Below are 57,671 nucleotides of genomic sequence, written 5' to 3'. Positions count from 1 at the left end.
CGCAGCGTGGAGTCGGTCGTGCCCGCCAGTGTCCGCCATCACGTACCGTGACGGTCAGCGAGGTGTCATCCGCCTCGAACATCACCGCGAGGTCGGGGCTTCCACTGTGCAGGACCGCGTTGGTCGCCAGTTCCGTGACGATCACGGTGAGCGCCTCCTCGGTCGTGTCGCACAACCGCCGGCCGCGGACCAAATTCCGGGCCAGCCGACGCAGGAGGGGCACTGAACGCGGAGTGGCCGACAGCGCGATCACGGCCAGCGGGCGACTGGTGCGGGGCGGCACCGACTCGCGCGGACGCTCCCGCTGCACGCTCGCCCTCGACGGCGACAGCGGCCCAGCTGCTGCCGTGCTCGCCGAGTGCGCCGCGGCCTTCGACACGCTCGGAGCCACGTGGGACGCCGCCCGCACCCGCTCGGAACTGCGCCGCCACCAACCGCGAAGGGGCCCCGGGCTCCCGGCCGCCCCCGGTACGGCGATCTGCTCTCGCCGCGAGAGGCGGAGGTCGCCGAGCTCGCCGCCGGCATGACCAACCGGGAGATCGCCGCCACGCTCCATCTGCCTCCGCGCACCGTCGAGCAGCACGTGGCCCGGGCGATCCAGAAGAGCGGAGCCCGCTCCCGCCAGGGGCTCGAACTGGCACTGAGGACGGCCGCGGATTGATTACGTATCCGTGAAGCGTCGTTTGCGGACCGGCCGGAGACCCGTCGCGAGCCGGCCGTGTTCCTGGCGGCTCCCGACCTCGTCGGCCATCTCGACGAGGTCCTGCGCATCCGCGTGTACGGGCGCGACGGCGCGAGCGGCCCGGGTCGTGTCCGCCAGGACGTCCTGGGCCTGCCCGCGGACCGTCGTCCCGAGCGGCGGATCACCGAGGAGTGCTCCCGGCACCGGCTCCCGCGGTCGCTCAGGACCATCGGCATCGACGTACCCGGCAGCCGGCGTCCGCATGCCCGAGGACACCATCGCATCGGCGGCCTGGCGGACCTGGGCCTCGGTCATCCCGCAGCCGAAGCTGTCCAGCTGTTCCACCTCGGCGGCGGGGTGAGCGCCGGGCCGCCCGGCGCGGCCGTGGCGGGGGAGTGGGGGAGGCGGTCACGGTCGCGGTGACCGTCAGCACGGGGTCGCGAGGAGGCGGAGGAGACGCCCGCCTGATCGTCCGGGCACAGGGGGGCTCCCTTCCGGGTGACCCTCTGAAGCGGTTCGAAAGTTCGGACATAGTTCGGAAAGCTGTGGTGTCACGGATCTGGAGACCTCGCCGGAGGTGTCGACACCTCTGCGGCATCGACCCCGCTCCGATTGCCCAGATCGGCGGTCACATCGGTTCGACCTGCGCCTACTGCTTCCATCGGCTCGACGAATGTTTCGTTTTCAGGCGCGACTCATGCGGGAGGTATTGACGCCGTTCGTCGATTCCCTATCATTCAGTTTGCTCGAAACTTCGACGCGTGTTCGATATTACGAACGCATGGGAGTCGCTCAACTCGCACAGCAGGGACCTCCAGGTCATTGCCTACCGCACCGGTCGAGCCGCAAGGGGCGCGCCAGCTATGCATATGTCATGGTCGTATCAACTCTTTGGCCTCGCCGCGCGCCGGCTCCCGAGCGCGGACATCCGTCCCGGCCCGGCACGCACGGGGGCCTTCTCCCGCGGCACCGACGGCATCACGTCCTCCCGCCTCGGACCCGGCTTCTCCCTGGGCCACGACTGGTGGTTCTTCATCGCATACCGGTTCGCCCTCTTCAACCACGCCCCCCAGGCGCTCGGCGGCCCGGTCCGCGTCACGCGATGCGAGCTGTCCACGCCGTGAACCGAGCCGATCCGCACAGTCCGCGCGCGCCCCGGTCTCGATCATGGCTCGAACGGCTCCGGAGTACGCGGTGCGTCGCGCAACAGCCCGGAGGCACCGGGCGCCACCGGTCGGTCTCGCCGGACCAGGCAGCCACACGGGATCAGTCCGGTGACCACGGACCGCTACCGACCGCACCACAACGACAGTCCGGGAAGCCTCCGACGGGGCCGACCGGAACCGGTTGCTCAAGGATGGGGAAGTCTCCATGCGCAGAAGGAGTTTCAGCCACAGACGTCTGTCTGTGGTGCTGGCCGCCGCGGTTGCGGCCTTGGCCACGCTGGCGGCGATGCTCGTCGCCGGCCCGGCTCAGGCAGCCACCAGTGGTGCCTTACGCGGTGTCGGTTCGGGCCGGTGTCTCGATGTGCCGGACGCCGGCCGGACCAACGGCACGTACCTGCAGATCTACGACTGCTGGGGCGGGACCAACCAGCAGTGGACGTTGACGGACAGCAATCAGCTGACCGTGTACGGCGACACGTGCCTGGATGTTCCGGGCCACGCCACCACGGCCGGGACCCGGGTGCAGATCTGGACCTGTTCCGGCGGCGCGAACCAGCAGTGGCGGGTGAACCCCGACGGTACGGTCGTCGGCGTGGAGTCCGGGCTGTGCCTGGAGGTCGCGGGCGCCGGTACGGCCAACGGCACGGCGGTACAGCTGTGGACGTGCAACGGCGGCGGCAACCAGAAGTGGACCGGCCCGTCCGGGTCGACCCCGCCGGGCGGCGGCACGTGTGCTCTCCCGTCGACGTACCGGTGGACGTCGACGGGCGTCCTGGCGCAGCCGGCGAACGGGTGGCTCGCGCTGAAGGACTTCACCAGCGTGATGTACAACGGCAAGCACCTGGTCTACGCCTCGAACGTGTCGGGATCCTCGTACGGCTCGATGGCGTTCGGTCCCTTCACGAACTGGTCGGACATGGCTTCGGCCGGCCAGGCCGGGATGGGCCAGGCCGCGGTGGCGCCCACGCTGTTCTACTTCGCGCCCAAGAACATCTGGGTGCTGGCGTACCAGTGGGGTGCGTCGCCCTTCGTCTACCGCACGTCGAGCGACCCCACCAACCCCAACGGCTGGTCCTCGCCGCAGCCGCTGTTCACCGGCAGCATCTCCGGCTCCGACACCGGCCCGATCGACCAGACCCTGATCGCTGACGGCCAGAACATGTACCTGTTCTTCGCCGGTGACAACGGCAAGATCTACCGGGCGAGCATGCCGATCGGGAACTTCCCGGGCAACTTCGGCTCGTCGTACGCGACGATCATGAGCGACACGAAGGCCAACCTCTTCGAGGGCGTACAGGTCTACAAGGTCCAGGGCCAGAACCAGTACCTCATGATCGTCGAGGCGATGGGCGCGAACGGGCGCTACTTCCGCTCCTTCACGGCCTCCAGCCTGAACGGGTCGTGGACCCCGCAGGCCGCCGCCGAGAGCAACCCCTTCGCGGGCAAGGCCAACAGCGGCGCCACCTGGACCAACGACATCAGCCACGGTGACCTGGTCCGCGACAACCCCGACCAGACCATGACCATCGACCCCTGCAACCTGCAGTTCCTCTACCAGGGCAAGGACCCCGCCGCGGGCGGCGAATACAACCGACTGCCGTGGCGGCCGGGTGTCCTCACCCTGCAGCGCTGACCTGCCGTCTCCACGGTGATCGCGATGCGGTGCGGTCTGCCGGCGCGTGGACGACCGGTTCACGGGACGGGCGACACCACCTGCTGACCGGTACTCACCGCATCGAGGAACCCCAGCCGTGCGCCGGCCGGGGTTCCTCTCCTGTGTGGACTCCTGTCGTGGGTACGGACCGACGCACGAGGACGCCACCGGGGACACCGCTTGCCCGCCGCGGTGTCGGTGAACCCCGCACGTCTCATCCGGCTCGCCGGTCCGTCTCGCCCTCGCCCTCCTCGGCGGGCCGGCCTCCCTGCCGCGGCTACGCGATCACATCGATGCTCACCACCGGGCAGGGGGTCTCGCTCGTCCGGGTGACGTTGTCCGGCCGAGGTGATCTGGAGATAATGCGCGTGGGGACGATCCGTGTCGCGCCCGGGACGAAGGCTCCGGCCGGACCGCGCGAGGCCTGGTCCGTGGTCGGACCATCCCTGATCCACTACGTGACCGCCGGAGCCGCCACGGGCCCGGCCGATGCGAGGGGAACCATGAGCGCATCCTTGTACGAGCGGTGGAAGTCCCTGACGGTCCGACGCCCCGACGACGTCCCCGTGACCACGTCGCTCGCCTGGCACGTAGAGAAGTTCACCGAACACGACAACCGCTTGATGAACAATGCCCTGCCCGCCGGCTCCCCAGGTGACGCGGGCCGCGGCGACGCCGTCGACGCGATCGCGGCCATCGCCCTCCGCGAGTCCCTGCACCGACACGTCGAGCGGGAGCGTGGCGCCCGGATACGCGAGGCGATCGAACTGGGCGCCACCTGGAGCGAGGTGGCCACCGCGCTGGGCGTCACCTGCGACGATGCCCGGAGCGCGTTACACACATGGGCAGACGCACAGCGCCGTCTCGACCGGCGCGACATCGAACACGCGCCGGGCGACTCCCTCGGGCTCGATCCGGAACAGCACGCTGCCGTACTCGCCCTCAGGCTGCTGGGAGACGATGAGCGCATGAGCTCGGACTGACCCGCGGCGATCCGCCGGAGCCCCTGTGCCACGCCGGCCGCGGGACGTCGCGAGGAGTGCGGTCAGGGAGCGGCATCCGTCGTCCCGCCGAGGAGTGCGGTGAGGCGCCGGGTGCCGGGGGCGCAGGCCAGGCGGAGTTCCTCCGCCTGCCGGGCGGAGAGCCGGGCCGCGGCGCCCGCCCGCTTCCGGTCGACCTGCCCCGCGACCCGCTCGGCCCACCTCTGCGGCTCGGCGAGGCCCACGAAGCGTCCGAACCTGGTCAGTTGCGGCACCGGACCGGCCACCACGGCGTCGTAGGAGAGGTGCAGCAGCCGCTCCGGCGGCAGCCCGGCGAGATGCCGGAGCGCACCCGTGGCCCGCGACCACATGTCACCGAACCGGACCAGGGGGATGTCGGTGTCCGCGAGTGCCGCAGCGTCCAGGCTGTCGGGGGCGAACGGGCGCAGCCGCTCGGGGAGCAGCTCCGCGTGCCGGGGGTCAGGGCTCCGGTAGGGGTCCACGCCCAGCTCCGCGCGCATGTCCCCGATCAGCACCCCCAGCCGGAACAACGGGTGGCGGCTCATCGACACCGCGGAGTCCGGGCCGTCCCTGTGCACGTGGACGAATCGCGCCGCGGGAAAGTGTGTGAGCAGCTCCGGAAGAAACCGCAGTGACGCTCCGGAGCGCTCCACGACGACCTCCCGGCCACACGAGGACGCCCACCAGGAGAAGAGCCGCAGGTACTGGCCGGAAACCGGTGCCGGGGGCCAGCCGGTCACCTCGTCCCGTATTCGGTCGTACAGTCCGTCCGGATCGTCGGTGAGCGGTGGCAGGGTCATCAGGCTGATGGCGGGCACTTCACCAGCCGCATAACGGCCCGAGCCGATCGGATACCGGTATTCCGGCACCGTTACCCCACGACTCATGAGTACGTTCGGCTTCAGGCGCGGGGTGCCGAGGAGTTTCCAGAAGGCCGGCCCGTCCAATGTGCCCTCGGGGAAGACGCCCGGGTCGAGGCAGGCGAAGAACTCGCTCAGGCTGAGAGCTCCGGGGTGCTGGTTCACCAGGTCGGACAACATCGTCGACCCACAGCGTCCCGTACCCAGAACTACGGTCAGCGGCACCTGTAGATCCTTTTCACGCATTCTTCCGAATCCTCTTCCGTGGCTCTTCTTCGGCTCTCGTGATTCCCCGGAAAGGGGTCCCGCAAGGCGATTCCGTCAGGAATGTCCGAGTGACGTGACCGCTGGCCGGAACGGTGATTGACCCGGCCTGTGCGACGCGCCTAGTGTGCATCGGCGATCGGGTTCTGAAGGTAATCCGAAAGAGCGAGAAAAGAGGTCGACGATGTCGGTCCCGCTCCAGTCCTCCCAAAAAATCCGCACATCCGTCGGATGCTCGCACATCGGCGACGGAGTCGTTCTGGTGGAGTTTTCCGGGGCGCACGAACAGAATCCGTTCAGCCGCGCCCGGATGCAGGAACTGACCGCGCTGATGCACGACATCGACAAGGACGCCTCCGTCCGCACCGTCGTGCTCCACGGCGGGTCCGGCCGTTCCTTCGGCGTCGGCGGCGACTTCAACGAGGTCTCCGCGTTCACCGGCGGGGACGAGGTGAACGACTGGATCGACGACATCACCGATCTCTACACGGCGATCGCGGGCATCTCCAAGCCGGTGGTGGCCGCCATCGACGGCTACGCCATCGGAATCGGCCTGCAGATCGCCCTCTGCTGCGACTACCGCGTGGCCGCGGACACCGCCCGTCTGGTGATGCCGGAGCTGCGGGTCGGTATCGCCTGCAACTTCGGCGGGTTCATGCTGCGGTACACCGTCGGCACCTCTGTCATGCAGCGGATGCTCTACACCTGCGAGGAGTGGCCGGCCGGCCGGGCGCTCGAGGACGGTCTGCTCCATGAGGTGCGCCCCTCCCAGGAGGTGCTGGACCGCGCCGTCGAACTGGCCCGTACCATCGCCGGTTACACCCCGGCCGCGGTGCAGGGGACCCGGCCACGGGTGAACGCGCCGTTCGTGGAGGGACTGGAGCGCGTACGGACCGAGGCCAAGGAGTCGCACCGCAGGGCCTTCAGGGCGGGCGAGGCCCAGGCCCGGATGCGGCGCATCATCGGGAAGGACTGAACGGGGCGGGACCGGCCCGGCGGCCTCCTGCTCAGTCATGGCCGCCGCGCCGCAGGGCGACGGTGCGCCGGACGTCGTCCCAGCGGGACTCCACCCGCCATCCGAGCCGCCGGTACAGAGCACGTGCCCGGACGTTCTCCCGGTCCACGGTGAGGACCATCCCGGTCCGGCCCCGGCGCCGTGCCTCGCCCAGCGCCCACCTCAGCAGTACGGCTCCCAGCCTCCTGCCGCGCACCGACGGGTCGATGCCGAGCTGTCGCACGTAGGCCACACCCCGGCTGTCCAGCATCCGGTCGGTGATGTTCACGAACCCCACGACGCGGTCGTCGAGTTCGAGCAGCGCGCACTGCTCCGGGTCGACTCCCGGGTCGGACCGGAACCACCGTGCCCAGGCGTCGAAGGAGTCCTCCTCCTTGCCGGCCTCCTCGGCGGCGTACGCCTGGTTCTTCGCACGGTGGAAGGCACGCAGGTCCGCCTCCTCGCGCAGCGGGCGCACCACCGCGCCGGGAACCGCGGGAACGGGCGGGAGGGGACCGTCCAGTGCGACCGACATGCGATGGTAGGCCCGGGGCGAGCCGAAGCCGTGGTCCCGCAGTGCCGCACGGGTGGTGTGCTCGCCCTCCGAGACGAAGCAGGACAGCGTCGCCTGCTCCGCGCCGTCCGGACCGCCGAGCGACTCGCGGCAGCGCGTGACGGCGAAGTCGAGCAGCCCGGTCCCGTCGGCCCGGGTGGCCCGTGGGCCCAGGACCAGCTCGACGACCCAGCCGGCCACACCCGAGGTGCGGCCGGCCCACGCGGCGCCGACCACGTCCCCGCCGGGCCCCAGGCACAGCCGTGCGTCACGCGCGGGATCCGCGCCGGGGGCCGTGAGCCTTCCCTCGATCCACCCCCGTGTCACCTCCACCCGGCCCAGGGCTGCCAGGTCCCGGGCACGGGCCAGCCTCCAGACGGTGTCGGTGTGGACCGCGGGGTCGAGCGTGCGCAGGTCCGGCGTCCGGCGGGCCCGCGCGGCCGTACCGACGGACTCTTCCGGGACCGCAGCCGTCACCGCCCACCTCCCGCGGTGCCACGGCGGCGCGGCAGCGAGTAGACGTAACTGACGGCCCGCCGCTGGTCCTCGGTGCGGTTGGCGGAGGAGGTGTGCGCGGTGAAGGCCCCGAAGAGCACAGCCGAACCGGCGCGCCGGGGCAGGGTGACCGGCGTCAGGCCGGGCCACAGCCGGCCGATGTCCAGTGAGGGTTCGCGCGGGGAGGCGAACAGGTCCTCACGGTCGATGCCGTGCGGCTCCTGCAGGACACGACCGCGGTGGGAGCCGGGCAGGAAGCGGAGGCAGCCGTTGTCCTCGCGGGCGTCGTCCACGGCGATCCAGATGGTGAAGACGTCCTCGTAGGTCTCGTAGAACTCCTCCTTGAGAAAGAGGGCGTCCTGGTGCCAGGGCTTCTCCGAGCCGACCTCCGACGGCTTGGCCCACAGATAGCTGTTGTAGAAGTCGCCGCGCAGACCGTGCAGCGGCTCCACCACGTTCTCGTTGAGACCGAGCAGTCCGGGGACCTTGGCGAGGTCCGGGGAGTGATCGTGGGCACGGCCCACCACCCGCACCTTGCCGGGAATGCCCTCCCTCCCCCCGGCGCGGGCCGCCCAGCCCCCGCCCTCTCCCTCGGCCTCCAACTGCCAGCCCTGGGTGCTGTGGCGCATGCGCCGGGTCCGCTCGATCAGGTCGTCGCAGCCGCGGCGCATGATCTCCAGGACCGGTTCGGGGACGAGACCGTCGAGTGGGACGAACCCACGCTCGTCCAGTTCGCGGACGAGTTCTTCCACCGGCCGACCGAGCTGCATCCGTGTCACCCTCCGGTACGCGTGAGCCTGCTGCCGCACGATGCCCTACCGCTCGACTATGTGCCGCTGCTCCGGACGGCGGCAACGCCTCCGCCCAGACGGATCGACGCACGTCTCAAAAGGCATAGGACGGATGGGGAGGAGCGGGCTGCGGCCGTCCGGCGAGGCGGGCATCCTGGACCAGGACCAGCAGGGGCATGCCGGCCCCGTTGCCCGAGTCGAGGGGGAAACCGTGGCAGAGGTGTCGGGGATCGTCGTCGACTGGGGCGGGGTCCTCACCCGGTCCTTCGCCGACGGCATCGCCGTGTGGGCGGACGCCGAGGGGGTGGACGCCGCGGAGTTCCACGCCGCTCTGGGGCGGCTTCTGGGGCCGCGGGCGGTGCCCGGTCCTCAGGCGCGGCAGTTCCACCTGGTGGAGCGGGGCGAGCTGCCGGTGGCCGAATTCGAGGCGACGCTGGCCGCCCTGGTCCGCCGGTCCGACGGCTCGAACCCCGTCGCGGAGGGCCTGGTGGAACGGATGTTCGCGCCGTTCACCGAGGAGCCGGTCATGGTGGGCCTGCTACGGGTGCTGCGCGACGCGGGCCTGAAGGTCGCACTGCTGTCCAACTCCTGGGGACACACGTACGACCGGCGCGGCTGGGACGAGTTGTTCGACGCCGTCGTGATCTCCTGCGAGGTGGGCCTGCGCAAGCCGGATCCGGAGATCTTCCGGCACACCGCCCGGCTGCTGGGCCGTCGGCCCGAGGAATGCGTCCTGGTGGACGACCTCGGACGCAACGTCCGGGCCGCCCGCGCACTCGGGATGGCCGGTGTCCACCACCGGACACCGCGGGAGACGGCCCTCGCCCTGGCGTCCCTGCTGGCTCCCGCCGGACGCCAGGCCGTCCTGGAGCATCTCAGCGGGGTGCCGTCCGGACACTGAGCGGGGAACGGGCCGTTCCGGCACCCGCCTCGGCAGGCGGCCTGCCGGGCGCGGGGACGGGAGCGGCGTCGCCTTCGCGCAGGTGGTTCACCAGGGCGTCGAGCCGGTGCTCGGCCGGGCCCGTGCAGGCCAGCAGCCGACGCGCGGTGGCCGAAAGCGAGGTGCCGCGGGCCGTGCGGTGCACCAGCGGCAGGCCGCAGCTCGCTTCGAGCCGGTGGATCCGGCGGGTCAGCGCGGGCTGGGTGACCAGCAGGGCCGAAGCCGCCTGGTTGAGACTGCCGGTCCGGCCGATCACCCGGAGCAGGTGCAGGTGCTCCGGCTCGAAGCCGGCGCAGCGGTCCGCCGGGGACCAGCGCAACTCGGACAGCAGGACCGGCGGGGGAACCGCGCACCCGCCGGTGGCCGGGCCGGAGCGGTCCCCGCTGCCCTGAGCCTGGTCCCGGCAGGCGGCCGCCGGCGGGGTGCCGTGTGCCGTCGTCCGCAGCACGTACCGACGGCGCAGCCAGGCGCACAGGTCCTCGGCGAGCGGCTCCGGGATCGCCAGCGGGTCGACCGCCAGCCGCAGCCTGCGGACGAACTTCTGTCGCAGCGGGCGCAGCACCACGCCCGGCCCGGCGCTCCCGCCGAGGGACGAGGGAGAGACCATCGCGATGCCGTACCCACGGCGCACCAGGTCGAGGGCAGCCCCCTGGGAGCGCACCGTGAAGCTGACCGGCGGAACCGGCGTGAGCCGGGAGAGTGCCCAGCCCTGGTCGTCACCGGAGTCGCCGCCGACCACGGCCACCCATTCCGTGCGGGCGAGGTCACGCAGGTCCAGGATCTCCTGCGCGGCGAGAGGATGCCCGAGGGGCAGGGCGATCTGCTGGGGCTCCTCGGCGACGGTCCGGATCAGGACCCCGTCGCGCCGCGCCACCGGCCGCCGCGCCGTCTCCCAGCCGAGGGCCGCGTCGGCGGCGTACCGTTCGAACCGCTGCCAGACCCGGTGACAGTCGTCCGGCACTATGTCGAACACCACGTCCGGGAATCGTCCGGCCAGCTGCTGGTCGAGGCCGTACGCCCACTCCGTTCCCACCGCGAACTCCACCACGGGCAGCCGGATCCCCGCGTCGGCCTCGTGGTGGGTGGTGGCGATCGCGAAGTCGATCGCGGCCAGCAGCCGCCGCCCGACGTGCAGGAGGGCGTGCCCGGCCTCGGTGGGCTCGGTACCGGTGGCACCGCGGGTCACCAGCAGGGTGCGCAGCCGGCGTTCGAGTCTGACGAGCCGACGGCTGGCGGACGACTGCGTCATCCTGCCGTCCCGCTCGACCGCATGCAGACTGCCGTGCTCCGCCACCGCCTGCAGCAGTACCACGTCCGAACGGCGCAGGTCGAACATCCGGCTCTCCTCTCTCCCACGGCGCGGCCCGGGCCGGCACGCCGTGACGGGGCGTGCCCACCGATTCCGCGTGGAACCCGGTCCACGGTAGGTCGGCGGCGGCCCCGCGGAACCCGGCCTTCAGGTGGTTGGCCGGATCGGACGGGAGGTGTGGCCGGGCGGCACCTGAACGTCCTGCCGGGACACGGGTGAACGGGGGAAGAGGAACGCCGCTCCCACCGCGACGAGGGCCAGCACGGCCGAACCGGCGAAGACGGTGCCGTACGCGGCGGCCGAGGGATGGCCGGACGCACCGCCCGTGACCGCCAGCACCATGGCACCGACCTGTACCCCGAAGGCTCCGCCGAGGTTGCGCAGCACGCCGTTCATGCCGACCGTCACCGCGGTCGACCCGCTCGGCGAGGCCTGCACCAGCAGTTCCGCCATGGCCCCTCCCAGCAGGCCGGTGGCCAGGCCGTTCAGGGCCGTGCCCAGGGCCAGGCCCGCGGCGCCGGAGGGCAGGAGGGCGAACACGACGGGACCGGCCGCGAACAGGACCGTGCTCGTGCCCATCAACGTACGGGCGGTCAGCCGCCCCGACTCCCGTAGCCAGCCGGACAGCAGCCCACCGGACAGTGCGCCGAGCTGCATGGGCAGCATGACCAGGGTCAGGACGGCACCGCCCGCGCCGAGCCCGTAGCCCGTGTCGCGGGGGGCGGACACCAGGGCGGGCGCGAGCACACCGATCTGGAACATCACCACCCCGGTCAGCAGGCTGACCAGGTTCAGGCAGAGGAGAGGCCGGCGCGACATCAGCCGCATGTCCAGCACCGGTTCGGGTGACCGGCGCTCCACCCGGAGCAGGAGGGCGCAGCCCGCCGCCGCGACCGCCAGCAGCACCGCACCGGTGACCGAGCCGAGGCCCTCCTGGCCGTACCGGGTCAGTGCCAGCAGCAGGGAGGTGCTGACGGTGCCGAGGAGCAGCAGCCCGGGTACGTCGATGCGGGTGGCCGGCCGGCGCGGGGTCTCCGGCAGCACCAGGGCGCCCGCCGCCAGCAGCACCGCGGCGAGGAGCGCGGCTGCCGCGAACAGCCAGCGCACGGCCGGGAGGCCACCGCCGGACAGGCCCGCCAGTACGATGCCGACACCGCCACCGGTGCCGAAGGAGGCGGACAGCAGGCCCGACGGGCCGGACAGCGACCGGTGGGGGAAGCCCTCCCGCAGCAGGCCGACACACAGGGGGAAGAGACCGGCGGCCACACCCTGCACCAGGCGCGCGACGAGCAGCACGGTGAACGACCCGGTGAGCGCCGACACCACGGACGCCACCGCCACCACGGCCAGGACGCACAGCAGGACCGCGCGCCGGCCGTACAGGTCGCCCAGCCGACTCACCACGGGGGTGGCGACACAGCCGACGAGCAGGTGTCCGGAAACCACCCACGCGGCGTCCGAGCCGGACACGTCGAACGCTCTCTGGATCTGTGGCAGCAGGGTCGCCACACCCAGCTGAAGCAACGCGAACAGGCCGCAGGCCCCGGCGAGCACGGCCAGTGCCGCCCGGTGCGGCAGGGCATCGGCCGGAGCGTCGGGGCCCGCGGTCACCTCTGCTCGCTGAGCGCCGGCTCCGCCAGGGGCGTCACCTCGGCGGACTCGAAGCGGTGCCGGTAGTGGCCGATGCGCGAGACCGGATAGCTCGGGCCGATCGCCGCCAGTGCGAACGCCTTCAGGTCATCCGGAGCCGGGCGGAAGCGGCCGTTCGCCCCGAACTGCTGGTCGGTGTAGTCCACCCGGACGCGGCGCGCGCGCAGCGGGCCGCCGCCGAAGTAGTGCGGCCAGTCGTGGTCGTACTCGGCGGACTTGGCGTGCTGCGGGTCGTAGTCCGGGCGCAGCATGACGTCACGCTGGAAGCGCAGCACGTCGCGCAGCCGCGTGTCCTGGTCGGGGTCGAGTCCCAGGGTGCGGAGGTAGTCGCCCAGTTCGGCGTGGAACCTGTCGAACTCCGTGGCCACCCGCAGCCAGCCCCAGTTGTCGATCGTCCAGCCCCGTCGTCTGCCGTACGGGGCGAGGTGGGCGGCCAGGTCGGGCTGGCTGGCGACCAGGTTGGCCAGCGGCAGCGTCGGGATGTCGATGTAGTCCTGGTACAGGCTGCGCATGCGCAGGTAGAGGGAGCCGACGAAGCTGGTGGGCTGGGCGGTGAAGTGGTTCTGCAGCCCCTCGTAGAAGGCCGTGTAGCCGATCCCGTGCTCCTGCCGGAGATAGATCGACAGGTAGCGGGTGTAACAGCCGTTGTGCAGGAACTGCACCGCCTGCACGAAGGCGAAGGACTCGACCCACTCGTCACGGGGCATGGCGCTGGTCTCCATGACCATGTCCATGCTCTCCGCCTCGTCGTCGGGGGTGCCCGGCCGCTCGTTGTAGAGGCGCTTGGGTACCGTGCGCAGGCCGTAACCGGCGATCTTCTCCGGCGTGTTGATCGGCGCGTTGGGCAGGATGCCGAATTCGTAGACGCGGAGGTCCTCGTGATTGCCGGCCTCCAGCAGGGAGCCGATGCCGTCGCGGAAGGTGCGAGCGGTCTCCAGCGGCAGTCCCAGGATCAGCTCGGTGTAGGTGTGGATGTTCTCGACGGCGTACCGCTGCTGCAGTTTGCGGTAGTTGTCGAGGCCGATGTTCTTGCGGTCGATGGCCTCCAGGACGTCCATGTCGGTGCTCTGCATGGACAGCGTGGTGCCCATCAGCAGGTCCGCGTCGTGCCAGGCCTTGCTGATGTCGAAGACCCGGTCGTTGGAGTTCTTGGCGAAGTTGACCCGGATCTGCTTGGGCGAGCCCGCCTCCGTGCGGGCCTCCGCCAGCGCGTGCGCGATCTCCAGGTCGCGGGGCATGATGCCGAAGTTGGCGTCGCAGATGAACAGGTCCTCCACGTCGTTGCGGGCGAACCACTCGATCTCGTGCTGGAGGCGGTCCTCCTCGAACATCCGCAGGGCGCTCATCGTCGCCGAGCCCCAGTCGCAGAAGGCGCAGGAGTACGGGCAGCCACGGTTGGTCTCCCACAACGCGTAGAAGCGCAGGCCGCGCTCCCGGCAGGTTTGCACGGCCCCGTCCATGACCCCGTTCAGGTAAGGACTCGGGGTCTCGATCCGCCGCGGCAGCCGCTTGGCGGGCGGGCCGGCGACCGGGTCGTCGCCCTGCCTCACCGTCACACCGGGCACGCGGGTGTAGTCGGGGCGGTCCGAGAGCCGCGCGGAGAGCAGTTCCCGGAAGGCCACCTCGCCCTCACCGTGCGCCAGGACGTCGACGTAGGGGTGGTGCGTGAAGAAGTCGCCCACCCGGTCCGGCACGTGCGGCCCTCCGGCCACCACGAGCATGTCCGGATAGCGCTCCTTGAGGATCTTCGCCACCTTCATCTGCCGGCGGAAGTTCCACACGTAGCAGGACAGTGCGAGGACGTCCGGTTCCGTGATGCCGTCCGCCATCTCCTGCACGGGGGCGACGAGGAACAGCGGCTCCTGGAAGTCGTAGGAGGCCGCGATGCGTTCGTCCTGTTCCGCGTACGTGCGCAGCAGGCCGGCGACCAGGGGGAGGAAGGGCACCGCGTTCAGGCCGATGAAGTACACCTTGCGGCGGCGGGAGGATTCGGCGGACATGCTCGGGTCACGGCTCCTCGTGGTCGGGTCTGCTCAGCGGCGGTACGGCACCGGCGTCGCCGGGCGGGGGAGGGGACGGGGTCAGCTGGTGCTCGGGACACGCTCCGGCTCCGGCGCCCGGTCCCGGCCCGGCCCGGCGGCGAGGCGGATGCCACTGAGCATCTCGTCGAAGGCGCTGTTGTCGGAGTAGTAGAAGACGGACGGGTCCTGGCCGGAGGCGACGCCCGGGGCGGGGCGGGCACTCGCTCCCGCCAACAGGTCGGCGAGCCGGTGGTAGAAGTCCTCCAGCGGCAGCTTCGTCGGGAAGAGCGAGTGGTAGCAGTCGAAGAGTTCGGGGTCGTCGCTGATGTGCTGGTCCCGGCTCTCGTCGTACAGGTCCGTGCCGGGCAGCGGGGTCAGCACGGAGAAGCTCGGCATGTCCACCTGCAGCTCCTCGATGGTCCGGCCGAGCCGTGCGAAGTCCTCGCCGACCCAGTTGGGCTGGACGATGAAATTGGCCCGCACCTTCACCTGGTTGGTGTGGAAGAGCTCGAGGGCCCGCCGGGTCTGGTCGGCGTCGGTGCCCTTGCGGTAGCCGGACAGTTCGTCGTCGGTCATCGACTCGGCCCCGACCAGGACCGAGTCCAGGCCGATCTCCGCCCAGCGGGCGATGACGTCGGGCCGGCGCAGCGCGGTGTCGGTGCGTATGTACATGTGGAACCGCTTGCGGAAACCGGCCTTGTCGATGGCGTCGGCGAGCTCGAGCATGCGCGCGGGCTGGATGAACGCCTCGTCGTCCACGACGTAGAGGTTGTCGCCGTCGATGTCGGCGATCTCGGCGAGGACCCGGTCGATGTCCTTGACCAGGTAGCGCCGGTCCGTCATCCGCCACAGCGAACAGAACTTGCAGGTGTACGGACAGCCCGCGGTGAACCGGATCAGGGACACCGGCCGGTAGATCGAGTGGAAGTAGTCCTGCCGGTGGTGGGCGAGCAGCGAGCGGTCGGGCATCGGCAGGTCGTTGAGCGCCGCGGGGCGGGGCCGCCGGTCGCGCTCCAGGCCGGTGCGGGCGTCGTACGGCGCGAGCCCTCGCCCCGCCTGCGGGGTGCGGCCCGCCTCGAGGTCCGCGGCCAGCCGGTTCAGCGGGGCGCCGCCCTCGCCCGCCACCACCCAGTCGGCGGCGAAGCCGTCGAGCCACTCGGCCGAGACCGTCGGGTGGTGGCCGCCGAGCACGATCGGCACGTCCGGCCACAGGCGGCGGGCCTCACGGCTCACCTCGCGTGACACCCGGACGCTGGTGGTGTACGGGATGGCCACGCCCACCAGGTCCGGCGGCTCGTGCGTCGCAGCGTAGCGGTCCAGCGGCTCATCCAGGCGCAGGTCGTGGATCGTCACGTCGTGGTGGCCGCGCAGAGCGCCACCGAGGTATTCGAGCGGCAACGGTTCGCAGCAGCTCAGCCGGTCGCTGAGGAGAGCCCGTTCGTTTCGAGGCCATACCAGCAGAACCCTCATCGCATGCCTCCCAGACGTCGGTCCCGGTCCGCGTCGCCATGTCCGGTCTCCGGCCCGCCGCTCCGGAAGACCTCGGTGGCGATCCCGTACAGCCGCCCGGCCTGGACGGCGAGGTCGTCGCTGCCCAGCGCGGCGGCGAACATCCGGCTCATCGCGGTTCCCTCGTGGATGCCGCGCTTGGGCCGCCAGGCCACCTCCGCCGGCAGGATGTCGGCGGCGGCGGTGCGCAGCACCCACTTCGCCGTTCCCTCACGGACCTTGAGCCGTCCGCGGATGTCCAGGGCCGCGGCCATCACCTCCCGCGACCAGTACGGGTGGCGTACCGCGGTGTGGCGGTCGTCGGCGAAGGCGGGGTGGAACTCGTTGCTGCGCGCGGTCGCGGAGGTCTGGGCGACGACCGCACGCTCGACGGCCTCCTCGCCCCCGGTGCCGCCGAGCCCCGCGAACAGCAGGTCCGCCCCGTACCCGGACAGCAGCACCTGGCGGCTGTCGGTGGCGATGTGGTCCTGCAGGAAGCAGGCGGGTGCGGCGATCTGCAGGGTGAGCGCGTCCCAGGTCTCCAGCGCGCGGATCATGCCGGGCAGCATCTCGGCGAGCTGGTCCGGACCGAAGAGCACCTCCTCGTGCTTGGTGCCCAGCCGGTCCGCCAGCCACGCCGCCTGTGCGAACTCGTCGCCGAACGGCGTGCCCACCGTGTACGTGCGCACCGCCGACGCGCCCGCTTCCCGCACCGCGAGCGCCGCGACCGTGGAGGAGTCGACCCCGCCGCTGAGCGAGACGCCTATCTCGTCCGCACCCGCGGCCAGTCGTGCGACGGACGCGCCCAGCACCGTCCGGACGGTCCGCACCGCCTGGTCCGGGTCCGTCACCGAGGGCCGCTCCGGCAGCCGAGCGAGCCGGCGTACCGACACGGGGTCGTCGCCGTAGGCGTCCACCACCACGGTCACCGCGCTGTTCGCGGGAACCGCCGTGACCCCGGCGAACCGGCCGCCGGGCAACAGCGACCGTTCGGCGTCGCCCAGCACCACGGGGCCGCCGAGACGCGGGAGCAGTGCACCGGCCGACGTACCGACGAGGAGTGCCCCGTCGGCCCGCGCCCAGTGCAGCGGGCAGGTCGCGCCGATGTCGCTCCACAGGATGGCCCGGCCCTCGCGGACCAGGACGGCGCAGTAGCGGCTGTGACGTCGCTCGGCCCAGGCCACCAGGTCGGCGAGCGGCGCGTGTTCCGGCGGTTCCTCCTCGGAGAGCCGGTCGCCCTGGACCACGAGGATGTCCGTGCCGTCGCGCCGCACCATGACGTCCATGCCCCGGCCCTCGCCGAGGAGGCCGACCTCGGTGCCGCCGTTCGGACTGCTGGACAATATGAATCCGGCCATGTCAGTAGACCCCCTCTACGCGGCGTCCCTCGGTGAACTCGGGGCTGTACGGATCTCCCACCCACGGCCACGGATAGCGTTCGGCCGCGACCCCGTAGGGGCGGACCCGACGGGCCCGGTCCCGCTCCCAGAAGCCGGGCAGCAGGGCGTCGTCCGTCAGCCGCCAGACCCGCACCCGGCCCTCCTCTCCGAAGGGCACGTCCTCCCCCCGTTCGTCGACGACGTCGAGAGCGATGTGCGGCTGGCACGGCACGTACACCACACGGTGCTCGTCCTGCGCCTCGAAGGGCTTCTGCCAGCTGATGCCGGTGGTCGACGTGCCGTACATGCCGACCACCGGGACGCCGGGGAAGAAGTCCTCGCGCAGTTGCCGGTGCGTTTCGGGCTCCAGGGTGGTGCCGGCGTGCACGATGGCCTCCACCCCGGCCAGCGCCTCCGTGCCGAGCCGCTCCGGCAGCATCTCCAGCAGCCGGGAGGTGCAGAACAGGACGCCGATGTCCTGGGACCGGGCCACTTCCGCGATCTGCGCCCAGATGTGGTCCACGTAGCGGTCGTAGGCGGCGGTCATGCCTTCCTCGCCGAAGATCTTCACGATCCTCGGGTCGAGGTCGATGGAGAAGCACATCCCGCCGCGGCGCTCCGCGAAGGCGACCACCAGCCGGCCCGTCGTGTGCGGGCCCATCGGCCCGACGAACAGCCAGTTCTTCCCGCGCGGGACGCCGTGCAGGTCCAGGAACTCGTCGGAGAAGGCGAGGATGTCCTCCCAGTAGCGGCTGCCCCAGGTACCGTGCTTGGCCGGTCCCGTGGTGCCGCCGGTCTGCGCCGCCCACAGCGGGCCGCCCTCGGCCAGCACCGAGCGTGGCACGAAGTTCTCCAGCGGGGTCCGGCGCGCGGCCTCCTCGAAGTGCATCTGGTCCGGCCCGTCACGCAGCCCGATCAGGGCGACGGCGTCCGCGAGCCCGTACACCTTCTCCAGGGCGCCGGTGCCCTGGAGACGGTCGCGCTCCAGCCAGTACGGCGTGCCGTGCCGCGGATCGAAGTGGAGGCGGACGAGGCGGCGCACGTCCTCGTCGGTGATCGGACGGAGGCTCGACTCGCTCGGACTGCGCATGACGGGTCCCTCTCCTTGGTTGCCGTCCGGGCCCGTCACGCGGAGGTGCCCGGAAGTACGGCCTTCTTCTTGAACAGGAAGTCGGCGAGATGGCCCTCGTGCGGGTCGCACGGGTGGTAACCCCGGTCGAACCGGTCGCCGGCGAAGACCTTGTCGACGCCCGGTTCCTCGGCGAGCGCCCGCACCAGCCCGTCGGCCTCGCCGACGACGGACACGATCAGGGACCCGGCGCACGCCGCGACTGCCTTCGACCGGGGCACGTGCGCCACCGCCGTGAAGGGGAACGGAAGTTCTGTGCCGAACAGCGGCGACCCGGGGTCCACCAGCAGCACCGTGGGCCGCAGGAAGGCGCGGCCGTCGAGGTCCACCCGCAGCGGCACACCGGTCGTGGCCGCGGTGACGTCCACCGCGCCGGCGGCGACCTCCCTCTCGATCCGCAGCGCGAGCGCGTCCCGCACCGCCCGGTCCGGGAACGCGGGCACCGCCGCCCGGGGATCGTCCAGCGGCAGCACCGGACGGACCGCGAACTCATGGGCCAGCGCCTCGGCCGCCTCCTTCGGATCGCCCAGCACGACGAGGGAGCTGATGTTGACGCAGAGCCTGCCGCAGCCCGCGAACGCCTCCCGGGCCAGCCGCTGCCAGGCGTCGTCCGGCACCCGGTCACCGATCACCGCCCGGCTGCGGCCGAAGTGGTACGTCTTCACCTTCCCGGCCGGCACGTCCGCCGGCACGTCCTCGCCCGGCCACAGCACCTGGTCGGCCAGCCGGCGCAGCGCGGGTGCGTCGCCGTGCACCACGGACACACCGTGCTCGGGCAGCCCTGCCGCGTACAGCTCCTCGGTGAGCAGGACCGGAGTGAAGGGATCGGCGGCCGCGGTGCTCAGCAGCACCGGACGACGCGCGGCCAGCGCCTGGAGCCACTCGATGTTGATGGTCGGGAAGTTGCCGGGCTGACGCACCAGCACCGACCGGCCCGCCGGGCGCCAGCTCCACCGCGGGTCGCTGCCGCCGGTCCGGTAGGCCGCCACCGTGCCGTCGGGGGACTGCGCGGCCAGGATCTCCTCCATGCGGGCGAGGTCCTGGGCGGCCGTGCGCAGGCCGCGGGCGGCCCGCCGGTGCGGCAGGCCGCTCACCGCGGACAGCGCCCGCAGCCACGGGTCGAGGTCACCGGTGTCCAGCCGGGCGGTGATACGGTCCCCGGCGCGGCGCAGCAGCCCGAACCAGGCCGTGTCGTCCATGCCGCGCAGGAGGCGGGCCGCCCGGCCCGCCTCCTCAGCCATCCGGAACTGCGCGAGACGGCCGGCGGAGCCCAGCCGGGCCAGTGGCCCGCCCTCACCGTCGTGCAGGACGTCCGGGCGGTGCGACATGACCGGCCGCGAGCCGTCCAGGGCCGGGACGTCCAGGACCTCCGCGTCCAGGGCCGCCGTCGGCGCGATCACTGGACCTCCGGAACCAGGGCGGCCGGCTCCTTCGTCTGCGGCGCGCCGCCGTCGAGCAGCCCGAGCCGGGTCTGGACGGTGCTCAGGTCGGCCAGGTACGCGATGCGCTTGTACTTGCCGTCGCGACGCGTGGGAGTCATGTCGTCGTACAGCTTCCAGAGTTCGTCGATGGACGCGGCCTTGCTGGACGTCACCGGGATGTGGCCGGTGAAGCAGTCGCTGTCGTCGGTCTCCAGGGTGAAGTCGACCCGCTTCGCCATGTCCTTCTCCACCTCGTGGTGGAAGGGCACGAAGAAGCAGGGCGAGACGATGTCGTGCCGGTTGTCGCCGAGCCGCGACTGGAGCCACGTGATGGTCGAGCGCATCGCTTCGTCGGTCTCGCCCGGGATGCCGAGGATCAAAGTGGCCTGCACGCCGATCCCGGCCTTGCTCAGCGAGCTCAGCGCGCGCTCGGTCACGTCGACCTTGACCGGCCGGCCGAGCCGCTTGAGCAGCGACCAGTCGAGGGTCTCGACACCGACCAGCAGCCGGAAGCAGCCGGAGTCGCGCAGCATGCGGGCCATGTCGTCGTCGATGAGGTCGGGGCGGGCCTTGGCCTCCCACTCGAACTTGCCTTGCAGGCCCGACTTCTCGATGCTCCGGCACAGCTCCTGCATGCGCGGGACGTCCTCGACGAAGTCGTCGTCCTCGATGCGGATCCGGTCGAATCCGTGGACCTCGACCAGCTCGCGGATCTCGTCGATCACCCGCTCCGCGCTGTGCCGGCGCTGCCCCACTCCCCACTGGTGCTTGGAGTAGCAGTAGGCGCATGCGTACGAGCAGCCGCGGCTGGTGACGAGGTTGCCGGACCGGCCGCGGGAGATCTGGTTGTACAACTGCATGTCCGCGAGGTCCCGGGCCGGCTTGGGCAGCTTGTCGAGACGCATCACCTGTGGTGCGGCCGGCGTCTCGACCACGGTGCCGTCCTCGTCGCGGAAGACGATGCCGCGGATCTTGCGCAGGTTCTTGCGGCCGTTGGTGCCGTACTCGTGGACCAGGTGGGAGAAGGTGACCTCCCCCTCGCCCTTGACCACCACCTCCGCGGCGCCGTCCTCGACGAGCTGCCGTGCCAGCGGGGTGGCGCCGACGCCGCCGAACACGACCAGCGCGCCCGGGTGGTGCCGGCGGCTCTCGGCGGCGAGCTTGATGCCGTTCTTCAGACTGGAGGTGAGGACCTGGATCCCCACGATGTCCGGCTTGTGGCCGCGCAGGAACTCGTTCGGTGTGGCCAGCGGCCTTTGCAGGACGAACAGTTGGTCGTCGATGAAACGGACATCGGTGCCCTTGGTGTCGTGGAAGGTGCCTTCCCGGAGGACCGCGGCCAGGGAGAGCAGCCCCAGCTGCGGTGCTGAGATCGACTCCCCGGAATACGACGACCGGCGAGCGTTCACGAGTAGAACCTGCATGCGTCTCTGGCCTCCTGCGCGTGGACAGTCCCGGGGCACCGACCGACTGCCCGCACAGCCTGTGCACCCGGCTCCGTGGCGTGGCGAACGTGGTGATGCCGTGCCTGCCCGCCCATGAGGAGGCGGGAGCGGTTCCGGAACGGCTCGCGTCGACGGGATCACCTGGGGCTTGCAAGCCGCAGTACAGGAGACACCGCACGTCGGAGCGGCGTCCAATGCCATTCGCGGGTCACCGCCGCCCGCCGGCGGCATGAGTGGTCCGGCCCGCGGGAGTCATGCCGTGGGCGCATCACGACGATGCCGTCTCGGCCTATGGGCCGGGGGCCGCCCCTGTGGCAGCATCGCTGCGGAGTCCGGCGGAACGGCCCGGCCGGCTCTCGTGCCGTACCACGACCGCCCGGCCCCTCCCGTCCCGAGGAGTGTCATGACCGCTTCCCACTTGCCCTCCGGCGCGGTGGAGCCGACGACCACCACGGATCCGGCAGCCGGTGAACGCGAGGTGTTCCGACGCGACGGAGTGGTCCGCTGGGACCACGTGCTGACACCCGGACAGGTGGCGGATCTCCGGGGAAGCGTGGAGCGGGCCTTCTTCGACGACGGCCGGCCGGCCGAGGGGGTCCGTGACCTGTCGGAGCGCAGGGGCAGACCGCTGGACCTGGCCCTGCTGCAGAAGGTGAACCTGTGGCAGTCCGACCCGGCCTGCGAGGCCCAGGTCCGCCGCCCCGACCTCTACCGGCGGGTGGAGCGCCTGCTCGGCGGACCGGTGCGCCTGTTCCGCGACCACTCCTTCTACAAGCCGGCCGGCAAGGGCGACCGCAGCCGTCTCGTCCTGCACCAGGACAACCGTTACTGGCACCTCACCCCGCCCGAGGCGGTCACCGTGTGGATGGCCCTGGACGACGCCACGCCGGAGAACGGCTGCGTCCACTACGTCCTCGGCAGCCACCGCTGGGGCCGGGTGGAACACACCCGGCCGGAGGAGGGCGCCGTTCTGGTCGAGGCGCGCAGCGAACAGGAACCCGTGGCCTACCCGGTGCCCGCGGGCAGCGCGCTGGTCCACCACGCCAACACCCTGCACGGTTCCGGGCCGAACCTCACCGACGGCCCCCGGCGCGCCTACGCCCTGGTCTTCGTCCGGGCGGACGCGTCCGTGCGCGGCGAGGCGATGACCGGGTGCCCGCTCGCGGCGGATCTCGCCCGGTGACCCCGGCGGAGGGGAAGGACCCGGCGTACGAGACGATCCTGCTGGACCGGGCCGACGGTGTCGCCTGGGTCACGCTCAACCGGCCCGAGCGGCTCAACGCCACCACCGAGCGGATGCACCACGAACTGCTGGACGCCTTCGCCCGGGTCGCCGAGGACGGCTCCAGCCGGGTGCTCGTCCTCACCGGTGCCGGTGACCGGGCCTTCTGCATAGGCAGCGACCTCGGCTTCCTCACCGAGGTCCTCGACGGCGAGGAGACCGACTCCGACCTGTTCGCCGCCTACCTGGAACGCCTCAACCGGGTCGTCTTCGCCCTGGAGCGCATGCCGGTGCCGACGATCGCGATGGTGCAGGCCAAGGCTCGGGCCAGCGGCTTCGAGATGGTCGTGGCCTGCGACTTCGTGCTGATCGCCGAGGAGGCCCGGATCGGCGACGTGCACACACCGTACGGTCACATGCCGGGTGCGGGCGCCACCCACCGCACCGTCCGGAAGATCGGCCTGCAGCCCGCGATGGAGCTGCTGATGACCGGCCGGTGGCTGTCGGCGGCCGAGGCCGTGGACAAGGGGCTGGCGCTGCGCGCGGTGCCGCGGGACCGGCTCCGCGAGGAGACCACCCTGTTCGCCCGCACTCTGGCCGATGTCCCGGGCGACTGCCTGCGGCATCTGAAGGCGGCGGTGATGGGCGGCCTCGGCCGCACCGTCGAGGAGGCCGTCGCAGTGGAGACGTCCGCGTACCTGGCGCTGCTGCGCTCGTCCTCGGGACCGGTCGACGGCTTCCGCGCGGGGCAGCGGGAACGGGCACTGCGGCGGGCCGGCCCCGGCGCGAACACCGCCGCCGCGCGTCCGGCTCAGGGCGGCGGTCCGCCTCCGTAGCGGCGCCGGGCGTCGGACAGGTCCTCGATCCGGCCGGCGTCCCAGGGCCGCTCCCAGCCGCCGAGGCGCAGCAGCCAGGCGGTGAGGGCGGCGGTGAACCCCCACACGAACAGGTTCCGGGCCAGGAACCCGGGGCTCAGATGGCCGTCCGGGAACCGGATGAGCAGCCGCGCTCCGGGGTCGGCGAGGTCCGCCAGGGGCACCCGGTGGACGGACACGATCTCCTCGCCGTCCCCTGCGATCCGGTCGCCCGCCCCCCACCAGCCGAGCACCGGAACGACCGAGAAGCCGCTGTGGGCGAGGTTCAGCGGGGCCAGCGCGCCGATGATCCGGACGCCCGACGGGTCCAGCCCGGTCTCCTCACACGTCTCGCGCAGCGCGGTGCGCACGGGGCCGCCGTCGCCGGGGGCTGAGGAGCCACCGGGGAAGCACACCTGGCCGGGGTGGTCCCGCAGGGCTCCGGAACGCCGCAGGAAGAGCAGGTCCGGGCGCCGGCCGGCGGTGCCGAAGAGCACCAGGACGGCGGAGCCCCGTGCGTGGACGGGCACCGGCCCCGCGTACCGCGTGAGCTCCGGCGGGAGGTCCCCGGAGGCCTTCCGGCCCAGGCCGGTCAGCCAGGGCGGCACGGCGGCGCCGGGTCCGTCCGTCAGGTCGTCAGCCACGAGCGACAAGCGTAGGGAACACCGGGTCCGGCCGGAAGGGCCTGCGGGAATCAGCGTCCCTTCCGGCGGGCCGGGAGGATCATACGGGCGGGACGGCGGTGCGAACCTGCGCCGTCGAGGCAGGCGAGAGAACAGAGGGCAGAGGATGAGTGGGATGCGGACACCCGGGCCGGCACCGCGCACCGGACCGCGGAACGCGTTGACGGACGTGGCCGGGATCCGGGTCGGGCACGCCGCGCGCACCGGTGACGGCTGGCTGACCGGCGTCACCGCGGTCCTCGCCCCGGAGGGCGGAGTGGTCGCGGCGGTCGACGTACGCGGCGGCGGACCGGGGACCCGGGAGACCGACGCCCTGGATCCGCGCAACCTGGTGGCGCGTATCGACGCGGTGGTGCTGACCGGTGGCAGTGCCTTCGGCCTTGAGGCGGCGGCCGGTGCGGCGGCCTGGCTGGAGGAACGGGGCCGCGGTTTCCGGGTGGGCGCCGGCCCGACCCAGGTGGTGCCGGTCGTGCCCGCCGCCGCCCTGTTCGACCTGGGGCGCGGCGGTCTCTGGACGGCCCGGCCGGGGGCGGCGCTGGGGAGGGAGGCCGTCGTGGAGGCGGACCGCGCCGGTGAGGGCGGGCCCGTCCTCCAGGGCTGCGCGGGGGCCGGCACGGGCGCGGTGGCCGGCGGCATGAAGGGCGGCATCGGCACGGCGAGCGTCGTCCTGCCGTCCGGGGCGACCGTCGCGGCCCTGGCCGCGGTCAACGCGTCCGGCTCGCTCCTGGACCCGGCCACCGGTGCCTTGTACGGGGCCTGGACGGAGGTGGGCGGCGAGTTCGGGGCCCGCGGGCTGCGCGCCCCGTTCCCGGACGCCGCGGTGCACGACCGGGCACGGGAACGTCTGGCCGCCGCGCGCGAGGAGAGCCGGCGGCGGCAGGTCGACGAGGTACGGCAGCTGAACACGACCTTGGCCGTCGTGGCGACCGACGCCGCCCTCAGCCGCGCACAGGCGCAGAAGCTGGCGGGCACCGCGCACGACGGCCTGGCCCGGGCGATCCGGCCGGTCCACCTGCTGACCGACGGCGACACCGTGTTCGCGCTGTCGACCGGCCGGCTGCCTCTGGCCGGCGACGAGGACGGCACCGCGGACCGTACCGGCTGGCGGGCCCACACCGAGGTGACGGCGGCCAACGAGATCCTCGCGGCGGGTGCCGACGTGGTCTCCCGGGCCGTGGTGCACGCGGCGCTGGCCGCCCGGACCACCGACACTCCCGGCGGTCTCTTCCCTTCCTACCTGGACCTGTACGGCACGCCGGCGGACGGCACCCCACTCAGGTGAGTAAGGCGTCCACGTCCATGGCCTCCAGGTGACGTGGGGCCACGACGTGCGAGCCGGGCCCGGCCGCCGCCAGTCGACGTACCGACGACTCGGCGGTGGTGGCCGCCAGGAGGCCGGGCGGGCCCGTCAGCGGGGTGACCATGTCGTCGTGGTGACAGGCGATCAGCACCCGCGGGTTTCCGATGGCTGCGAGGAGCCGCCCGGGGTAGCGGTGGACCGCTGCGGTCGTGGTCATCGGTACCGCCGCCACGTCCGGGCGGATCCCGGCGATCTCCCGTTCCGCGAAATTGCTCGCCCCCATGAGCAGGATCGACGGCCCGCCCACGACGGACACCTGGTACGCGAGCGTGTCACCCTCGACGAGGTCGCCCAGTACTGAGGGCCGGGGCGGCGGGACCAGCCGGTGGCCGGGGGCGAAGTAGCCGTAGTCGGGGCGCCGGCTGTGCAGGCTGCGGAACACCTCGACCGTGTACCCGTCGAACCGGAGGTGTTCCCCGCCCCCGACCAGGACGGCGTCCGCGAGCCGCCGCCGCGGGGTGCCCATGGCCGCGAGCAGGCTGGACACCGTCGCGTCGCACAGCACCCGGATGCGTGAGTGCCGCCAGTCCGGCCGGGCGAGGAGCTGCGGGACGTCGGCCATGTGGTCGAAGTGCCCGTGGCTCACCAGGATCAGCTCGGGGGCGCCGGTGAGATGCCGTGACGTGACGGCCTCGACCGCCTCGTGGTCGAGCCGCAGCGGGATGCCGTGCTCCGCCACGCCCTGGGCGTCCGTGAAGGGCATGCGGCTCAGATAGGGGTCGAACAGGATGCTCCGCCTGCGGTGCCCTCGGCCGATCACGATTTCCCACCCGCTGACGCCGAGCCAGCGCAACCGGACACGGCCGGCGGAGGGGCCGCGCCGACGGCCCGCGGGTGGTCGTGCGGCCGGGCCCGCTCCCGTGAAGGCGGCATTCGGTGCCGCCCGCGGGCCCTTCAGAGCCGTACGCCTTTGCGCCATCGTCTCCCCACACGTTTCGTACACCAGGAGTCGCGAACACGTTACCGTCCGCGACGGGGCCGGTTCCCGGTCCGGATGGCGGGCGTGTCGCGGGGGAGGGGCGCGGAAGGGGCGAGGCCTTCCCGCCCGAACGACCCGCGGCCGTCCGGGTCTTCGCCGTTCAGGGGGGAGAGCGTGTCTTTGCGGTCCCGCGGGGGAGAGAGCGGGGAGAGCCGTCCCGGGCACAGTGGCCGGAGGCCGCCCCGACCGTCCCAGGGCGGTCCGTCCGCCCGCTGCCGACAGCGCGCCGAACCGGGGAGGAAACTTCCGACCGTGGAGCGCATCGCCCCGCCCGCGCGCTCCCGCGCGCGGCCCCTCACGTTCATGCGGCTGCCGCTCGACCAGGATCCGACGGCCCGTGACCTCGTGGTTCTCGGTGTGCCGTACGACGATTCGGGCCGCTGCCCCGGCACTCGCCTGGGGCCGGGTGCCGTTCGGGACGTGTCCGCCCTCGCGCACGTTCCCGGCGGGGACCGTGGCCCGGGCACCTTCGACCTCGTCGACTGTGTGGACGGCGGGGACGTCGACCTGACGCCCTGGGCCTCCGGCGCCGTGCCCGAGGTCCTGTACAAGCGTCTGTCCCACCTGCTCGCAGGCAATGCCGCCGTCCTGCTGCTCGGCGGTGGCCGGTCGCTGACCGTGGCGGCGCTGCGCGCCGTGGCCGAGAGGCACGGTCCTGTCGCCCTTCTCCACCTGGCCGCGGACCCCGTGGGGTCGCACCCCCAGGGCGATTTCCTGCACCAGGCGGTCGAGGAACACCTCGTCGACCCGTCCGCGGTGGTCCGGATCGGCCTGCGCGGTGCCGGTGCCCCCGGCCGTGCCCAGGGAGGAGTGATGCTGGACGTCGGCCGGTTCGGCCGACTGGGCGTCAGGGGTGCCGCCGGAGTCGTCCGGCACCGGATCGGCCGACGGCCCGTCTACGTCTCGGTGGCCGTCGACGTCGCCGACCCGGCCTTCGCTCCCGGTACCGGCACTCGAGTGCCGGGCGGGCTCACCTCACGGGAGGTTCTCGGGTTGTTGCGTTGCGTCGGAGACCTGTGCCCGGTCGGGTTCGAGGTGATGGGGGTGTCTCCGCCGCAGGACAGGTCCGGGATCACCGCCGCGCTGGCCTCGGAGATCGGCGGCGAACTGATCCACCAGTACGCCCGGGCGCAGCGCATTCCGATGTGAGCGAGATGCGATGGCCCGAGGGGCCGGGGCGGGCGCTGTGCCTGGCTTCTTCCGACGCCGGAGCCGGGCGGGATGACCGCGTTCCGTGCGTCGGTGCCGATGCCTCCGAGTGACCCGGCCTGCCGAGCGGCCTGTGCCCGACTCTCCGTCGACGAGGAATCGGTGCGTACTCCCGGCTCGGCTCGGCCTCAGGAGGTGACGAACCCCGTACACACGCGGCACGTCTGACCGTCCGTCATCACCTCGCGCGCCTGGGAGGATGAGGAGGTACCGCTGTCTCACCTCCTGGAGGACGACCATGATCCGTCGCCACCTCATGCCCCTGGCCGGAGGTCCCGCCGGCCCCGCGCACCGGGCGGGACGGCGCCGGGCGGTGCGGCAGGGCGCTGCTCCCTGCGCCGAGGGCGGGTCGCGCCGGTCGGCCGTCGTCCGCGCCGGCGTGCTCGGTCGCCGCGGCTGCGGCCGCCGTACCGGGGCACCTGGTGGCGCGCCGGGCGGAGCCGGGAGGGCGGTTCGCCGGAACCGCCGCCACCGCGACGGCGCGGCCCCCGCGGCTGACCGCGCCGGACGGGCTGCTGAGCCGGACAGGTCCGCACCGGCACTGGCGACGCGGACCGCCTGCTGACCGGTAGCGCCCAGGCGATCACGGCCGCGGTCATGCGATCCTCGGTTCCGTCCCCGCCGCTCGGTCGCGAACCCCTTACGACCCCCGTTCCCCACGACCCCGGAGACACCGCCATGCCACGCGTCCTCCTCGTCGAAGACGACCCCTCCGTGCGCGAGGGCGTCGAGATCGGGCTGCGCCGGCGCGGGCACGAGGTCCTCGCCGTCGCGACCGGCGAGGCCGGTCTGGAGGCCCTGCGTGCCTTTCGCCCCGATCTCCTGCTGCTCGACCTGATGCTGCCCGCCATGAGCGGCGTCCAGGTGTGTTGCCGGGTGCGCGAGACGAGCCAGTTGCCGATCATCATGCTGACCGCGCGCGGCGACGACATCGACATCGTCGTCGGCCTGGAGGCGGGTGCGGACGACTACATCGTCAAGCCCGCCCGCACCGAGGTCATCGAGGCCCGCATACGTGCCGTGCTGCGCAGCATCGAAGGCCCGATCGACGCGAGGCCCGCCGTCGAGCACCACGGCGAACTCGCCGTCGACCGCGCCGGTCACACCGTCCTCAAGTCGGGCGACAGCGTGGCCCTCGCGCCCTCCGAACTGAAGCTGCTGCTGTACCTGTCCGCGGTACCGGAGCAGGTCTTCAGCCGGCAGCGGCTCCTGGAGGAGGTCTGGGAGCACAGCTACCACAGTGACGTCCGTCTGGTGGACGCCTGTGTGCGCCGGCTACGCGCCAAGATCGAGGATCCGTCGCGCGGTCCTCGCTACATCCAGACCCTGCGGGGCTTCGGCTACCGCTTCGGTCCGATATGAGGATGCCCGGAGCGACCGCCGCGTTCGGGCTGCGCACCCGGCTGGTGATCGCGTTCCTGCTGGTGGCCGCTGTCAGTGCCGCCACGACCGCCGCGTTGACCTACCGGGAGGCGCGCAGCGCGGTCCTCGTGCGTGCACAGGACACGGCCGTCGCCTCGTTCCGTGAGGAGGTCGAGCGGTTCGTCCCCAGCCTGCCCCTCGATCCGGATTCGCTGCGGTCGTACCTCTACGACATCGCGGCGCGTGCCAAACCCCATCCGTGGATCGTCTTCGCCGAGTACGGCTCGTTGCGCGCCTCCTCAGGTGACCGGCCCGTCTCCGGTGTTCTGACCGCGGAGCTGCGCCGCACCGCGCTCACTTCGCCGCACGGAAGCTTCGAGCGGGTCGTCAAGGACGGGAGCGCGTATCTGACGATCGGGATGCCGGTGATGACCCGCGTCGTCGCCGGCGGCGACGCGGTGCCCAGTGGCCTGGTGCTCTTCGCCGTGATGCCCATGACCAACGAGGAGGTGGACATCGACGCACTGGTGACCGCTGCCCGCGACGGCGCGCTGCCCGGGCTGGCCGTGGCCCTGGTGCCCGCACTGCTCGCGGCCCGCAGCGTGCTACGCCCCGTCCGTGAACTGCGGCGTGCCGCACACTCCATGGGGGGTGGGCAGCTTGACACGCGTATCCCCGTACAGGGCCGGGACGAAATGGCCGACCTGGCCAGGACGTTCAACGAGTCGGCAGCCCGACTCGAACGCTCCGTCCAGGAGTTGCGGGACGCGGGGGCGCGGGCCCGGCGCTTCGCCTCGGACGTCTCGCACGAGTTGCGCACCCCGCTCGCCGGTATGCTCGCCGTCACGGACGTGGTGGACGAGGACGCCGAGACGCTCGCCCCGGACACCGCTCGTGCGGTGCGCCTGATCAGCGCGGAGACCGGCAAACTGGCCGTGCTGGTGGAGGATCTGATGGAGATCTCCCGCTTCGACGCCCGCGCGGCGGAGCTCAACGCCGACGAGGTGGATGCGGCGGAAGCCGTGCGCAGCACCCTGTCCGGCAGGCGGTGGCTCGGCCGGGTCCGGGCGGAACTGCCCGACGGCCTCCGTATCCGCCTGGACCCTCGCCGCTTCGACGTCATCGTGGCCAACCTGGTCGGCAACGCCCTTCGCCACGGTGCGGAACCGGTCACTGTGCGACTGTCGGCACGCGGGGATGCGCTGATCACCGAGGTGCGCGACAGCGGCCCCGGGATCGCGCCGGACGCGCTGCCGCACATCTTCGACCGCTTCTACAAGGCGGACGCCGCACGTTCCCGCTCCTCGGGCAGCGGTCTCGGGCTCGCCATCACCGCGGAGAACGTACAGCTGCACGGCGGCACGATCCGCGCGGAGGACGCGCCCGGTGGTGGCGCGCTGTTCACCGTGGAGCTGCCCTTCGACGGGCCCGCGTCCGGCAGCGACGGGGCGGACGGTCCGTGGTCCGCGCACGGGGACACGGGGCCGGCGGACAGCCGCGACCGGACGGAGGCCACCGCATGAGGAGGCCGGCGTTCCGTGTGGTCCTGCTCGCCGCGTTGCTCGTGCTCGCCGGGGGACCGGTCGCAGGCTGCGGTATCCAGGAGACGGCCGTGATCGAGGCCGGCAGCCCGGCTGTCGCCGATCTGCTCCCCCCGCGCGAGGGACGTGTGCTGTTGTTCTTCTTCTCCCCCGCCAACGAACTGCTGCCCGTGCCACGGACCGTCGATTCACCGTGGCCGAACGGGGTCGCGGGCTCCGTCGGGCCGGATGACTCCTCGGCCCGCCCGGACGAGTCGCACCGGCGGGACGGCGTCGGCGGTTCGCCCCCGGTGAGTGGGGAGATGAGCGAGTCCCGCCCGCCGATCGCGGCCGTCACCGCCCTGCTCGCCGGGCCGGACAAGGCCGAACGGCGGGCCGGGTTCCGCAGTGCTCCCTCGCTGCCCCGTGCGGCATCCGTCGCGGACCGGATCGTGACACGCGGCCGCACCGTCGACGTCGAGCTGCGCCTGCGGGTGACACGGCTGACCGCCCCTGCCCGCGACCAGCTCGTCTGCACGGCCGCGTACGCGGCGCATGCGCAGGGGGCCGTGTCCGTGAGCCTGGTCGGCCAGGAAGGGCGCCTCGCCCCGGCCGAGTGTCCCGTTCGCCCGGTCCCCGTGCCGGCACGCTGAGCCGTGGCCGAGGCGTGGGCACGGCTGATCACCGGGCGGAGAGGCCAATTCCCCGGGTACGCCGCCGGGTTGCCGCCGACCGCGCCGGCCCGGGTGGTGCCCGGCCGTTCCGACGGACCTGGGGCGGCCCGCGGATACCCGGCGGGACCCGGCCCGGCAGGATCGAGGCTTCCTGGCGGGACCCGCACGGGAAGCGAGCGGCCCGCCGGAACCTTGTTCCGGCGGGCCGCTCCCGTCAACGCACCCGGGGCCGTGTCCCGCCCGTCGGGGTCTCACCCGGTCGTGCGCCCCCGTGGGTTACCGCCCCATGGTGTCTCACCTGCCGAAGAAGGCGTCGTGGATCGTGACCGTCGACCGGTTGTCATCCTTGTCGGTGACGAGCGCCTTCAGCGAGATCGCCTTGCCCTTCTCCGGGGCGCGTACCGTGATCTTGTCGTCACTGACCGGGACGGGCAGCCACTGCGTGCCGTCGTACGACACTAGGACGTGCAGGGACTTCAGGTTGCCGCCGGCCGCCGCGCCCTGCACCTCGACGGGGACGGTCTGCTTGCCGCCTGCCGGAACGGTGGAGTCCAGCGCGAGCTGCGGCAGGAAGCGGACCGTGGAGACCGGGAGCACGGTCGGGCTCGCGGTGCGGGCCGAGTCGAAGGTCCACGAGGCGTCGATCCGGGTCCCGGTGCGGTTGAACGTCGGGTTCCGGTGAATCGTGGTCGCCACCGTGTACGCGGCGGAGTCCGACGGCAGCGTGAAGGGCTCCTGGTCGATGGCGGCGTCCTTCTGCGTGTACAGCCGGCCGTTGCGGTGGATGGTGGTGCTCGCACCGGAATACTCGGCGAACCCGGAATGGCCCGACCCGTCACTGACCAGAGGCAACGCGCCGTAGATGTCGTCGCCGTCGCGCACGATTCCGTCGTTCGCCTTCATCCGCGGCCCCAGTACACCGACATTGAAGCTCTCGGTGTACGTCGCCCCCGCCGTGAACCGCTGCGGCCCGTCGAGCTCGTATGCCGAGTCGAAGCTCCGGTAGCCCGCCGGGTCCGCCTCGCCCAGTACACCCGCGACGATGTTCCAGGCGGCCCCGTCGGCCGTGGACAGATACACATTGCGCGTTCCGGGTGCCGACTGCACGGAGTAGGGCGCCTCGACGCCGCCTCCGTAGTCCAGTACGCCGTGCGCGGCGAGGGCACCCTCGAGGCCGGGTACGGACGACCCGATCCTCGCCTTCACCAGGGCCATGTCCTTGAGCGTGTAGGTCTTGCTGTATCCGGTGGCCAGCTCCTGGACCGGGCCACCGGTGAGGACGTTGTACTCGGTGGTGCCCCGCTCCCAGTTGGCGGACCACTGCTGGGCGAGGGAGTCGTCGGCCATCCTGGGACCCTGGTACGCGGTGCGCAGGTTGTCGAAGCTGCTGAACTCGCCCCCTTCGATGATGAAGGTCTCGGGTGTGCTCAGGGTGTACATCATTCCGGCGCGCGTGGGGCGCGCGGTCGCGTCCGGCACCTTGAAGTCCACGGGCCGGGTGGTCCGGGCATCGAGGGTGACCGTGGTGGGACCGGTCACCGAGAGCTGCGGATTGTTGATCAGATCGGCACCCTTGTGGGGGGCCGCGGGGTCGACCAGCATGTCGGCAGCGAGGCTGTAGGTGCCGCGCGGCAGCCGGACCGTGGTGGAGCCCGACGACAGATCCGGGAAGAACCGCAGGCCTGCGGCGGACTCGCGGTAGCCCTTCAGGTCGGCCTGCCAGGTGGTGCTGGACGCGCCGTCCCGTCCGATGGTCTTGAAGGTGACGTCGTAGGACTCGCTCTCCCGTTCCACCGCTGCCGCGGTGCGCACGGTCTGGCCACCTCCGGACGCGACGACCGTGGCCGAGTACGAGCCGTCGACCGTACCACCGAGCCGGGTGTCGGCCGTCAGATCCACGGCGGCGTCGCCGCCCGCCGGGACAGTGATCCGCTGCGCCCCGAGGGTGAAGAACCCTGCCGGGGCGGGCTTTCCGTCCCCGCCGGTGGGCGCCGCCAGCGACAGTTCCAAGGTCACGTCGGCGGTCCCGTTGTTCCGGTACCGCACCTGCTCGGTGACGGGTATGTCGTCGGTGTGGGGCCACTGCTGGGTGCCCAGACCGACCGAGCCCGGTTCGGAGACGAGCGTCTGGTCGATCGCCTCGTCCACGGTGAGCCGGCCCGCGCCCTGTTGGAAGACCGAGTGGGAGCCGTCCTTGGCCGAGGCGGTCAGGACAGCCTTGATCTGTGCGCCCGTCCAGGTGGGGTTCTTCTGCTTGAGGATCGCCGCGGCGCCCGCGACGTGCGGGGTCGCCATCGACGTGCCGCTCAGGCTGACGTATCCGGGAGGGTTCTGTCCCGAGGTGCCGGCCGCCGCGGCCGCCGTGATCTCCACGCCCGGCGCAGTGATGTCGGGCTTGACCGCGCCGTCACCGGTGCGGGGCCCGACGCTGGAGAAGTCGGCGATCAGATCGTCGTCGTCGACGGCGCCGACCGTCAGGGCCGCGTCGGCGCTGCCCGGCGACGCGACCGTGCCGCGCCCCGGCCCGCTGTTGCCCGCGGCCACCGCGAACAGGACGCCCTTCTCCGCGGAGACCTTGTTGACCTGGGCCTCCAGTGGGTCGATCCCCACGGTGTCGGTGCTGCCCAGGCTCATGTTGATGACATCGGCACCCTGGGCGACGGCCCAGTCGACCCCCGCGAGAATGCCGGAGTCGTCACCGACGCCCCGGTCGTCCAGCACCTTGGCATTGATCAACTGGGCCCCGGGCGCCACGCCTTTGAACCGGGCGTCCTTCGCCCCCGTACCGGCCGCGACGGAGGCCACGTGCGTGCCGTGTCCGACACGGTCCCGGGCGTCCGGAGAAGCACTGAAGTTCCGCTCCGCCACCACCCGGCCCGTCAGGTCCGGGTGGGTGGCGTCGATCCCGGTGTCCACGACGGCGATCTTCACACCGGCGCCGTCGTAGGAGCGGGCCCAGGCAGCCGGGGCGCCGATCCGGCCGGTGCTGCGGTCGAGCGACGCCTTCCGTACGCCGTCCAGCCAGATGCGCGTGATGCCTGAGGTCGTGGCCGCCGACCCGTCGCCCCGCTGACGGGTCAGGGCGTCCCACAGTGAGCCCGTGCTGTCGGTGGTGCCGGCACCGGCGCTGGTGACCGCATCGGCGTCGAGGGCCGACAGAGTCCGGCGGACGGTGGTGCCGTCGGAGGACCGCACCTCGGCGCGGGCGGACTTGGCCGCCGGTCCCCGGTAGCCGACGATCACCTTGAGCCCGGCCCGGTTGGCCTTGCGGGACTCCGGTCCGGCGAGTCCAGTGATGTCGAACAGCCGCTGGTCCAGCGTGCCGTCGGCGATCAGCCGCCGGGCGTCACGCGGCACCACATAGGTACGGCCGTCGTGGGTCCGGGTGAAGAAGGGCATGTCCTCGCGGCCCTTGGCCCGCTGGATACCGCCGACCCTGCCACGGGAGTCCACGTGGACCCGGTCGCCGGTGATCAATGTGACGGTGTGTACGGTCCTGCCGGCCGTCCCCAAGTCCTTTGCAGGCAACGGGGATACCGAGTCCGGACTGCTGGTCTTCGCCGATGCCGGGCCGGTCATGCCCGCCGTCAGGGCGACGGCGGCCGCAGCGGCGACGGCGTACGCCTTCTTTGATCGTTTACGCAAGATTGTCCCTGCTCAGGAGTGGATCGGGCGGGCGAGGGCCCGGCCCGCACGGGGACGCGTTCGGATGCGTGTACGACCCCGGGGTCCTGAAGTATTCCGGGGTCGCTCGAGCGCACTCAATGATCGTTGTGTAACAGCCGTTCGGGACGTTCGGGCTTACCCGGGAGGTCGTACGGCCGCGGGTGCCGGGCACATGCGGGCACACAGGCGCACAGGGCGGTCCAGGAGTGCTGCGGAGCGCGAAGCGGGCGTGCGGCCTGGACGACTACCAGGTCCGCCGGAATTCCGGCCGGCACCGCCCCACCACTCCGGCCTGGCCGCACACGCCCGTCTCACCGTCCTGCGGCCCGCCCGCCGGCCCGCCCGGACGCACCCGCGGCGACGGTGGGGGAGAGGTGACGCCTCGGTCGGGGGCGGCTTCGCCTCGCTCCGTGCGCGCCGGCGGTCCCTCCGGTCAATCCTCATGAAGAAGACATGAGAGCGCTCTCAGAATTGTTAGGAGAGCGTGCTCCACGGGTGGCGTGCGCGATCAGGTTTTGATGTGGTAATTACCTGGAACTCGCCGAAAACCGCGGGATTCGCAGGCCGCACGGCCTGTTCGGGCAGGCGGCGACCCGTCCCGACTCTCCGCCTTGTCGTCCTGCTCCTCGCGTCAGCATGGTCGCACCGTGGCGCGGTCTGCTGAGTGCGTTCCCAGGGCTCCTGCCCCTCGCCGGGCACGCTCCGTTCTTCTTTTTTCGTATGCAAATGTTGCCGTGCTGTCATCTGTCCTCTATCGATTGATTCTTGGCGCGTTCAGCGGTTCAGGCATCGAATGACTCATGTGCATACGCATAGACCAGGGGTGCGGGGTGCGCGAGCTCCGATCGAGATACCTGTCGGCAGGTGAGGGCCGGCCGGACACGGAGAGGTATGAGTCTTGACGTGAAGTATTGACCAGCTGTCTACACACCCCTACGTTGGCCCGTCTTGAGAGCGCTCTCAAAGAGAGGTTGCGCATGAAACCCCACAGATATCTGGCGCTGCTGTCCACGGCCACGCTGGTCGCGTCGGCTCTGGTCGCCACCGTCAGCACCGGTGTCGCCTCCGCAGCCACCATCGAGGTAGGAAAGGGGAGTTACAGCGACGTCCGCCCCGCGGGCCGCCAGGGTCCCTCGAACAACGGGGGCCAGGCGGTCAAACCGAAGGTCACACCTTCGATGGCCGACACGCCTGTGCCGACCAACGACTGGTGGTCCTCGCTCATCTTCCAGAGGTTCTCCAGCAACCCCTGGTCCGAGAACATGTACGGCCATCCGCTCACCTACAAGGCCGTTTCGGGAGGGCTTGAGGTCGGCTACCCCACCACCCATCAGATCGTGGGAGGAGGACGCCAGTACGAGTTCCCCCACAAGGCGGATCTGACGCTCGGCATGGCGGGCCTCAACTCGCCGGACGCCAAGGCCGACGGGTGGAGCGACTGGACCGTCAGCCCCTACTGGAACGACGGCGCACGCACCCTACGCGCGACCGTCGGGCACGGACTGCCTTACGTCTACGCGGAGGGAACCGGCGGCGCGGCGCAGATCAGCGCAGCAGCCCCGCCGACCGTCTTCGCGGATCAGGGCAATGTCCTCGGGATCACCATCGCCGGTCACCACTACGCTCTGTTCGCCCCCAGCGGCAGCGACTGGACCGTCTCGGGCAACGAGATCCGAGCCGGCCTCGGCGTCAAGGAGTACTTCTCCCTGGCGGTCCTGCCCAGCACGGGGGCCCTCGCCGACTACGAGAAATACGCCTTCAGTTTCGTGACCGGCTCCCAGGTCGACTGGGAGTACCTCGAGGGCGACGGCAAGGTGAAGGCCACCTACTCGCTCACCACCGAGGCCAAGGAGGGTACCGAGACAGGCACGCTGCAGGCGCTCTACCGCCATCAGTGGCTGCACACGACAGACCCCCTGACCGACTACAGCTACCTCTCGTCGCGCGGTGAGATGAAGGTCCGCGAAGGCACCTCCTTCACCACCGTCCAGAACGTCAACGGTGTGCTCCCGGGGCTCCCTGGTGCCGCGGGTGTCGACAAGGCAAAACTCAGGACCTACATCAACGACGTCCTGACCCAGGGGGACCCCCTCAGCGGCGCCATCGACACCTACTGGACCGGCAAGGCGCTGGGGAAGCTGGCCCAACTCGTCCCGATCGCCGACCAGATCGGTGACACCGCCGGCCGTGACAAGCTCCTCACCCTGATCGAGGGACGGATGGAGGAGTGGTTCACCGCCGGCGGACCCTCCGAGTTCTCCTACGACAAGGACTGGCGCACTCTTATCGGCTACCCGGCCTCGTACGGCAGCGACCAAGAGCTGAACGACCACCACTTCCACTACTCCTACTACGTGATGGCCGCGGCCGTCGTGGCGCAGTACAACCCCGCCTGGGCAGCGGACTCCGAGTGGGGCGGCATGGTCAAGGAGCTCATCAAGGACGCCGCCAACCCGGCCAGGGACGACACCAAATACCCGTTCCTGCGCGGTTTCGATGTCTACGCCGGCCACAGCTGGGCCGCCGGCCACGAGGCCTTCGCCGCCGGGAACAACCAGGAGTCCTCCTCCGAGTCCATCAATCTGAGTGCGGGCCTGATCATGTGGGGCTCGGCCATGGGTGACAAAGCGCTGCGGGACCAGGGCGTCTACATGATGATGACGGAGTCGGAGTCCATCGCGCAGTACTGGTTCGACGCCGACCAGCAGGTCTATCCGCAGGACTTCACCCACGACGTCGTCGGCATGGTGTGGAGCAGCGGCGGCGCCTACGCCACCTGGTGGACCGCCAACCCCGAGGAGATCCACGGGATCAACTTCCTGCCGATGACAGGCGGCTCCCTGCACCTGGCACGGGAGAAGGCCATGCTCCGTCGCAGCGTCGCGGAGATGGAAACGGAGAACGGCGGTCCGGCCGTGGAGTGGAAGGACATCTTCTGGCAGGTCCAGGCGCTGTACGACCCGGCGAAGGCCATGAGCTACTGGAACCAGTGGAACGGTGGCTACGTTCCCGAGGCCGGCGAGACCAAGGCCCACACCTACCACTGGGTCGCGACGATGAACTCCATCGGCGCACCGGACATGACGGTCACGGCCAACATGCCTTCGGCTGTGGTCTTCGACAAGAGCGGTACCAGGACGTATGCCGCACACAACTACAGCGCCGAGGAGTGCTCGGTGCTGTTCTCCGACGGCGGTGTGCTGAACGTGCCACCGGCTTCCACCGTCTCCGGAGCGGGCGACGACCCGAAGCTCGGGACGCTCTGCGGCACCGGCGGCGGTGGCGAGGAGCCGCCGGCCGACGAGAAGCCCACCGCACCCGGTACTCCCACTGTCGGCGACGTCACCGACACCTCGGTCACGCTGAGCTGGGGCGCCGCGACCGATGACAAGGGCGTCAAGAACTACGACGTGTTCCGGGGCACCACCAGGGTCGCCGCTGTTCCCGGCACCAGCTACACCGACTCCGGACTGACTCCCGGGACCGAGTACACCTACAGCGTCAAAGCTCGTGACACCGCCAACCAGGTAGGCCCGGCCAGTGGCACCGTGACCGCCACGACTACCGGAGACGCACCCCCGCCGTACGTCACGGGGGACACTTTCTACCTGCAGACGGGCGGCAAGCTCGCGACCTCGGCATCCCCGGCATCTTCGGACACCATCCCGTCGGCCGGTGGCACCAACAACGACGGAACTCCGAAGAACCCGCTGGTCTACGAGGTGAAGAACGTCAAGGGAACCCTGAAGCCGGGGTCCACCACGGCATTCACCTTCAAGGTAGATGCCGGGACTTCTGTCGGATATGCCCAGCAGGCCCGCGTGTCCTACGACCTGACCGGTGACGGCACGTTCGACCGTGTCGAGACGTTCCGCTACTTCGCCTCCGACCCCGTCCCCGGGTGGGAGGACTACTCCTCGGCGAGACAGGGTCTGCTCTCCGGTACGGGGACCCCGGGCGATCTGAACGGCGGCACCATCCGAGTCGAGGTCTGGAGCGCACTGGGCAACGGGCCGTCGACGGTCCAGGCCGGATCCGGCTCGGTTCTCACTGTCCCCTTCGGCTGAGCAGGAGTTCGGCTCCGCGGAACGCGTTGCCTGACTGCCGCACCACTGAGTGACCAGCGAAACCGATGACCGCAGGATCAGGAAACCCTGGTGCCGAGGACTGTCTCCTCGGCACCGGGGCCGGTGTCGCCACGCACCTTCCGCCGGCCTAGGACGGGCCGTCGAGCGGCCGGAGGAAGCGGCGCTCGTACCGCTTGATGCAGCGTGTGTCACGAGCCAGGCCGAACGCTTCCTGGCACTCCGCGTCGGACATGCTGTCCGTGCGGTACTGCTCGTACGCGGCGAGGCTGGGAAAGGAGAAGAGGGCGTAGGCGATGTCGCTGTCACCCTCACTCGGCAGGAAGTAGCCGTGGTGCGTCCCACCGAAACGGTTGACGAGCCGGACCCAGCGACGTCCGTACTCCTCGAAGTCCTCGAGCTTGTCAGCGTCGATCTCGTACTTCAGATGAATGGTGATCATGCCTGCATGATGCCGTGTGACGGTTCGGACCCGAGGGCGTCCCTGCGCAGCCCGTCCACCGGCCGATGCCGATCCTTCGGGCCGTGTTCCTGGCAGGACGGGACCGAGCGCGCCGCCCGGACCGCGTGGTACCACTCCGGCTCCCACGGTGTCGGCTGCGTCGACGTCAGCCTGTCTCCGCGGCGACCTGCCGGATCACCGCATCACCTCACGTACCACCGAGGGCGGGAGCACCCGCGCGTCGTGGACACACGCGGCATACGGCGCCTGCCGGAAAGCCGTCCCTCACCTCGCCGCCGGACGCCACCCGGACATCCGGGCACCGCGACCGGCGGGAACGGCCGCAGCCGTTCCCGCCGGGTCCGTCCGATCTCCTCGCGCCGCACACATCCACGGCCTGTGTGCCGGGCGATCACCCGACCGGCCGGACACGGGGACGCGGGACGGGGGACTGGGCACGGCGGGGCAACGGTTCAGGCCAGCATGCCGGCGCGGAGCTTGCCGAGCGTGCGGGTGAGGAGGCGGGAGACGTGCATCTGGGAGACGTCGAGTTCGGCGCCTATCTGGGACTGGGTCATCTCCTGGCCGAAGCGCATCTCGATGATGCGACGCTCCCGGTCGTCGAGTTCTCCCAGGAGCGGGGCCAGGGCGTGCAGGTTCTCCACCGTCTCCATGGCGGAGTCCGGCTCGCCGAGAATGTCGGCGAAGGTGCGGGACGCCGTGCCCGGCTTCTCCCCGGTGTCGGTCGGCAGGTCCAGGGAGCCCGCGGTGTAGCCGTTCGACGCGATGATGCCCTCGATGACCTCGTCCTCGGAGAGATCCAGATATTCGGCGAGTTCCTTCGCCGTCGGGTCGCGGTCCAGGCGGGTGGAGAGTTCGTCCCGCGCCTTGGCCAGATCCACACGGAGCTCCTGCAGCCGTCGGGGAACGTGGACTGCCCAGGTGGTGTCGCGGAAGAAGCGCTTGATCTCGCCGACGATGTAGGGGACGGCGAAGGTGGCGAACTCGACCTCCCGGGAGAGCTCGAACCGGTCGATGGCCTTGATGAGCCCGATGATCCCGACCTGGGTGATGTCCTCCATGTCACCGCTGCCCCGGTTGCGGAAGCGGCGTGCGGCGAACCGGACCAGTGAGATGTTCATCTCGATGAGGGTGTTGCGCGCGTACTGGTACTCGCGCGTGCCCTCCTCCAGGACCTGCAGCTGCTCGAAGAACAGCGCCGACAGAGCGCGGGCGTCCTTCGGGGCCACCTTGCCCGCGTCCTCGATCCAGGGCAGCTCGCCGACGCGCTCCGGCGAAGCATCCGAAACCGACACCCCGTCGGTCGGTACGACTCTGGCAGTCTGTTCAGCAATCACTTCTGTTCCCACCCTCCCTGGTACTCAGCGCGCTTCCTGACGAGCCCCTGCCCCGACTGGGGAGGGCCATGCGCGTTGACGCGAATTATCTTGCTGCGCGGAAACAGTTGTCTCCTGGCATCGTAAGATGAACAGTGCCGACTGCCGGTGCGACCTCTTGGGCGCGCCGTGCCGGATCGGGTACAGGCCCCGTACGCTGGAGGCCGACGGCCAGGGCCCACGGACGGTCCGGGTTTCGGCACGGCATGACGAGAAACAGGATCACGTGGACAGATTCGCTGCCGTCGAGCGGGAGCTGCGCAAGGCCGCACCCCATCTGCTCCTCGACGTCGCCACGGCGGCTCTGCGGGAGCAGTACGACGTACAGGACGTGGAGTTGCGGCTCGCCGACTACGGCATGACCACGCTCCAGGTGGTGTCCGAGGCGCCTCTCGCCGAGCCGGTGCACGTACATGGCAGTCCGCAGGGGCGGGCCTTCGGCGCCCAGGAACCGTATGTGTCGCCGCGGACCACGACAGGGCCGGCGACCGCGCATCTGCCGGTGACCGTCCGGGGCGACCGGCTCGGTGTCCTCACCGTCACGGCGCGGGAGGGCGAGTGGTCGCATGCGGACCTCGCGGAGATACAGCAGATCTGCGAAGCGCTCGGCCACGAGATCCTGGTCGCCGAGCGGGACACCGACCTCTACCTCCTCGCCCGCCGCGCCACACGGCTGACCCTTGCCGCGGAGATGCAGTGGCAGTTGCTGCCCGGCCGCTCCGTGTCCCGTCCCGAATTCTCCCTGGGTGCCCACCTGGAGCCCGCGTACGCGATCCACGGCGACAACTTCGACTGGTCGGTGTCGGCCCATCACCTCACGCTCACCGTCACCAACGGTATGGGGGAGGGCATGGAGGCGGCTCTGCTGACCAATCTCGTCGTCAACGCACTGCGCAACGCGCGGCGTGCCGGCCTCGACCTTCCCGGCCAGGCCAGCCTCGCCGACCAGGCCGTCTACGCCCAGTACCGCGGCGCGCTGCACGCGTCGGTCCTGCTGCTGCGCTTCGATCTGGCCACGGGTGATGTGGAGGCCGTGGACGCGGGGTCCCCCCGCATGTGGCGGCTGAGAGGACGCGGTGTCGAGTCCGTCGACTTCGACGCACAGCTCCCCCTGGGCATGTTCGAGGAGACGGAGTACGTCGCGGAGCGCCTGCGGGTGGAGCCGGGCGACCGGCTGCTGATCGGTAGTGACGGTGTCTACGACAGCGCGTCGGCGGCGGGGGAGCACTACGGGCGGCGTGCCCTCGCGCGATCGCTGTCCGCGCATCGCTTCCTGCCGTCCGAGCAGGTGCCTCTGGCGGTGCTCCGCGATCTGCGGGACTACCGAGGTGCCGCACCGCTGGACGACGACGCCCTGGTCGTCTGCCTGGACTGGTTCGGCCGGCAACCCTCCACCGGCGACGCGCTGGTGTGACCCGCGCCGATCGGGCGGTCGGCCGCTATCCGGCCGACCGCAAGGGTCTCGCCCCGTCGCTGTCCTGCCCCGAGGGCGCTGCCGCGTTGCGGAAGGCCCTGAGCCCTTCGAGGAGCGAACGCCGCGCCTTGGCCGGCATGGCGTCGATCGTGGACATCAGTATCTCTTCCCTGCGCATACGCAGGTCGACGAGATATGCCTTGCCGTGGCTGGTCAGCCGGAGCTCCAGTTCCCGGCGGCTCACCGGGCTGGGTGCACGCTCGACGAAGCCCGTGGCCTGCAGCCGGTCGCACAGCCTGCTGACCGACGGGGAGGCCGATCCCAGGGCCTCGGCGAGCATCCGCAGATTGATGCCCTCCTCCCGGTCCAGCGTGTACAGCACGCGGAGCTGGGACGGGGAGACCGGGCCCGTCGGTACGGCTTCCCGTCCGTGCTCCCAGAGGACCTCGAGGAGTTCGACGAACTCGGAACCCTCACGGGCCGCATCCCGCGACCGGTGGTCGGGTTCGGGGTTCAGGCCCATGTCGATGTCACTCCGATCCGGCGTCGCGTCACTCGTCCGTCTGGCCGCCGGACCGAGCAATCGAGCCGGGCATCCGATGCGCTCGTGCGGAAACCCAGAACCGAGGATCCAGGACACACACGCGGCCCCGAATATCGTACCCCCGTCCGCAACAGGCTTCCGGGACCGCCGCCCGCCTCTGATGATTTCCTCATGACAACAGTTGTCATGAGGTACGGTTCGGCAGTCGACAACTGACGCGTGATCTTCCAGCGGGCCACGCCGCTCCTGCCACGACGGCGACCCGCTCCCGGCCTGGAGCACTGACACCCATGACGCACAGCCAGCCCCTCACCCTCACTGTCGGGCTCCCGGCGGACTCGATCGCCGTCCTCACCGTCGCGGGAGAGATCGATGTGGACAGTGCGCCGGCCTTGCGGACGCGGGCCCTGGAGCTGATCAGACAGGGCAGACCACACCTGGTCCTGGACATGGAGCCCCTGGAATTCTGTGACTCCTCCGGTCTCAATACGATGATCGCCATCCTGCGGTACGCGAAGGACCGGCACGGATCCCTGTCTCTGGCCGCCGCACCACCACACCTCACGAGGCTGCTGGACGTCACGGGGGTCGGCGAGCTGATACCCGCGCTTCCCACCAAGGCCGAGGTCCTGACCCACATCACGATGTCCGGCGGCGCACCGGAGAACCCGGAGCTCTGCTAGGCGGGCACGAGCTCGCCGAACTGCTCGCAGTCCCTGGTCACCCGAGCGCGACGAGGCGGTCGAGTGACGAGCCGGGTAGTCGAGGCGAGCGGCCGGGACGCCGACCGGATCAGTCGTGGTCGCCAGATCATGCGGGGTGCCAGTAGGGAAGAGGTACTGTTCGCATCGGCGCCTGCCTGCCGGGGTGCAGAGGCCGGAACAGGATCTTCAGGAGGTGTCCCCTCCGCGATTCCGGTCATTCCACGGATTTCCCAAAGAGTCCTGTGGTGAACTTTCCGTTAGGCCATGCATGGCCCCCGAGCACGGCCCTGTCTGCTCCCGGGAGGACTCCGGCCGTGCGGTGGGTGATGAGGCGTGTGGTCGGAGCAGAAGCAAGAGGGGAGGTAGGTGCTTGATCGATGAACAATCGATTCTGGGTCATGCGGGTGCGGCTGCGACCCGGGAGTCAAGAGGGCGCCGACTCCGAATTCAGAGGGCGGACACGCGACGATGGCGCGCACTGTGACCGGCACTGACCCGTGGCGTCCCTACGAGCACGAACCCGTGCTCACTCCGGCGATGACCGGCGGGCACAGTGCCACTCCAGTCCCGGAGATGGACCGGCTGCGTAGGTATGTGGAAGCCGTGGTCGCCGATAGGCAATGTCCGGTGCATACCGCGGTGGCCTTCAACGCCGCTTACTTCGGCTACGAACTCGCCGGCGAGGGCTACGGCAACGGAGCCTTCGATATCGACGCTTTCCCGACGCTGACCCTGGGCGACGAGGCACCGGCCCTCCCTGTCGGAGCGCTCGTCCGCATCGAAACCGGCTCCGATCCGCTGTATGCCGAAATCGTGCACAGGGAGGGCCGACATTCGGCTGCGTCGGAACACGATCACTTCCCGTCCTGGGTGTCCGGGGCACCCGCCGGTGCGACGGGGGCGGGTGACCGTGACGAACCGCCTGACCCGCTGCGCCGAGAGCTGCTGGTTCCCGACTTCATGGTCTTCGGGCCGGCGCTTCAGCTCAGTGAGGCCAAACTTGCCCGCTTCCGAGCCCGGCAGAAGTGGCTCGACAAAGACGGACACGTCGTTGTGGACGCCCGCTACGCCTCCACGCGTCAGGCACGCTTGGACCCGACCGTAGCCTTCGTGGATCACCTGCTCACCCACCAGCGGGAATCGCTGCTGAGCCCTCTCGTGCCGGTGTCCATCGTGCAACTGGCGGGCGGAACGGGGCAGAAACGGTTACAACAGGCGCTGGCCGGACTGCTCGACACGGTAGCCCACGCCCTGCGTGCCAGCGACGCACTGCGCTGCTGGGGCCACTACGCGCTGACCCGCACGCGCATCGGGGCCGGACTCACGAAGGACGGTCCGCTGGGCGGAGCGGACCTCCGCGCCCTCACCGCCTCCGTCGAGCGAGCTGCGGCTCCCCCGGCTGGCCGCCGCCATAATGTGCACGGTCCGCGTACCACGTACACGGCGGTCGGACCTTGGTTGCGCGGGATCGACGGTGCCGAGCCGCTGCTCACCGGTGTGGAGTACGCGGTCTCGGTGTGCCGGGCAAATCTTGCGCTTGCAGACTTCGTGCGCGGGGACACCGACAACGGGCTGTGTGGCGGAAGCGGCGTGCGCATCACGCTGGACGACGGCTTCGAAGGAGGCGGAGTCTGGCGTTCGCACCACCCCGGGGCGGAGGAGAGCGACGGCAGTGATCCGCTCGTTCCAGCGGGGCGCGGATGGCGAGACGCGCTGGATCCACCCGAGGCGCGAGGCATCGCCGTGCCGCAGCAGCGCGACCCGGCCAAGGAAGCGGCCGGAGCCGAACCTGTCGAAGCGGATTTCGTCGAGGAGGAGTTGCCCGACGCACCGCTTGCCGACGAGAGAGCCGCCGATGACACGATCGGCGGTAGGGAATACCTCCGGATCACCGACAGCGAAGTCTCCTGGCAGATCCCCCTGCGCCTGGTTCATCTCGCGGAGGGCCGGCTGCCGCTGAGCCGGCTGGTCCGCGACGGGCTGCTCCTGCTCGGTATGGATCGTCTGAGTGTCCAGCTCGAAGTGCTCCACCACAACGGGAATGGCGGTCAGGTGGTCACCGCTGACCTTACCGAGGCAACCGGTATGCTCCGCGGCCTCCAGTGGCCCGCCGATTTCTTCCCAGGGATCCGCGTATACGTGCAGTGGCCACGTGGCGGTACGGTGTTCAGGCTTTCCACGGTCGAGCTCGGAGAACCTGTCGAGATCGACGGAGAGATCATCACGCATCGCTACGACCCCCAGGTACTGACCCGCGACGGTGCCCCGGGGAGCAGCCGGAGCAGTGATTCGGCCGTCGGGCTCGACTCTCGGAGCCTCGTGCTGCGTGCCGTCCGGCGCTGTGGCCTGCTCACGCCCGACGGCCACGCTTTGCTGGACCGTGTGGCTCTCCCGAGAGTCGTCTACGCGTCGGTCCCGTCCGTACACCAGCACACTGCACTGGAACGGGCGCTCGGTGAACTCCTCGCCGCGCAGCACCTTTACGCGGAGACCGGCAGCCGAGGGGCGGACGGCCAGCCGCACTACCCTGCCCGCGACGACGAACGCCCGATTCCGCTGATCGGCTATGAGCCGAGCCTTGTGGCGGTGTCACGGTCCGGCGCTCGGCACGAGGTGCTGCAGTTCACGAGCGTCGAGCACTTCGTCCACGGCTTCGTACGGCGACTTCCCCATGGCTGGGAGCCGACAGACGCGCAGCGGGATGCCTACCGCGAGCACTGCCGCCATGTCGGGAAGGCGGACGGATGGGAGCTGCCCGCGGGCTACACCTTCGTCACCGCCCATTCCCGCCGACGCTGACCGTCCGGGTGGTCACCGGGAGGGAAGCAAGCCCTTCGGTGACAACCGCCGCCTTCCCATATGCCACCGCACATCCATCGCATCGATGAACAAGAGGTCGATACTGAATGCAAGTCAGCCACCCTGTGGGGAAAGCCCCTATGTTCCCTTCGCCCGACACTCCTGTCGATCTCATCGACCATCTCGCCGCAGCACTCGACGGACTCGGTCCGGTGCTGGACTCGTCCCTCGGTGAACTCACTGTGGAAGAAACCGAGTTTGCGCTGAACTCACTCAATCCGCAGGATCGTCAGGCCATCATGCGTCGGCTCGGCTTCCGAAAGGTTGAACCACGCCGCTTCGGCCGGGTGCTGAGCGAACAGGTGCTCAAGCGGATGAGGCGGTTGGAGCCTGCTTCGGACCGCAGACACGTGGTGTCGCACCTGACCGCTCGGGTCAGCAACGATGTCGTCTGCGCCGCCTACGTACACACTTCTGCCCAGCAGGAGGATGTAACGGTGGACCGGTGGGGGCCACGCCTTGTCTGCCTCGCATTGTTCTCCCACCTCAAGGCGTCGGCGTTCGACGCCCGCGTGCTGATGTGGGCTTCCCGGCACGACTGGTGCGGTGCCGACGCGGGCGATGAGGCCCGCGAGGCGGTGACGGAGGCAGCCCAGCGGGTGATCGACGCGACGCCCGGTTTTGGTCTTCTGCCCGTCACGGAGGAGGCCGGGGCGGCAGAGGACTGCCAGGAAGGAACAACCGTTCCGGTCCCAGGGCAGACCCGGAGCGAGGCACCGGAGCAACTCACAGCAGAGTGCGCACCCAAGCAGGAGCAGAGGGAAGCGGACCAGAAATCGACACCCGGCCCGGTCTCTCCGGATGACCTCGCCTCGGCGGGAGCGGGGCTGCAGGACACCGTCGACGCAGCACGGGAAGCCGTGGAGCGGGTGCGGGGCGCCCTGTTGGACGGCATCCCGCCCAACCCCGCCGACCTGGCGGTACTCGCCTCTGTCACGCCTGCCTTCGCCCGGGTGCATGATCTCCTTGCGACAGTCGAGGTCACAGGCGTCGCCGATCGTCTCGCGGAACTGCTTTCGGCTATCGACGCCTTCCGGGTGACCACGGAGAAGCACGAGAGGAGTGAGCGGGCCCGCCACCTCCTGGCCACCGTGCTGACCCTCTGCTGCGCGCCGGGCAGCCCGGTGGACGAGGTGATCACGGACGCCCGCCAGCGAGCCGGGGAGCTGCTCACAAAAGGTGAGTGGGACGAGCAGGACGACGCCACGGTTCGGTTTCTCACCCTGCTGGTGCGCCTTGTCGGACTCAAGGGGGAACCAGGAGCCGAGTCGGCGATCGTGGAAGTGCAGCAGCAACTGTCGCTGGCGCACCCTTCGTACGCGGTGGCAGCCGTCCTGTACGACCAGATCTCCGTGGCCACCGGCGACGACACCGCCGTCCCGTCGCACACCGATGAGACCGCGGCGGGCGAGCAGGACCTCGCTGCTGCCGCGGAGCCCGAGCGGCCGGTCGAGCCGATCAGTGTGCCCGGTGCCGGTGCGCCTCCCCCCGAACCGCCTGCCCGAACTGGCACCTCCGAGCCCTCCAGCCCGCCTGCGGCGCCGACCGTCATTCCTCAATCCCGTGAGCTCGTGGTGTCGGTCGCCGTCGCACCATCCGCTTCCGTCGCTGGCACGGAACCGGGATCGACCGGAGTAACTGCCGCTGGTACCCGACCGGAAGACATCGAGCAGACACTGGCCCGCCTCGTCGCCGAGAAGCGGTTCGGACTGGCCGCCCACCTGTCGCAGACAGCCGGACGCAGTACTGCAGAGGCCACTGTGCTGCGCCTGTCCGCCGTCTCGAGCCTTCTGAACCCGCGCTCCGACCGTGCAGCCCGCTTCGTCGAAGACTCACTGCACGAGTGGGACGTACAGGAGGACGCAGCAGCCGGCGGGCTGGAACTGCTCTTGCTGCCGGTTCTCGTCCGCGCTGCGCTCGCGACCGGAGCCCCGGTCGTCGGAGCGCAGCTCCGGGCCCTGTCACAACATTTGCCCGACACCCTCCAGCAGGTGGCGGGGGAGGTCGCGGAACGCACCCTGAACAGCGCGTTGCTGCTCGCCCCGCTGCACACTGTCGTCGCTGACGCCTCGCAGAGTGAGAGTCGCGTGGAGGAGACGGTCGAAGCGTGCCGGAACCTGCTCGTGCCCCCGAGGATGCGTTTCCAGCGGGCCTCCCAGATGGTGAAGCAGTGGCTGATGCCACAAGGGCTGCTCGGAAGCGTCCTGACAGCTGTCGTGGACGGTGCCACAGATGCTCAGGAGCGCGCGACCGCCCTCCTGGAGCAGTTGGACCGGCCCGCACGCGTCGAGGACGAGATCGACCGTATGGACGGCGGACTGCGAGGTACCGGCGGACGCGCCATCCACGGGGCCGGACGGACCAACATCCGTCAGTTCGTGGAGCGGGTGCGTGGCGCTGTCTGGGAATGGCACACTGCTCAGCGCGCATGGGGTGTCGCCCGGTCCGAGGAGACGGTCTGGGCGGCCGAATCGGTGGCCGGTCTGCGGTTGACCCTGCTCGGGCTGCGCAAGGACGCTCTGGGTGAGCTGGCCTCCGCGGGCCAGCGGTCCCGCCCGGTGACCGGGGCTGCAGTCCATGCCGCCAGTGAGATGTTCGGAACAGTTTTTGATGAACTCGAGTCCGCATCAGCCCGGACACCTCACACGATCGAGACCGACGTCACCGAGCTCTTGGACATCGAGCTGTACAAGCTGTCCGACTATCCGGGTACGCCCGGTACGGTTCCCACGGTGTCCGCGCTGCTGACAGCCGTGGACAGGACGTGGGACGACGCGATCGATGCCCAGATCGCTCGCGACGGATTCGCCGCCGTCAGGACCATTCTGCGCCTGGCGCAACTCGGTGTGTTGCCTGCGGCCAACGAACTGAAGGTGTCCGAGGAGCGCCTCGCCGGGATTACCCGGGTTGAGCGAGGGCGGCATGGTGCCCTTGCCGAGACGGCCCGTGCGCTTGGGACCGAGCTGCGCCGCGCCCAGGCGGACGGGGCGCTCACCGACGAGCAGGACGTCAATCTCTCGGAGCTGCTCGCGGACACCACTCCGCGCACCGAGAGCGGTGAGCCACGCGAGCTGGCGGTGATCCGGCGCAACCTGGACAAGGTCGCAGAGCTGCTGCCCAGCTATCGGAACCAGGCCGCCGACCGGCTGCGAGCTCGCCTCGCGGCCCTGACCGACGTCAGCGAGGACGACCGCAAGCGCGTCCTGCACAACCTTGACACCGACAGCCTGGCCACGGCCGCGGAGCTGGTCTACTTCCTCGAACTGGGGGAGCCGGTACCGGAGATCAGGGCGCAGGAGTCACACTTGGAGTCGTTCCTCCCTGAGGTGCCCGACGCGCTGCCTGACGGCATCACGCCTGCGCTGATCCAGGCCGTCCGCTCCCGCGAGCGGATCGGTGACCTGGCTTCGCTCGACTACTCGTCTCTGTCGGAAGGAGAAGCTGGACGCGCCGCGGAAGCACTGGAGCGGTGGAGCAAGCTCGCCTCCGCACGGGAACGGGCCAACATCAATCCGCGCGAGGACCTCACTCCGGCCCTGGCCCTGCTCGGCTTCGAGGCCAAAAGGGCACGGCCGCTGCACGGGCTGCCTTACGGCAAGGACTACCGGTTCTTCGAACTGTCGGAAACCCAGGTCACCGGACGCGCCTGGGCACCGGCCTTCGGCTCGCAGATCAAGGACCGCGGCAACAAGCTCCGTGCCCTGCTGATCTGGGGGAGCCCGGCAGCGAAGCTGCTGGTCAGCCGTATCTCCCAGGACCCCGATGAGAGCAGTCTGCTCGTTGTGCATTTCGGTACGCTCGACAGCAGGACGCGCACCGAACTCGCTGCCGCCTCGCAGGGCAGCAAGCCCATCCTGGTCCTCGATGACGCCGCCCTCGCCTACCTCGCCGCGCACGGCAACCGGCGGGTGGACGCAGCGACCGAGACACTGCTGCCGTTCTCGGGCGTGAACCCTTACATCAAGGAGAAGCGAGGTCAGATCGGCCGTGAAATGTTCTACGGCCGAGACCGGGAAAGGGCCAGCATCATCGACCCGGCCGGAACGCAGATCATCTACGGCGGCCGAGGCCTAGGCAAGTCCGCGCTGCTCGCCGATGCGGGCGACCGGTTTGTGGAGCAGCGTCCAGGCTCGTACCGCAAGCTGTACCTCAACCTCGACAAGATCGGCATCGGCAAGGGCACCGCTCTCGGTGCCGCGGCGATCTGGACCACGCTGGACCAGGAGCTGACCAAGGAAGGCGTCCTGGAGGAGCCCCGTCGCAAGGGCCCCAGGCCCGAGGCATGGCAGCGGGTCACGGACGGTATTGCCACGTGGCTGGAGCAGGACGCCGATCGGAGGCTGCTCATCCTGCTCGACGAGTGCGACCGCTTCTTCGAGGCGGACGTACCCGAGTGCACGGAGACCCGCCGACTGCGTGGTCTGGGGGAGGACTCCCGTGGCCGGGCCAAGGTGGTCTTCGCCGGTCTGCACTCGGTACAGCGCTTCACCCGGATCGCCAGGAACGGCCCGTTCAGCCATCTGGCGCAGACACCGACCGTCGTTGGACCGCTCACCCCGCAGTTCGCCGCGGACCTGATCGTCCACCCGATGCGGGCTCTCGGCTTCGAGTTCGCCGACGTCGATCTCGTCAACCGGGTGCTCGGGTTCTGTTCCTACCAGCCGTTCCTGCTGCAGATTTTCGGCAGCAGGATGGTGCAGGTCATGCAGGGCAAACGATCCAGGCAACCCCTCACACCGCCGCCCTACACCATCGAAGCCGACGACGTGGACGCGGTGGAGCAGGATGCCTCGCTGCGCTCGGACATCACCGCGGCGTTCAAAGACACCCTCGCCCTCGACGACCGCTACAACGTCATCGCCAACGTCCTGGCCCAGCACGCCCGGGACAACGGTCTGGAGACCCGGCTCAGCGACCGCGAACTGCGCGACGAGTGCGCAGGCTGGTGGCCGCAGGGTTTCGACAAGCTGGACAGCGAGGGCTTCCGGGCCTACCTGCAGGAGATGGTAGGCCTCGGGGTCCTGGCACCCAACCACGACGGACAGGGCTGGCACCTCCGCGGCCCGAACGCCCTGCGCATGATTGGCACCGCCCAAGAGATCGAGGCGCGACTCCTGGGCGCCGAGCGGGAGTCGCGGCTGGAGGAGGCCGTTGTCCTGGAGAGCAGGCCCGGACTCGACGACGGACGACGCTCCGCACCGCTGACGATCGAGCAGATCGACCGCCTGCTCGGCGAAGGTGGCAACCAGGTGCGGATCGTGCTGGGCACCCGGGCGACGGGCATCGCGGATGTGGAGCGCACCTTGCGGGACGCCACCGGCCGGGTGGCTGGCTGGACGCTGCCGGCGATCGGCAACGCCAACGCCTACCGCAGGGCACTCGCGGCCGGCCGGGCCGCCGAACGGCGGCTGATCATCAGCGACCTCGCGCTGTGCAGCGACAAGCCCTGCAGAGAATCCCTGGAACAGGCCAGGACGATCCTTCCCGAGGCCGTTGGCGCCACCCGGTCCGTGGTCCTGGTGTCCAGCGCTGCCCAGCTCGACTTCTGGCGGGATCTGTTCGACGAGCCGGAGGCGGCGGAGCGGCTCGGCGCGGCTGCCGACGCCATGATGGTGGTGCTGCGCCGGTACGACCAGCGCAGCCTGCGGGACTGGGCGCAATACCACAGTGCCTATGAGGCCGAGGAGAGGCTGACCCGGCTGGCCTTGGCCACCGGCGGCTGGCCCTTCCTGCTGGATCGTCTCCTGGAGCTGCGCGAACGGTACCGCGATCAGGACCGCGCCTTGGCCGAACTGGAGCAGTGGCTCGGACGGAAGGAGAGTGCGGAGGAGTTCGTCGAGGCGGTGGGCCTCTGGGAGAACGAGTCGGTGAGGGCCGTGTATGGCGCTGTTGTCGAGCAGCTCGGCACCGGCTGGAACTCCGCCGCCGACTGCACGGCTGCGGCCGAACTGACGGGCCTCACTCCCGATGACGCACGTAGGGCGCTCCTGTGTCTGGAAGCCCTCCAGGCGCTGGACCGCGACGTCAACCGCGTGCGTGTCGAGCCGGTCCTCCACGCGGCGTTGGGGGCCCTCGACGCGAAGGAGTGACGTTGCCCTGTGAGGGCCGGGGTGCTCCGGCCCTCACAGCTCCCTCGTCAGGGCCGGAGCGCCCGCGGTGAGGGCAGATCGCATGACGCCCGGACGCCCTTGCGGCTGGGCGGGTACGGATCCGTGCCCAGCCCAGCGGCAGCCAGTATCCGCCCGCAGGAGCAGGCCGCGGCTCGACTCGGGGCCGTCCTCACTCGCGATGCGTGCGACTTCCACGCCGTGCGGTACGGGGCTTTGTGCAACCCGGCTGGGACCACCGTGAGCAGGTCCAGGCCCTTGCCACCTCACCGATCACCTGCTCTCCACCGAGGAGATCACCCCCGCTTCTCGCCGGCCTGCTCGAGATCCAGCCGTCCGCTGTCGTCAGCCCAGTGCCTTCGTGCACGTCGTGGCGGAGCCGTCGCTGATGCAGGCGCGCACGTACTGCCCGGACGTCGCCTTCATCTCCGTATCGCCCGCGACCTTCTGGTACGAGCCGTCCGGCTGCCTGTCCTCGAGCCAGACGGTCACGCCCTGGCCGGTCGTGTGCGCCCAGGCGTAGTAGTCGGAGACCGACCAGACAGGACGGGAGCCGCTGAGCGTGACCGCCGCGCCACCGGGGAGCGCCGCCGTCGCCCAGCCGGTGGCGACCGAGGCCCACTTCGTGACGGAGGACGGCTTCACGCCCTCGCACTCCTCGCCGGGGGTGCAGGGACCGACCGGCCCTTCCGCGTCGGTCATGTCGATGTTGTTGCCCTGGTGGGTGGCGAAGGCCCAGTTCGTGCCGTCGACGACCAGCCCGGCGATCTGCTTGCCGGACAGCGGGTCGATCGGCGTCATCCTCGTCGTCCCGGATGCGGTCAGCCCGGTGCCCGGAACGGCCACCGGCCGCTGGGCTCGCGAGTCCGCGCCGGACGCGGTGTGTGTCATCAGGGTGGCGGAGACCCCGTCGCGGCCGGGCGGGAGCTCGGCCTCACCCCAGTAGTAGAAGTGGTGCGGGTCCCAGGCCGGGCGTCCTTCGTAGATCTTCAGCCGGCCGCCCTGGTAGATGTTCGCGTCCTCCACGAGGCTCGGCTCGTAGTTCGGCATCCACTCGGTGACCGTCGCCGGGTCCACGTCCTGGCAGGGCAGCACCGCGCAGGGCGCCTCGGTGGGGGCGGTCGTCGTCGCCTCCGGGTCCCTCGTGCAGGCGGTGCCGCTGCTGTCGCTCACGCATGCCCGCAGCTCCGGCAGCCAGGAGTACGCCCGGGTGGAACCGGAGCTGGTGCGCGAGGCTCCCTCGGGCGTGAACTCCGTGTACACCTCGCCCCATCGGCCTGACCCCTGCCACGCCTCCAGCCAGAACCGGCCCCCGGCCGGCAGCTCTCCCTCGGCCCAGCCCAGGTAACTGCCCTGCTTCAGCCGGCCGTGGGCCTTCTGCACCGTGGCGCCGGACGGCAGCTGGACACGGTCGTACTCGGAGCGCTCGACATAGGACCAGTCCGACACCGCGATCGCGTCCGGATCGGCTTCGGAGCACCAGCCCGCGCAGGGGCCGGCGGGCACCACCTCGGACGTGATGGCGTTGACGCATCCCGTCTCCTCGCCGTCGGTCACGCAGGCGGCGTTCGCGTGGACCACTCCGTACCGCGTGGTCTCGTACACGTACATGCCCGTCGTGCCGCTGGTGTCCCGGTACGAACGCGGATGCTCGAGTGCCGACTTGATGTTGATCCCGTCACCGAGATTCTCCTCGGTCTTCAGCCACGCCCGTCCCTTGCCCGCCCCGGCACCGCTGAACTGCACCTCGGCCCAGGAGTAGACCCAACCGGCCGTGTCCCAGGCGGGCTTGCCCGTGAACAGCTTGACGCGCGTCCCCGAGGCCAGCACGGCCTCCTTGACCACCTTCGGCGCGCCGCCCGACTGCCACCCCGTTACGGCCCCGGGGTCCGACCCCTGACACGGCAGCTGCGGACACGGTGCCGGACCGGCGGCACGCGCCGCTCCCGCCGCCGCCGGCGCGGTCAGCAGCGTGGCGCCCAGGGCCACCACGACCAGCGGGACGACCCGCCCCCGTAACCGCCTCCACAAGCCGCGCCGCACCCCCCGAGATTCTGTGTCGCTGTTCATCGCATCCCCCTCCGCGTGATGAGCCCATGACTCACGCGATGCAACCCCCCGTCCCTCTCCCGCTCCTCTTCCCGGCGTCTTGGCGTGCGCGGGCCGGCTCTGTCATCCCACCGGCCGGCCACGATGTCTCGCGAGCGAACCCGGATCACGGCTCGTCGTCAACCCCGTTGCCGGTCCGGCGTCCGCCCGGGGGCGGACCCGCCGATCGGCGCGGACCGGTCCGCGGACGGCGCCGGCGCCCCGCGGTCTTCCACGGGGCGCCGGGACCCGGCTCCAAGGAGGCGCTGGCAGCGGCGCTCGCGCGACTGCGCGCGGCACCTGGCCGTGGTCAGCGCCTACGGGACCTGGCCTGCAGGCCGCTGCCGACGCCCGCCACATGCAGGGCCAGCAGAGTCAGTCCGATCAGCATGACGTTCACCGAGGCGAATACCTCGTTGGTGGAAATGTCGGCGGCGTTGATCAGGAAAGCGATGAAGAACAGTACTGCCGCGGCTATACCCAGCATGACGCAACTCCTTTTCGGTCGGCGAAGGACGTCTGCCCCCGAAATCGGGAAGCAGACCGGATTCCCGACGTGTCACCGCTCTGTCACAGAAGGCCGACGGGCGGCAACTTCCCCTGCGCGTCGCGGATCCGACCCGCGACCGCGACCCATCACTCACCCGCACAGGGGAGCAGATCATGACCCACAGAGGTTCCAGGGCCGTTGCCGCTGCGTCATTGCCGAAGAGGGCGGGGGCGGGCCGGCGGCAGCACCGCGGCCGGGGCCGTCAGCGCAGAGCCTCGGGCAGTCCTTCCCGGTGGACGATGCCCAGGCGCTGCGTGGCGCGGGTCAGCGCCACGTACAGGTCGCTGGTCCCGAACCGGGCCGGCTCCACGACCAGCACATGGTCGAATTCCAGCCCCTTGGCCTGGCGTGGGGCGAGGAGCACCACCCGTCGGGTCAGATCGGGCTCGGCACCGGCCGTGACACCGTCCAGCGGGGCGGCGATCTCCTCGTGGAGCGCGACCGGTGCGATCACCGCGAGGCGTCCCTCCGCGGGCGTCAGCTCCGAGACTGCCGTCGCGACCGCGTCACCCAGATCCGCACCGGCCTTCCGTGTCCACGGCACCTCGCCGGTGGACCGGACCGAGCCGGGCGGCTCGAAGGACGGGTCCCCGGCCCGTACGACCCTGGCGGCCAGCTCCATGATCTCGGCGGGCGTACGGTAGTTGACGCCGAGCCGGACGTGTTCGTAGCGGTCACCTACGTACGGCCGCAGGATCGTTTCCCACGAGCCGGTCCCGGCTTCCTCGGAGGTCTGCGCCGGGTCGCCGACCAGGGTCAGCGAGCGGGTCGGTGACCGGCGCATCAGCAACCGCCAGGCCATCGGCGACAGTTCCTGCGCCTCGTCGACGACGATGTGCCCGAAGGCCCAGGTCCGGTCGGCGGCAGCGCGTTCCGCCGCGCTGCGGTGGTCGGCCTCCTCCTGCCGTTCCGCCATCCGCTCGGCGTCGATGATGTCATGGGCGGAGAGGACCTCGGACTCCTCGTCCTCGAACTCGAAGGTCTCCGAGCCCCGCGACAGCTCCAGGACGCCCTGCGCGTACGCGACGCGCTCCTGGCGCTCGGCCTCGGCGGCGGCCCGCTCGGCGCTGTCGTCCGTCCCGAGCAGCTCCGCGGCCTCGTCGAGCAGCGGGACGTCGGCCGGGGTCCACTCCCCGGCGCCGTGCGCGCGCCGGACGGCGTCGGCGTCCTCGTCGGCCACGTACACGGGCTTCGCCAGATAGTCCGCCAGGAACCCCTCCGGAGTGAGTACCGGCCACAGCTCGTCGACGGCGGCGTGCACCTCCTGGCTGACCGCGACGTTCTTGCCCAGCTGGGCGATGTCGTCCGGGCCCAGGAAGTTGGGGCCGCCGTACGGGTCCGCACCGATGCGCTCGGCGAGTTGCGTGGTGAGGGCGTCGATGATCCGGAAGGCGAAGTACGGGCGGGCGAGGTTGTGCGGCAGGCGGGTGTCGCGGGCCGACTGCCGGGCCTCGTAGGCGATCTCCCAGTCGAGGACGAGGTCCCCGTCGTCGTGCGGGACGACCATCGGGGCACCGGGCTCGGGCAGTCGCTGCCGGTCGCGGACGGCGAGGGCGAGCGCCTCGGCCATCTGCTCGCCGCCCTTGACGGCGGCGGCGCGGGGGGTGTCGGTGCCTCGTGCGTGGACGCCCGGGAAGAGCTCTGCCGGGGTGGCGAGCAGGACACCGGTCTCGCCGAGCGAGGGCAGCACCTCGCCGATGTAGCGCAGGAAGGCGGGGTTGGGGCCCACGATGAGGACGGCGCGTCTGGCGAGCAGCTCGCGGTGCTCGTACAGCAGGAAGGCCGCCCTGTGCAGCGCGACCGCCGTCTTGCCCGTGCCCGGGCCGCCCTCGACGACGAGTACGCCCTGGTGCGGGGCGCGGATGATCCTGTCCTGCTCCGCCTGGATGGTCCGCACGATGTCGCCCATGCGGCCGGTGCGGGCGGAGTCCACGGCGGCGAGCAGCACGGCGTCACCGCTCGGGTCCTCGAAACCGGTGCGCTCCCGGTCCCCAGGGTCGAGGATCTCGTCGTGCAGCTCGGTGACGACACGGCCCTCGGTGGTGAGGTGCCGGCGCCGGCGCAGCCCCATCGGTGTGTGCCCGGTGGCGAGATAGAAGGGGCGGGCGACCGGGGCACGCCAGTCGATCAGCATCGGTGTGTGTGCGGTGTCGTCCTCGCGGATCCCGATCCGGCCGATGTGGTGCGTGACGCCGTCGGAGAGGTCGATGCGGCCGAAACACAGCGAGCCGTCCACCGCGTCGAGGGCAGCCAGCAGGCCCGAGCGTTCGGCCACGAGCACATCGCGTTCGAGGCGTGCCTGCAGGCCGGTCCCGACCGGCGTCAACGCGTCCTCGACGGCGTGCGAGGCGACCCCACGCAGTGCGTCGACACGGTCGTGGAGCCGGTCGATGAACTCCTGCTCCCTCTGCAACTCGGTGCTTTCCCTATTTGACAAAATGGCTCCCAGCCGGTTACTTTATTTCTTGCAGGCCCCCGGTGCGGGGCCTTTTCTGTGGGCACACAGAAGAAATCAATATACGCGAGAGAATCCCCGGTCCACCATCGTGGACCGGGGATTCTCTCTGTGCCGTCGGCAATCGCGGGCCATCGCGTCCGCGGCCGCCGCGCGGCCGGGTGGTTCAGTCCCAGCGGTCCTGGTTGATGAAGCTGCTGTAGGCCCGCCAGGAGTTGGGTCCCATCGCCCCGTCGATCGGGCCGGTGTAGCCGT

At 70.8% G+C, this 57,671-nt stretch carries 37 protein-coding genes and 3 pseudogenes (1 of these 40 running past the window's edge); 18 read left to right on the top strand and 22 right to left on the bottom strand.

The window, feature by feature from the left end:
• Positions 1-253 carry the 5' portion of an ATP-binding protein gene (locus AB0F38_RS27320; RefSeq protein WP_361898687.1) on the bottom strand. Its footprint begins 122 nt before the window's first position, so 253 of the gene's 375 nt are visible here — the first part of the coding sequence; the start codon lies at positions 251-253; its stop codon lies off the left edge, out of view.
• A gap of 127 nt (positions 254-380) precedes the next feature.
• Here AB0F38_RS27320 and AB0F38_RS27315 point away from each other — a divergent pair.
• Positions 381-661, top strand: a pseudogene (locus tag AB0F38_RS27315) (helix-turn-helix transcriptional regulator); the annotation flags it as partial.
• A 279-nt stretch (positions 662-940) separates the two neighbouring features.
• Here the strand turns inward: AB0F38_RS27315 and AB0F38_RS27310 are convergent.
• Positions 941-1,162, bottom strand: a pseudogene (locus AB0F38_RS27310) (alpha-galactosidase); the annotation flags it as partial.
• Between the two features lie 437 nt (positions 1,163-1,599).
• Between AB0F38_RS27310 and AB0F38_RS27305 the strand changes: the two are divergent.
• From AB0F38_RS27305 to AB0F38_RS27295, 3 genes and pseudogenes are all read left to right on the top strand, one after another.
• A pseudogene (locus AB0F38_RS27305) lies at positions 1,600-1,806 on the top strand (xylosidase); the annotation flags it as partial.
• Between the two features lie 247 nt (positions 1,807-2,053).
• The gene (locus tag AB0F38_RS27300) at positions 2,054-3,481 is read left to right on the top strand and encodes a non-reducing end alpha-L-arabinofuranosidase family hydrolase (protein WP_361898684.1); all 1,428 of its coding nucleotides are present in this window, start codon (positions 2,054-2,056) and stop codon (positions 3,479-3,481) included.
• A 524-nt stretch (positions 3,482-4,005) separates the two neighbouring features.
• Positions 4,006-4,485: a hypothetical protein gene (locus AB0F38_RS27295; RefSeq protein ID WP_361898681.1), complete on the top strand. Its 480-nt coding sequence runs from the start codon at positions 4,006-4,008 to the stop codon at positions 4,483-4,485.
• A gap of 62 nt (positions 4,486-4,547) precedes the next feature.
• On the opposite strand, the gene AB0F38_RS27290 is transcribed toward AB0F38_RS27295, so the two are convergent.
• Positions 4,548-5,588 (bottom strand): hypothetical protein, encoded by a 1,041-nt coding sequence (locus tag AB0F38_RS27290; RefSeq protein ID WP_361898679.1) that lies wholly within the window; start codon positions 5,586-5,588, stop codon positions 4,548-4,550.
• Between the two features lie 223 nt (positions 5,589-5,811).
• On the opposite strand from AB0F38_RS27290, the gene AB0F38_RS27285 reads away from it, so the two are divergent.
• Entirely contained in the window at positions 5,812-6,603 is a 792-nt protein-coding gene (locus AB0F38_RS27285) for an enoyl-CoA hydratase/isomerase family protein (RefSeq protein WP_361898676.1), read from the top strand.
• A gap of 31 nt (positions 6,604-6,634) precedes the next feature.
• Here the strand turns inward: AB0F38_RS27285 and AB0F38_RS27280 are convergent, their stop codons facing one another.
• Together AB0F38_RS27280 and AB0F38_RS27275 are read right to left on the bottom strand one after the other, a co-directional pair.
• Positions 6,635-7,651, bottom strand: coding sequence for a GNAT family N-acetyltransferase (locus AB0F38_RS27280; RefSeq protein ID WP_361898673.1), 1,017 nt, complete (start codon positions 7,649-7,651; stop codon positions 6,635-6,637).
• A complete protein-coding gene (locus AB0F38_RS27275; RefSeq protein WP_361898670.1) occupies positions 7,648-8,439 on the bottom strand; it encodes a phytanoyl-CoA dioxygenase family protein in 792 nt (263 codons plus the stop codon). Before AB0F38_RS27275 ends, AB0F38_RS27280 begins: the two co-directional genes overlap by 4 nt.
• A gap of 232 nt (positions 8,440-8,671) precedes the next feature.
• Here AB0F38_RS27275 and AB0F38_RS27270 point away from each other — a divergent pair, with 232 nt between their 5' ends.
• Positions 8,672-9,361 carry an HAD family phosphatase gene (locus AB0F38_RS27270; protein WP_361898668.1) on the top strand — a complete coding sequence of 230 codons (690 nt, stop codon included), beginning with the start codon at positions 8,672-8,674 and terminating at the stop codon, positions 9,359-9,361.
• Here AB0F38_RS27270 and AB0F38_RS27265 read toward each other — a convergent pair.
• From AB0F38_RS27265 to AB0F38_RS27230, 8 genes are all read right to left on the bottom strand, one after another.
• On the bottom strand, positions 9,336-10,736 hold the full coding sequence (locus AB0F38_RS27265) for a LysR family transcriptional regulator (protein ID WP_361898665.1): 1,401 nt from the start codon (positions 10,734-10,736) through the stop codon (positions 9,336-9,338). The genes AB0F38_RS27270 and AB0F38_RS27265 overlap by 26 nt on opposite strands.
• A gap of 120 nt (positions 10,737-10,856) precedes the next feature.
• The gene (locus tag AB0F38_RS27260) at positions 10,857-12,320 is read right to left on the bottom strand and encodes an MFS transporter (RefSeq protein ID WP_361898662.1); all 1,464 of its coding nucleotides are present in this window, start codon (positions 12,318-12,320) and stop codon (positions 10,857-10,859) included.
• Positions 12,317-14,359, bottom strand: a complete 2,043-nt coding sequence (locus tag AB0F38_RS27255; protein WP_361898659.1) for a cobalamin-dependent protein — start codon at positions 14,357-14,359, stop codon at positions 12,317-12,319. Before AB0F38_RS27255 ends, AB0F38_RS27260 begins: the two co-directional genes overlap by 4 nt.
• 81 nt (positions 14,360-14,440) lie before the next feature.
• Positions 14,441-15,850, bottom strand: coding sequence for a radical SAM protein (locus AB0F38_RS27250; RefSeq protein WP_361898656.1), 1,410 nt, complete (start codon positions 15,848-15,850; stop codon positions 14,441-14,443).
• Positions 15,847-17,226, bottom strand: coding sequence for an asparagine synthase C-terminal domain-containing protein (locus AB0F38_RS27245; RefSeq protein WP_361898653.1), 1,380 nt, complete (start codon positions 17,224-17,226; stop codon positions 15,847-15,849). The genes AB0F38_RS27250 and AB0F38_RS27245 overlap by 4 nt, the downstream gene beginning before the upstream one ends.
• Before the next feature lies 1 nt (position 17,227).
• Entirely contained in the window at positions 17,228-18,337 is a 1,110-nt protein-coding gene (locus AB0F38_RS27240) for an AMP-binding protein (protein WP_361898650.1), read from the bottom strand.
• 35 nt (positions 18,338-18,372) lie between these two features.
• Positions 18,373-19,776, bottom strand: coding sequence for an oxidoreductase (locus AB0F38_RS27235; RefSeq protein ID WP_361898647.1), 1,404 nt, complete (start codon positions 19,774-19,776; stop codon positions 18,373-18,375).
• The gene (locus AB0F38_RS27230) at positions 19,773-21,221 is read right to left on the bottom strand and encodes a radical SAM protein (protein WP_361898644.1); all 1,449 of its coding nucleotides are present in this window, start codon (positions 21,219-21,221) and stop codon (positions 19,773-19,775) included. Before AB0F38_RS27230 ends, AB0F38_RS27235 begins: the two co-directional genes overlap by 4 nt.
• 424 nt (positions 21,222-21,645) lie before the next feature.
• On the opposite strand from AB0F38_RS27230, the gene AB0F38_RS27225 reads away from it, so the two are divergent.
• Positions 21,646-22,425: a phytanoyl-CoA dioxygenase family protein gene (locus tag AB0F38_RS27225; RefSeq protein WP_361898642.1), complete on the top strand. Its 780-nt coding sequence runs from the start codon at positions 21,646-21,648 to the stop codon at positions 22,423-22,425.
• The gene (locus AB0F38_RS27220; protein ID WP_361898639.1) at positions 22,422-23,300 is read left to right on the top strand and encodes an enoyl-CoA hydratase/isomerase family protein; all 879 of its coding nucleotides are present in this window, start codon (positions 22,422-22,424) and stop codon (positions 23,298-23,300) included. Before AB0F38_RS27225 ends, AB0F38_RS27220 begins: the two co-directional genes overlap by 4 nt.
• On the opposite strand, the gene AB0F38_RS27215 is transcribed toward AB0F38_RS27220, so the two are convergent.
• On the bottom strand, positions 23,276-23,962 hold the full coding sequence (locus AB0F38_RS27215; protein WP_361898636.1) for a CoA pyrophosphatase: 687 nt from the start codon (positions 23,960-23,962) through the stop codon (positions 23,276-23,278). The genes AB0F38_RS27220 and AB0F38_RS27215 overlap by 25 nt on opposite strands.
• Before the next feature lie 145 nt (positions 23,963-24,107).
• On the opposite strand from AB0F38_RS27215, the gene AB0F38_RS27210 reads away from it, so the two are divergent.
• Positions 24,108-25,283 (top strand): P1 family peptidase, encoded by a 1,176-nt coding sequence (locus tag AB0F38_RS27210; protein WP_361898633.1) that lies wholly within the window; start codon positions 24,108-24,110, stop codon positions 25,281-25,283.
• On the opposite strand, the gene AB0F38_RS27205 is transcribed toward AB0F38_RS27210, so the two are convergent.
• Positions 25,276-26,121, bottom strand: coding sequence for an MBL fold metallo-hydrolase (locus tag AB0F38_RS27205; protein ID WP_361898630.1), 846 nt, complete (start codon positions 26,119-26,121; stop codon positions 25,276-25,278). The genes AB0F38_RS27210 and AB0F38_RS27205 overlap by 8 nt on opposite strands.
• A gap of 522 nt (positions 26,122-26,643) precedes the next feature.
• On the opposite strand from AB0F38_RS27205, the gene AB0F38_RS27200 reads away from it, so the two are divergent.
• The 4 genes from AB0F38_RS27200 to AB0F38_RS27185 all read left to right on the top strand — a co-directional run bounded on the left by AB0F38_RS27200 (position 26,644) and on the right by AB0F38_RS27185 (position 31,084).
• Positions 26,644-27,489 carry an arginase family protein gene (locus tag AB0F38_RS27200; protein ID WP_361898757.1) on the top strand — a complete coding sequence of 282 codons (846 nt, stop codon included), beginning with the start codon at positions 26,644-26,646 and terminating at the stop codon, positions 27,487-27,489.
• 738 nt (positions 27,490-28,227) lie between these two features.
• Positions 28,228-28,911 (top strand): response regulator transcription factor, encoded by a 684-nt coding sequence (locus tag AB0F38_RS27195; RefSeq protein ID WP_361898627.1) that lies wholly within the window; start codon positions 28,228-28,230, stop codon positions 28,909-28,911.
• Entirely contained in the window at positions 28,908-30,434 is a 1,527-nt protein-coding gene (locus AB0F38_RS27190; RefSeq protein WP_361898624.1) for a HAMP domain-containing sensor histidine kinase, read from the top strand. The genes AB0F38_RS27195 and AB0F38_RS27190 overlap by 4 nt, the downstream gene beginning before the upstream one ends.
• Positions 30,431-31,084 carry a hypothetical protein gene (locus tag AB0F38_RS27185; RefSeq protein ID WP_361898621.1) on the top strand — a complete coding sequence of 218 codons (654 nt, stop codon included), beginning with the start codon at positions 30,431-30,433 and terminating at the stop codon, positions 31,082-31,084. Before AB0F38_RS27190 ends, AB0F38_RS27185 begins: the two co-directional genes overlap by 4 nt.
• Positions 31,085-31,399: 315 nt before the next feature.
• Here AB0F38_RS27185 and AB0F38_RS27180 read toward each other — a convergent pair whose 3' ends face one another.
• On the bottom strand, positions 31,400-34,750 hold the full coding sequence (locus AB0F38_RS27180) for a S8 family peptidase (protein ID WP_361898618.1): 3,351 nt from the start codon (positions 34,748-34,750) through the stop codon (positions 31,400-31,402).
• Between the two features lie 998 nt (positions 34,751-35,748).
• Between AB0F38_RS27180 and AB0F38_RS27175 the strand changes: the two genes are divergently transcribed.
• The gene (locus tag AB0F38_RS27175) at positions 35,749-38,838 is read left to right on the top strand and encodes a glycosyl hydrolase (RefSeq protein WP_361898615.1); all 3,090 of its coding nucleotides are present in this window, start codon (positions 35,749-35,751) and stop codon (positions 38,836-38,838) included.
• A 148-nt stretch (positions 38,839-38,986) separates the two neighbouring features.
• On the opposite strand, the gene AB0F38_RS27170 is transcribed toward AB0F38_RS27175, so the two are convergent.
• Entirely contained in the window at positions 38,987-39,298 is a 312-nt protein-coding gene (locus AB0F38_RS27170) for an NIPSNAP family protein (RefSeq protein ID WP_361898612.1), read from the bottom strand.
• 473 nt (positions 39,299-39,771) lie between these two features.
• Complete coding sequence (locus tag AB0F38_RS27165) at positions 39,772-40,614, bottom strand: SigB/SigF/SigG family RNA polymerase sigma factor (protein ID WP_361898609.1); 843 nt, start codon at positions 40,612-40,614, stop codon at positions 39,772-39,774.
• Positions 40,615-40,921: 307 nt separating this feature from the next.
• On the opposite strand from AB0F38_RS27165, the gene AB0F38_RS27160 reads away from it, so the two are divergent.
• On the top strand, positions 40,922-42,109 hold the full coding sequence (locus tag AB0F38_RS27160; RefSeq protein WP_361898606.1) for a PP2C family protein-serine/threonine phosphatase: 1,188 nt from the start codon (positions 40,922-40,924) through the stop codon (positions 42,107-42,109).
• Positions 42,110-42,134: 25 nt separating this feature from the next.
• Here AB0F38_RS27160 and AB0F38_RS27155 read toward each other — a convergent pair whose 3' ends face one another.
• Positions 42,135-42,632 (bottom strand): MarR family transcriptional regulator, encoded by a 498-nt coding sequence (locus tag AB0F38_RS27155; RefSeq protein WP_361898603.1) that lies wholly within the window; start codon positions 42,630-42,632, stop codon positions 42,135-42,137.
• Positions 42,633-42,943: 311 nt separating this feature from the next.
• On the opposite strand from AB0F38_RS27155, the gene AB0F38_RS27150 reads away from it, so the two are divergent.
• From AB0F38_RS27150 to AB0F38_RS27140, 3 genes are all read left to right on the top strand, one after another.
• Positions 42,944-43,336 (top strand): STAS domain-containing protein, encoded by a 393-nt coding sequence (locus tag AB0F38_RS27150; protein ID WP_361898600.1) that lies wholly within the window; start codon positions 42,944-42,946, stop codon positions 43,334-43,336.
• A 501-nt stretch (positions 43,337-43,837) separates the two neighbouring features.
• Positions 43,838-46,156 carry a hypothetical protein gene (locus tag AB0F38_RS27145; protein ID WP_361898597.1) on the top strand — a complete coding sequence of 773 codons (2,319 nt, stop codon included), beginning with the start codon at positions 43,838-43,840 and terminating at the stop codon, positions 46,154-46,156.
• A 140-nt stretch (positions 46,157-46,296) separates the two neighbouring features.
• The gene (locus AB0F38_RS27140) at positions 46,297-52,305 is read left to right on the top strand and encodes a hypothetical protein (RefSeq protein WP_361898595.1); all 6,009 of its coding nucleotides are present in this window, start codon (positions 46,297-46,299) and stop codon (positions 52,303-52,305) included.
• A gap of 363 nt (positions 52,306-52,668) precedes the next feature.
• Here AB0F38_RS27140 and AB0F38_RS27135 read toward each other — a convergent pair whose 3' ends face one another.
• From AB0F38_RS27135 to AB0F38_RS27125, 3 genes are all read right to left on the bottom strand, one after another.
• Positions 52,669-54,393 (bottom strand): hypothetical protein, encoded by a 1,725-nt coding sequence (locus tag AB0F38_RS27135; RefSeq protein WP_361898592.1) that lies wholly within the window; start codon positions 54,391-54,393, stop codon positions 52,669-52,671.
• Between the two features lie 328 nt (positions 54,394-54,721).
• Positions 54,722-54,898 (bottom strand): hypothetical protein, encoded by a 177-nt coding sequence (locus AB0F38_RS27130; protein WP_361898589.1) that lies wholly within the window; start codon positions 54,896-54,898, stop codon positions 54,722-54,724.
• A gap of 265 nt (positions 54,899-55,163) precedes the next feature.
• The gene (locus tag AB0F38_RS27125; RefSeq protein ID WP_361898586.1) at positions 55,164-57,374 is read right to left on the bottom strand and encodes a helicase; all 2,211 of its coding nucleotides are present in this window, start codon (positions 57,372-57,374) and stop codon (positions 55,164-55,166) included.
• Between the last annotated feature and the right edge of the window lie 297 nt (positions 57,375-57,671).

It is taken from the genome of Streptomyces sp. NPDC025273 (assembly GCF_040638585.1).
In the GTDB taxonomy this organism is placed as follows: domain Bacteria; phylum Actinomycetota; class Actinomycetes; order Streptomycetales; family Streptomycetaceae; genus Streptomyces; species Streptomyces cinereorectus.
Note: the sequence above shows the minus strand (reverse complement) of the source record. Positions and strands in the feature narration are given on the sequence as shown.

Bases quoted from the DNA above. Each gene is read 5' to 3' on its own strand.
- AB0F38_RS27185 (WP_361898621.1), top strand. From the start codon at position 30,431: ATGAGGAGGCCGGCGTTCCGTGTGGTCCTGCTCGCCGCGTTGCTCGTG.
- AB0F38_RS27295 (WP_361898681.1), top strand. From the start codon at position 4,006: ATGAGCGCATCCTTGTACGAGCGGTGGAAGTCCCTGACGGTCCGACGC.
- AB0F38_RS27130 (WP_361898589.1), bottom strand. From the start codon at position 54,898: ATGCTGGGTATAGCCGCGGCAGTACTGTTCTTCATCGCTTTCCTGATC.
- AB0F38_RS27230 (WP_361898644.1), bottom strand. From the start codon at position 21,221: ATGCAGGTTCTACTCGTGAACGCTCGCCGGTCGTCGTATTCCGGGGAG.
- AB0F38_RS27170 (WP_361898612.1), bottom strand. From the start codon at position 39,298: ATGATCACCATTCATCTGAAGTACGAGATCGACGCTGACAAGCTCGAG.
- AB0F38_RS27210 (WP_361898633.1), top strand. From the start codon at position 24,108: ATGAGTGGGATGCGGACACCCGGGCCGGCACCGCGCACCGGACCGCGG.
- AB0F38_RS27200 (WP_361898757.1), top strand. From the start codon at position 26,644: ATGCGGCTGCCGCTCGACCAGGATCCGACGGCCCGTGACCTCGTGGTT.
- AB0F38_RS27175 (WP_361898615.1), top strand. From the start codon at position 35,749: ATGAAACCCCACAGATATCTGGCGCTGCTGTCCACGGCCACGCTGGTC.
- AB0F38_RS27285 (WP_361898676.1), top strand. From the start codon at position 5,812: ATGTCGGTCCCGCTCCAGTCCTCCCAAAAAATCCGCACATCCGTCGGA.
- AB0F38_RS27255 (WP_361898659.1), bottom strand. From the start codon at position 14,359: ATGTCCGCCGAATCCTCCCGCCGCCGCAAGGTGTACTTCATCGGCCTG.
- AB0F38_RS27150 (WP_361898600.1), top strand. From the start codon at position 42,944: ATGACGCACAGCCAGCCCCTCACCCTCACTGTCGGGCTCCCGGCGGAC.
- AB0F38_RS27275 (WP_361898670.1), bottom strand. From the start codon at position 8,439: ATGCAGCTCGGTCGGCCGGTGGAAGAACTCGTCCGCGAACTGGACGAG.
- AB0F38_RS27300 (WP_361898684.1), top strand. From the start codon at position 2,054: ATGCGCAGAAGGAGTTTCAGCCACAGACGTCTGTCTGTGGTGCTGGCC.
- AB0F38_RS27245 (WP_361898653.1), bottom strand. From the start codon at position 17,226: ATGGCCGGATTCATATTGTCCAGCAGTCCGAACGGCGGCACCGAGGTC.
- AB0F38_RS27140 (WP_361898595.1), top strand. From the start codon at position 46,297: ATGTTCCCTTCGCCCGACACTCCTGTCGATCTCATCGACCATCTCGCC.
- AB0F38_RS27240 (WP_361898650.1), bottom strand. From the start codon at position 18,337: ATGCGCAGTCCGAGCGAGTCGAGCCTCCGTCCGATCACCGACGAGGAC.
- AB0F38_RS27225 (WP_361898642.1), top strand. From the start codon at position 21,646: ATGACCGCTTCCCACTTGCCCTCCGGCGCGGTGGAGCCGACGACCACC.
- AB0F38_RS27135 (WP_361898592.1), bottom strand. From the start codon at position 54,393: ATGAACAGCGACACAGAATCTCGGGGGGTGCGGCGCGGCTTGTGGAGG.
- AB0F38_RS27250 (WP_361898656.1), bottom strand. From the start codon at position 15,850: ATGAGGGTTCTGCTGGTATGGCCTCGAAACGAACGGGCTCTCCTCAGC.
- AB0F38_RS27265 (WP_361898665.1), bottom strand. From the start codon at position 10,736: ATGTTCGACCTGCGCCGTTCGGACGTGGTACTGCTGCAGGCGGTGGCG.
- AB0F38_RS27190 (WP_361898624.1), top strand. From the start codon at position 28,908: ATGAGGATGCCCGGAGCGACCGCCGCGTTCGGGCTGCGCACCCGGCTG.
- AB0F38_RS27155 (WP_361898603.1), bottom strand. From the start codon at position 42,632: ATGGGCCTGAACCCCGAACCCGACCACCGGTCGCGGGATGCGGCCCGT.
- AB0F38_RS27195 (WP_361898627.1), top strand. From the start codon at position 28,228: ATGCCACGCGTCCTCCTCGTCGAAGACGACCCCTCCGTGCGCGAGGGC.